Source organism: Mesorhizobium kowhaii (assembly GCF_042431665.1).
In the GTDB taxonomy this organism is placed as follows: domain Bacteria; phylum Pseudomonadota; class Alphaproteobacteria; order Rhizobiales; family Rhizobiaceae; genus Mesorhizobium; species Mesorhizobium kowhaii.
Window position 1 is genome coordinate 1 of record NZ_JBHLYT010000001.1, and the last position, 55,103, is coordinate 55,103.

Below are 55,103 nucleotides of genomic sequence, written 5' to 3' on the forward strand. Positions count from 1 at the left end.
GACCGGCGGCTATATTCTGAAACGCGTGGATAGCTTGCTGATCGATGCGGCGAATGGAGTGGGCGACCACATCGCTGCGCTGATGCGTGGCGAGGCACCATCCGCACGGGTGATACAGTTTCGTCCCAGGGGCAGGAGCGCAAGCTCAAAGGCGGATGCGGGAGTGCCAACGATTGAATGCCGCCAGATTTGACGCCGTATTACGTCATATTATGAGTCGATCATAGGAAGTAGCTGGTGGGCCTACGGCGGCCCGGAAGATCGGTCTCCTCGGCGGCATTCTCACCTATGCAGTGGAGCTCGGGATCATCGAGCAGAACCCTGTGCATACCGTTCGCAAACCGAAGGACAGGTCAATGCCCGCCGTCTCAGAAAACAGGAGTATCGCACGCTCGGCGATATTCTGCGGCAGTCGGTCGAGGACGGACAATATGAGACCACCGCAGAAATGATCCGGGTGATCACCCTAACGGCCTCGCCAGCTCGACATCGACATTTGCTTTGTGATGGGATGGGTCAATGAACCAAGGACGCCGGAAGAGGCCGCCGAGTTGGGCTTGCCCTATCGGACCGGCGATCTAGCCGAGGTAGTCGACATTACTCGGAAATCCCGTCAGCGTTGGACGGTCGAGATCGACCAAGATTCTTGCGACGCCCGCATCGTCGATCCGGAGCGCGGCGAAGCCGTCGACGACGACGCTTGTCCATGTCGGTCGGTTACGATTTCACAGACCCTTTCGCAGGTCACCCTTCATTGTGACGACGGCAGCCCGCAGGCTGGGATTGCGCGCGCCGCTGTAGCCGAGACGAGTCAGTCGTCATGAGTGTCCAACAGAACGCCCAATTGCCGCACCCCCGCGCATTCAACGATCAATTCCTCTAAGTCGAAATCGGAGAGATGCGTTACGGCTCGCTTTCGAATGACCCTGATCGCGTCTGAAATAGACACTGGAGTGGTCTTGCTGTGATCGTCGAGATATTGCCCGATCAAGATCACGGCGTCGACGTCAACGTTCTTAGGAAGATCCCTCATATTTCGAGAGTATGACAACGGCGCCGAAAAGCAATGAACGCTTTGCAGGCGCCGGGTCGTTCGGATCGCGAGAGGCTGGGCGCTGTTCAAAGGTCGGGGTACCAAAAGTGACGAAATTGGCACAGCGGATGGGATTCAGTCCATGACCTCGGTTCGTTCCGCGATGCCGGCATGACGTTGCGTAAAGACTTGGCTAGAACGCTATTGCGGCGGGCCTGATTTCCCGCTTGGCCGGCGCCTAACCAGGCAACCTTCCCGATCTGGCGCCGGCCAACTTACCTGCGTACTGGACCACTTCTAAGCGAGAGTATCGGGACCTTGGGGCGATTCTGCGGATTCCGCCGAAGAATGACGCTTTGGGCACCTCGCTCGCCGCCACCTTGATTGCTCAGCGATGCGGCGGCAGATGCACAACCCAGACCGGCGCTTACGTCGCTGATCCTTGAGGACGAGGTGCCATCACGTTGGCAGGCTGAACCAGTTAGTATGGCAGCAGAGCAAAAAACCGCCTCACTATCTCGGCTTTGAAAACCGATAGCGAAGATGGACAACTCCGTGCTCGAGGGTTGTGGTTCCTATCAGACTGAGTTCGCATTTGCCGGCAAGCCCGCCGGGATATGAGACCATCCCCTGCACTCCCTGGTCGGCATCCAATGCTGGTGCCAGGGCCAGCGGGTTCAGTTTTCCGTTCATTGCTGCTATTTCTGAGATGACAAGAACCGACCAGCAGCGTGGGATGACGAGGCCCGATGAGTGTTCAACTTCCTTGCGACGCATCGGTCTGAATGCTCGTCATCCCGCCCAGATCATCCTGCGTTGCTAGGCACCGGAGTGTTGAGCAACTGCTGCTCCCACAGAAACGCGATGCCGCTGCCAGCGGCGTGGTGCTTGAGCACGTCCGTCAACTCTGCAGCGTGCTCGGTCCGGGCCCAGTCGCGCTGCCATTCGGACGCCAGCGCCAGCCAGGTCATCATGTTCGCGCCAGCCGCGATCATGCGCTGGATGGCGACCTCGTGCGCTTCGACCGACGTGCCGCCCGAGGCATCTGTGATGACCGTCACATCCCAGCCTTCGCCGAGAGCCTGGATCGTCGGCATCGCGACGCATATCTCTGTCCACAGGCCAGCGATGATCAGCTGCTTGCGGCCCGTTGCCTTGACCGCGTCGACGACCTTCTGATCCTCCCAAGTGTTGATGAACGTCCGGTCGATCACCTCCTGGCCGGGGAACACGTCCGTGATGTGGGGGAAGATAAGACCGCCCCGGTCAGCGATCACGCTGGTAAGGATGGTGGGGACGCCGAAGGCTTTGGCGACCTTCGCCAGAGCCGTCGAATTGTTGACCACCATCTGCGGATCGTGGCTGTTCAGGTTCGCGAGCTGATAAGGCTGATGGTCGATCAGAACGAGTACAGAGTCTTCGGGACGAAGAAGCGAATCAAGGCCGTTCCGAGGGATCATTTAAGACTTCCTTTCTCTGCCGCTATGGACGGCGATGGGTTCACGGGAGACATGCGCCAGCTGGGCGACGTTGCCTGGCCGCAATTTGCTGTTCCCTTTGGTGATGCGGTAGTGCCATAGTCAGGCAAACTGTGTCGCGAAATGAGGAACGCCGAATTGGACATCGAAGATCTGCAGACATTCGTCGCAGTGGCCGATGCAAGGGGCGTATCGGCCGCCGCGCGCCGGCTCGGCGTCTCCAAGTCAATCGTCAGTCGGCGGCTTTCCCGGATCGAAGCAGAACTCGGCGTTCAGCTTCTTGCACGAACGACCCGCGGTGCCGCGCTTACGGAAGCGGGGATCACGTTCAGGGATCATGCGGCCCGAGCCAGCGCCGAGATCGACACGGCCAGGGAAACGATCCTCCCAGCCGGTGATCTGCGCGGCCGCCTGAGAGTTGCCATGCCGCTTTCTTTCGGCCCAACCCACTTCGCCCCGGTACTTGCGGAAATGGCGCATCAGCACCCGCAGCTCCAGATCGATACCTCCTACAGCGATCGCTTCGTCGATCTCATCGCGGAGGGTTTCGACTGCGCGATCCGGGTCGGGTACCTTCAGGACTCCAACCTGATCGCGAAGCGCATCGGACCGATCGATGGAAAGCTCGTCGCAAGTCCAGATTATATCAAAACGCGCGGTTCACCTCAGACGCCGGCTGAACTCGTCACCCATCAGGCACTCATGCAGGGGACGGAAGCCTGGCAGTTCATGGATGGCGACAAGATCTTCACGGTTCAGCCGCAGGGCAGGTTCAAGGCCGACAACGCCACGGCGCTTGCCGCAGCAGCAGTGGCAGGGCTCGGCATCGCTTGGCTCCCCGATTGCATCACGCATGATTATGTGACCTCCGGAGCGCTCGTTCCGATTATGACACGCTATCCACCACCTTCGGCAGGCGCGTATGTCATCCGCCCACCTGGTCAGCATCCCGCGCGTAAAGTACGGGTTCTCACCGAGATGCTGATCAAGAGCTTCGAACTGAACCCACACCTTTGGGGGCTCGGCCGCTGAACACGAGCGCGAGGCCTAATCAAAGGGCAGGAATTCGAAGGTCGCTCTACTAATTAGGCCTTCGCCGCATCGAGCCGGACGATGGCCTGGACATTGCCGGCGGACGGCCCCTCTTCATCGAATTCCGATGCCGGCCAGGTATCGAGGATCGACATTCCCGAGTGCTCGGCCTACCCAGCCGAGTCGGCTGGGTAGGTGGAACCGCTGGATCCCACTTTGTCAAAAGGCAGCTCTGCGGTCGCCGCGACGCTATGCTGATCCGCGCGCAACCAATCGTCCTGGTAGGGTTATTGTCGCATTGGGCTCACGGCCCATGATCATGGCAACGGTCGCTTTTACCATCGCCTCGATGGGTTGTTCGTATGTCGTAAGATCATAGGCGGGCGCGGAGGCAAACAGCGTGTTGTCGAAACCCGCCACGGCAATGTCTGACGGCACCTTCAACCCGAATTCACTGCGGATGACGTCCATGGCGCCGAATGCCAAGACATCATTTTCACACAAAAGAACATCGATGCGGTCAGCGGGCGACACTTCGCCCAAATAACGCCGGGCAGCCGCCGCACCAGAGGTGGCGCTGTAGGAGTGCGCCACCAATTCCGGAACCTCGTCGATGCCGTGAAGTTGCCAGAATGCCTTGAACGCCCGTTGGCGGCCAAGCGCGGTCGACAGCGTCTTTGCTCCGGCCATGAAGCCAGGCCGCCTGTATCCTTTCCCATGCAGATGCCTGCATAGCTCGTTGATGGCCAACGTCGTGTCGCAGTTAATCGCGGGCACACCCGGGATCTGGCTGTCGCGCGCGAGAACGAACATTGGCGCCGCTCCGTCAAGCCTGACATCCTGCAGCATTTCGGTTCTGAACGCGGTGCCGCACATGACCACAGCATCGAGCTGGCGCTGATCGGCGTTTAGGAGCGCATGCACGTGATCGAAGTGCTCGTTGATGTTGATCAGAACGGCAACCAGACCCTCCGATTGAAGTTCCAAGGTGAGCCGCTCGAGGAATGACAGCTTGTAGGGATTTTCGAAGTCGTCGACGAGAACGGCCACCTGATGCGTAAGGTTGGTCGCCAGGCTTCGGGCAAGCAGATTGGGCCGGTAGTTCAGCTTTTCAGCGACGGCCATCACCTTGGCGCGGCTGTTCTCGGTAATCGACGCGCCCGGCGTGAAGGCGCGGATGACCGTCCATTTGGAGACGCCCGCCTGCTCCGCGACGTCTCTTGCAGTCGCCCTCTTGGCCATCGCTCTTCCCGTCCGCGCCGTCATATGGAACGCCTATTTCATTTCATCGCAAAATGAAATGAACATTGACATCCTTTTGCCGATGGTTATGAATATACACGTTTGCTACCGGTAGCAAAGAGATGATTGGTAGCCAGACGGGAGCATCGGCGCGTGTGAAGGCGCCGAAATACGGAGGAGAGGCGCCGCAAAGCCGCGCCCAATTTGGAGGAATCGAAATGAAATCGATGTTGAGGAAGCTTGCCTTCGGTGCGGCCGTGCTCGGCGGTCTGATGACCGGTGCCCAGATGGCTTCGGCGAAGGACATCAAGATCATCGTCGTCAGCCATGGCCAGGCCAACGACCCCTTCTGGTCCGTGGTCAAGAACGGCGTGACGGCCGGCGCCAAGGATGTCGGCGTCAAGGTCGACTATCGTGCCCCCGAGACATTCGACATGGTGGCGATGGGCCAGTTGATCGATGCGGCAGTCAATCAGAAGCCGAACGGCCTGATCGTCTCGATACCGGACGCTTCCGCGCTCGGGCCATCGATCAAGAAGGCAGTCGCCGCCGGCATCCCGGTCATCTCGATAAACTCCGGGTCCGATGTTTCGAAGGGCCTGGGCGCGCTCCTGCATGTCGGCCAGGACGAGTACAGTGCCGGTAAGGCGGCGGGAATGAAGTTGAAGGAGATGGGCGGCAAGGCCGCCATCTGCGTGAACCAGGAAGTCGGCAACGTCGCGCTCGACCAGCGCTGCAAGGGCTTCGGCGATGGCTTTGAAGGCAATGTGAAGGTGCTGCCGGTCTCCAACGATCCCGCCGATGTCCGCGCCAAGGTGAAGGCGGCGCTGAGTGCGAACGGCGACATCGACACCATCATGGCGCTCGGCGCCAGCACCGCCGGCGAACCCTCGCTTGCCGCCGTCAAGGATGTCGGCAAGCTCGGCAAGATCAATGTCGCCACTTTCGACCTTTCGGCGGATTTCCTGAAGGCGGTCGCGGCCGGCGACGCTGCGTTTGCCATCGACCAGCAGCAGTTCCTGCAGGGATATCTGCCGGTCGTCTTCCTGGCGAACTATGCGAAATACGGCCTGATCCCGGGCGGCGACGTGCCTTCCGGCCCGAACCTGATCACCAAGGACAAGGCGGCGCAGGTCGTCGAACTGTCGGCCAAGGGCATCCGCTGATCGCGGGCTGCCGATCCTCTGTGATTGTCGAAACCCCTCCCCGGTTTTCGGGGAGGGGTATTTGGCCGGCCAGGCGCCGGATCAGGCAATCTCCCGGTTTTCGGACACGAGCGCTTCGGCAACTTGGCACGCTTTGGGAGGGAGAAATCATGGTTCAGAACGAACAGACACCAGCGACTGCCACGAAATCCGACGAACGGATCCGGCAAGTCGGCTTTCTCACGCATATGATGCGCCGGCCCGAGCTCGGCGCCGTCGCCGGGCTTGTCCTGGTGGTGGTGTTCTTCTTCTTCACCGCCGACCCCTCGATGTTTTCGCTGTCCGGCCTGATGACCATCCTGGCGCCGGCGTCGCAACTGGGCATTCTCGCCATCGCCGCATCGCTGCTGATGATCGGCGGCGAGTTTGATCTCTCGATCGGCTCGATGGTGGCTTTCACCGGCCTGATCTTCGGCGCGCTGTTGACCAATTTCGGCCAGCCGCTCTGGATCTCCATCGCCTTCACGCTGCTGCTTGCAGCGGTCATGGGTGCGGTCAACGGACAAATCGTCATCAGGACGCGGCTGCCGTCATTCATCGTCACCCTTGCCTTCCTGTTCATCCTGCGCGGCCTGACCCTGGTCGGCCTCAAATGGGCGACAGGCGGCTCGACGCAGTTGCGCGGGATAGAGGATGTCGTCGGCGATGGATTGCTAAAACAGGTATTTTCGGGCGTCGCCTTCCAACCCCTGTTCACCTGGCTGGCCGAGCACGACCTGATCGAGAAATTCGACAATGGCGTGCCCAAGGTCACGGGTGTGCCTGTCTCCGTCCTGTGGTTCGTCGGAGTGACCGGGGTCGCGACTTGGGTGCTGCTTCGCACACGCGTCGGCAACTGGATCTTCGCCGCCGGCGGCGATCCAGTCGCGGCGAGAAACTCAGGCGTGCCTGTCCACCGTGTGAAGACCGGGCTTTTCGCGCTGACGGCTTGCGCTGCAGCACTCGTCGCCATCATCACGGTGCTTGATGCCGGCTCGACGGATGCGCGCCGCGGCTTCCAGAAGGAGTTCGAGGCGATCATCGCCGCCGTCATTGGTGGCAGCCTGCTGACCGGCGGCTATGGCTCGGCCATAGGCGCCTTCTTCGGCGCCATCATTTTCGGCCTCGTCTCCATCGGCCTGACATACACCCAGTTCGATTCCGACTGGTTCCAGGTCTTTCTGGGCTCGATGCTGCTTCTGGCCGTCCTCTTCAACAACTTCATCCGCCGCAAGGTGACAGGGGAGCGCTGATCATGGCTGATAGCAAAGCGGCGACCTCGCCGCCTCTCATCGAGGTCAACAATATCGTTAAGCACTATGGGTCGGTCATCGCGCTTTCGGGCGTTTCGATGAAGGTATCGCAAGGCGAAGTGTTGTGTCTGCTCGGCGACAATGGCGCCGGGAAGTCGACACTCATCAAGACGCTTTCCGGCGTGGTTCGTCCGACCAGCGGCGACTTCCTCGTTGAGGGCAAACGGGTCACCTTCAACAGCCCGCGCGACGCGCTCGATGCCGGCATCGCCACAGTCTATCAGGACCTGGCGATGATCCCGCTGATGTCGATCACCCGCAATTTTTTCATGGGTCGCGAGCCGCGCAAGGGCATTGCGCCATTCCGCTACATCGACTTCAAGCACTGCAACGCTGTGACGCATGAGGAGATGCACAAGATTGGCATCGACATCCGCGATCCCAATCAGGCAGTCGGCACACTCTCCGGCGGCGAGCGGCAATGCGTGGCGATCGCGCGCGCCGTCTACTTCGGCGCCAAGGTGCTGATCCTCGATGAACCGACGTCGGCGCTTGGTGTTGCCCAGACCTCGATGGTGCTGAAATACATCCACCAGGTGCAGCAGAAGGGGCTTGGGGTGATCTTCATCACCCACAACGTCCGCCATGCCTATGCCGTCGGCAGTCGCTTCACCGTGCTCAATCGCGGCAAGACGCTAGGCACCTGCGCGAAAGGCGAGATCAGCATCGACGAACTGCAAAATATGATGGCGGGCGGCAAGGAACTGCAGACCCTGTCCGACGAACTCGGCGGAACGATCTAACCTCGAAACAGGATATTGATGATGACAACGGCCCCAGCAACCTCGGGACCCTTTACCTTGGCGGTTTGCGCGGAAATGGTGTTCCGCTCGCTTCCCGTGCTCGACCGCCTTAAGCGGATCACCGAACTCGGCTTCGTCGCCGAAATCTGGGACTGGACGAAGCACGACATCGCCGCGTTGGCCAAGTCCGGCGCCTCGTTTTCCTCGATGACCGGCTATGTCACGGGGACGCTTGCCGATGACGCGGGCGCGGACGAGCTGATCAGGACCGCGAAACTCTCGATCCCAGTCGCCAAGCAACTGAACTGCCCGCGACTCAACCTGCACGGCACCGGGCTCGACGGCCAGGGCCTTCCGGTCGTCAAGTCCGAAGTCGTGACTGGCGCGATGTGGCTCAAGGCCCACGACACGCTCGAGCGCATCGCCGACCTTGGCGAGCAGGAAGGCGTGACCTTCGTCCTCGAAAACCTCAATGGGGCCGTCGACCACCCGAAAACGCCTTTCGCCAAGGCCGCCGACACGATCGCGCTGGTGTCGTCCGTCAACCGGCGGTCGCTCAAACTCAATCTAGACCTCTACCACGCACAGATCGGCGAAGGGAATCTGATCGAGCTGTGCCGCCAGGCACTTCCCCATATCGGCGAGATCCAGGTGGCAGATGTCCCGGGGCGCACCGAGCCCGGCACCGGCGAAATCAACTATCCAGCCATTGCCCGCGCCCTCGACGCAATGGGCTATCGCGGCGTCATCGGCATGGAGGCATGGCCGTCGGGCGACGACGAATTGGCACTCAGCCGCTTCCGCCAGGCTTTCACCGTCTAAGCCAGCCACTTTTTCAACATTCGAATTTCGGAGTATCAAATGCCTACCCAACGCCCTGTGAACGTCGCTTTGATCGGGGCTGGCCGCATCGGTTCCTTTCACGCCGAATCCGTCGCGCGCCGGCTTGTCGACGCAAACCTGGTCGCGATCGCCGACCCGGCTGAGGGCGCGGCGCAAGGGCTCGCCCGAAAGCTGGACGTATCCAACGCCGTGACCGATGTCTCGGCGGTGCTCTCCGACCCGGCGGTCGAAGCCGTCATCATCGCATCGCCGGCGCGCTTCCATGCCAGCCTTGCCGTTCAGGCGGCCGAGGCCGGCAAGGCCGTGTTCTGCGAAAAGCCCATGGCGCTGACCCTCGAAGAGGCCGATCGCGTGATCGCCGCCGCGTCCAGCGCCGGGGTGCCGCTGCAAGTCGGCTTCAACCGCCGCTGGGACCAGGCTTTCGCCGAAGGGCGCGCCGCGATCGATGCGGGCAAGGTGGGAACGCCGCAGTTGATCCGGTCGCTGACCCGCGACCCAGGCCCCTATGGCGGCAGTCCGGAAAAGACGCCGCGCTGGACGATCTTCTACGAGACGCTGATCCACGACTTCGACACGCTTGTCTGGCTCAATCCTGAAGCCCGGCCCGTGGAGGTGACGGCATTAGCCGATGCGCTCGTGCGCCCCGACTTCAAGGACAGGGGTTTCCACGACACCGCTGTCGTCACCATCCGTTTCGACAATGGTTCGATTGCTGTCGCGGAAGCTAATTTCTCCGCCATGTACGGCTACGACATCCGCGGCGAAGTCTTCGGTTCGGGCGGCATGATCACCATGGGCGACGTGCGCCGTTCGAGCATGACCCTCTTCGACAGCAAAGGCGTCTCCAGCGATACCTGGCGGCGCGACACCGACCATTTCGTGCATGGCTATACCGCGCAGTTGGCTTCGTTCGTCAACGCGGTTCGCAGCGGCGTGGTGACCGGGCCGACTGGCCAGGATGCGCGCACCGCGCTTGCGATCGCCCTTGCATGCATCAAGTCGGTGGAAGAGAGGCGCACCGTCTCGATGAGCGAAATCTGATGGGTGGCGCGAAGGTGCGGACATGTCCGTTTCGGAGGATGACACCAATCGGGCGGCGAGTTTTGCAGACCTGAAAAGATGGGTCGCTGGTCGCGAGATCGTTTTCCCGCCGCAAGTCAAGAAGTTGGCGGCGGCCGCCTTCGCGCATCCTGAGCTCCTGGCCTTTGAGAGTGCTAACAAGATCGCTGCGCAAACAGGCGTCTCGAAGACGACAGTCGCTCGATTCGCCAGGCTTCTCGGCAGTCGAAACCTGAAAGAGGCGAGGCGCATCTTTCGCGACGAGCTGCGGCGGCGCAATAGATAGGCGTCTGGCGAGAGAGCTGGTTAGGTCTTGCGCAAAATTGATCTCTTAAACGGTCGTGCACGGTACACAGCGAATCTATCGCGTCCAACGTCCCTCTGGCGGCCTCGGCGAGTCTGGCCGGGACTTTACTGAGTGCCGCCCGGGCCGGCCCCGGGCGGCATTTACGTCAAGCTGATGTCAGATGTCAGGCCGCCTCGCGGAAGCCAATGATGGCCTTGATCTCAAGGAATTCACCGATGGCCATCGGGCCCCACTCCCGGCCATTGCCCGACTGCTTGTATCCACCGAAGGGCGCAGCCAGGTCCAGACCGACGTTGTTGAGGTAGACCTGACCGGCACGCAGGCGCCGCGCCGTCGCCTCGGCCGCGCCACGCTCACCCTGCACATAGGCAGCAAGCCCGTAGGTCGTGTCGTTGGCGATCCTCACGGCTTCCTCTTCGTCGGTATAGGCGATGATGACCAGTACCGGACCGAAGATTTCCTCGCGCGCGATGGTCATGTCGTTACGCACGTCGGCGAACACCGTGGGTCGGACGTAGAAGCCGGTCTCAAGCCCTTCCGGGCGGCCAAGCCCGCCGGTTACCAACGTGGCCCCTTCATCGAGTCCGGCCTGGATCAGGCGCTGGATCTTGTTCCACTGCGCCTCGGAGGCCACCGGCCCCATCTTCGCATTGGATGAAGGATGCCCGACCGACCAGGCTTCGGCGGCCGTGCGGGCGTAGCCGATCGCTTCGGCGACCTGATCGACGTGAACCAGCATCCGCGACGGCGCGCTGCAGGACTGTCCGCAGTTGAGCATCATCTGCGCCACACCGCCTTCGACGGCAGATGCTAGATCGGCGCTGCGCAGGATGATGTTTGGCGATTTGCCGCCCAGCTCCTGATGCACCCTCTTGACGGTCAGTGCGCCGCTGCGCGCCACCTCGATCCCAGCGGCAGTAGAGCCGGTGAAGGAGACGAGGTCTACGTCAGGATGGCTTGTCAGCGCACTGCCGACGACACGGCCATCGCCATGAACGAGGTTGAACACCCCCTTGGGTACTCCGGCCTCGTGCAGGATCTCGGCGAAGATCGTGCCCGAGAAGGGCGCAATTTCGGACGGCTTCAACACCATGGTGCATCCCGCAGCCAGCGCGGGGGCCACTTTGGCCGCGATCAGCATCAACGGCCAATTCCACGGCGTGATCAGGGCGCATACGCCGACCGCCTCGCGCACGACTTCGCTCGAGCCCAGCGGCTCATCGAAACGGTAGTCGGCCAAAGCTGCGCGTGCGATCTGGAAATGGGCGACGCCGACGGTCACCTGCAACTGCTCGGACAGCCACTGCGGCGCGCCCATTTCGTCGCTCACCGCGGTAGCGAGGTCGCCCGCCCGCTTTTCATACGCAGCAATGATCCGATCGAAAAGCGCGACACGTTCCGCGACGGAGGTCCGTGAATATGTCTCGAACGCCTTGCGCGCGGCAGAAACGGCTTCGTCAACGTCGCTTGTATCGCCAAGAGCGACTCGGCCGACGACGGACTCGTCCGCGGGGTTAATGACGTCGAGCACGGCGTTGCTCGTGGGCTGTACCCAAGCCCCGTCGATATAGAATTGAAGATTGTTGCGCATGAGATCCTCATAAAATTTGAATGGTCGTTGGAAGCGGGTCCGCCGTAATTGGAGCGCGCGGCGTCGTGATCGACGGCGCAGGCTGATCCGGAGCGGTGTCAGTCCTTGTCGGATTAGGGGTCGAATTGGCGCATAGGGCACTCCATCGTCACTGATGAAGGCAAGGTATATTATGTAAACCTAGCGTCAATTAGGCACTTTAAGTAGCGCTGGTAGGGCAAAGTATACCGGACACGCTAAACGGTCGCCGGCGGTATTATTCGCGTCTGGATCATCGCCCGGAATACGGCGTCACTTTGCCAGCGCCGTTCCGCCAGCGTTGTCGGTCGGCGTTGCGTTCATGCGAATGACTGGAGCAGCGACCTGTCCGCGCCTGTCGTTCCGCTACCCGTGGCGTCGAACGTCTGTCGCGCCGCTGTTACGTCCGGCAGTTTCACAAGCGTCCAATTGTGCAGTTCCCGAAGCGGCTCCTGCAACGTGCGACCCAGCGGCGTGACCTGATACTGCACCGCGACCGGCGAAAGCGACATCACCTCTCGGGCTATCAGGCCGTTGCGCTCCAACCGGCGGAGGCACTGGGTGAGCGCCTTCTGGCTCACGCCTTGCAGCCGCCGACGGATCGCGTTGAAGCGCTGCGGACCGTCATCAAGCACGGCCAGCACCATCATCGACCATTTATCAGCGATCTGATCGAACAGGGCCCGGCTGGGGCAGTCCGACGAGAAGCAAAGCGGTTCGAGGTCAAGCATGCCAGTTTCCTTCGATATACGTAGGCGACTTAGGGTGCCTAATTGATGCTAGGTCTACATGATATACCTGTAAGGCTCATCAAACACAACGGAGTTCCTGTTCATGCCTCGTCCCGATACCAGCAGCTTGTTTCGTCCCCTCGCCATCCCGTCGCTTGAACTAAAAAACCGCATCGTAATGGCGCCGATGACGCGCCTCTTCTCGCCTTTGCCAAAGCGACGGCGGATGCCAAGCGGCTCGGGTTCGACACCGTCGAGATTCAGGGCGCGCACGGCTACCTTATCGACCAGTTCTTTTGGGCGGGAATAAATTTGCGTACCGACCCCTATGGCGGCCAGACAATCAAGGACCGCTCGCGCTTTGCTGGTGAGATCGTCACTGCGGTGCGCGAAGCGGTTGGTCCCGATTTCCCGATCATCGTGCGCGTCAGCCAGTGGAAGCAGCAGGACTACAGCGTGTGCATCGCGGACACGCCAGCGGAGATGGAGAACTGGCTGCTGCCGTTGGTCGAGGCGGGCGTCGATGTCCTGCACGTTTCACAGCGTCGCTTCTGGGAGCCCGAGTTCCCCGAGGTCGACGGCGAGAACGGTCTCAACGGCGCAGGCTGGGCCAAGAAAGTGACCGGAGCGGCCACGATCAGCGTCGGGTCGGTCGGCCTCGACAACGACGTCACCAACGCCTTTGCCGGTAAGGGGTCAACCTCAGCCAGCCTGCACCGCCTCATCGAGCGAATGGAGCGGGATGAGTTCGACCTGATCGCTGTGGGCCGGGCTCTGCTCAGCGATCCCAACTGGGCCGCCAAGGTCGAAAACGGCGATCATGCGGCCTTGAAGGGTTTCGACGCCGCTGCCTCGGCCGAACTGGTCTGATGCGGGCGGGACGGCTGGACAATAACTTCTTGCCGTCCTCCCATTAACCATTGCTCGACGGACTTTGGGCATGTCAACATCATCGGTGATGTCTCTTGCGCTGCGTTGACCGATCATGCTGCCTTCTTGAAAAAGCTGACCCTTCGATGCGACTTGGTCCGCTCCTCAGCCGTCGAGCACCCAGATTGCGAGCAGAAACGGACGGAATGTTTCGGGCGGAGGCTCCCTCTTCGAGTGACCCGTCGGTTAGGCTGAGCAGCTCGCCGCTTGGATAACTGATGAACACGTCAGCGTAGGGAGAGAGCATGGCGGCGACGATCACTTCGTCTCTCCAGTGACGTCCCATCGCGGTGGCGTCGATGGTCGACTCTATAAGTCGTCTGGCCGCGTCATCGCCCGATAGGAGTTTCTCGGAAAGCCAGCTCCGGAACGCTCGCCGCACCGGCAGAGAACTGCCGATTGTCTCGTAGAATTTGTCGAATGTAAGCGACGAGTGAAATGACCGTTCGATTATCCTGTCGAGCGCCCACTCGGCATAAATATCGTGCGCGACGAAATAACCGCCCGCGTTGACATCATACTTGATGATCTCATCCGCTTCCAACTGCGGCAGCACCTCATCGGCACCTTCGAGGGAGACGAAGAAACGACCCGTGGTTGCTCGTTTCCGGGCAATGTCCAGAAAGCACTGTTCCCGCTTGCGGTGTAAATTGTTGCGCGTGTTGCCCAAGGGGGCCACTCCAGCTGTTATGCAATCGATCGTTGCTCTTGGGCGCGCGAGCTTCTGGTCGAGCGTTTAATTCCCAGCCTCGCTGCTCAACGGGGTTGCTGGCAGCTTATCCCCAAAGAGAATGTGTTCCGCAGATGCCAGTCCTGACAGAAGTCCGTGGCTAGATCCAGAGTCAGGCAGCCACCACCGCCGCCTGTCGAGCGTTCCTCCGCAGCGCCTCCGCGGGCAAGCCGAAGGTCCTGAGGAACGCCCGGCGCATTCGTTCGCGGTCCGCAAAACCCGTTTCTTGCGCGACCACTTTAACCGAGTGCCGCCCTTCCTCGATCATGAACCTAGCAGCTTCCAACCGAAGCCGCTCGACAGCTCTTGCCGGTGACTGGCCGGTCTCGGCGAGAAACGCGCGGCTGAACTGGCGAGGGCTAAGGTTGGCGATAGCCGCAAGCTCTTCGATGGTGAGCGGGTTTCGGAGGTTTTGGCGGATGTGCGCCACGACCAACTCAATACGATCGGATTTCGGCGTCATGTCGAGGAGTGCGGAATGCTGCGTTTGTCCGCCCATCCGTCGTTGATTAATGACCATAAGCTTGGCAGTGACTTTCGCAACTTCGGGACCCAGATCCCTATCGATCATCGCTAGGACAAGATCGACTCCTGCGGTCATTCCAGCCGATGTCCAGATCGGACCGTCATTGATATAGATCCGGTCTTCCTCCATCCTGACATTCGGAAACCGAGCCTTGAAACTGGCCGCTTGAATCCAATGCGTCGTCGCACGGCGACCATCAAGAAGCCCGGCTTCAGCGAGAACAAACGCCCCGTTACAAAATGATGCCGTGCGCCTCGACACGCTGGCTGCTTTTTGCACGAAGGCGATCAAATTTGCATTCGATGGAGCCATTTCGAACGCGGTGATCGCGCCGACAATGATTGTATCAAAGTCCGGATCGCCGAATGCTTCGGTTTCAACGGTCAAGCCACAGGAAGATCGCACGGAACCGCCGTGTTCCGACAACAGGTGGAGGTCATAGTTGGTATCGGCTGGAGGTGGCTTCGCAAGTCCGAATCCCGTCATTTCGAATGCCGTCAGGGGCGCGAGGCTCAAGAGCTGGAAGCCGTGCGGGACAATGAGACCTACCCGATGCATGGCTGCTCCTGATGCCCGAAACGTGGATAGTAGCCCAGATGGGTGTCATCTAGGTGGCGTGCTCTGACTTCGAACCTAGCCGCTCCCGCGTGAGCCGGATGGCCAAGAGCGCCTTCGGCGCCACACTGACAAGCCTGGTTCAAGAGCCTACATTCTTGACAGCCCAAAGTCAGGCCGCCGCGACCGCCTCCCGTCGCGCGTTCCTGCGCAATATCTCAGCAGGCACGCCGAAGGTTCGAAGGAACGCCCGGCGCATGCGTTCGCGATCCGCAAAGCCGGTTTCCTGCGCCACGACGTTAACCGTGTGCCGCCCTTCCTCGATCATGAACCTGGCAGCTTCCAGCCGAAGCTGCTCAACGGCCTTTGCCGGTGACTGGCCGGTTTCGGCCAGAAAGGCACGGCTGAACTGGCGGGGGCTGAGATTGGCGACCGCCGCAAGCTCCTCGATCGTAAGTGGGTTACGCAGATTCTGGCGGATGTGCGCCAGAATCAATTCGATGCGATCGGACTTCGGCGTCATATCGAGGAGCGCGGAATGCTGCTTTTGTCCACCCATCCGACGCTGGTTCATGACCAGAAGCCTGGCGACCATTTTCGCGGCTTCGGGACCGAGATCATTATCGATCAACGCCAGAACGAGGTCGATCCCCGCGGTCATTCCCGCCGATGTCCAGACCGGGCCGTCATTGATGTAGATCCGGTCCTCCTCCGCTCTGACATCCGGAAACCGCGCCCTGAAGCTGGCTGCATGGGCCCAGTGCATCGTCGCACGTCGACCATTCAGAAGGCCCGCTTCGGCCAGCACGAACGCTCCGCTGCAGATTGAGGCGATCCGCCTCGACGCCCTGGCGGCTTCCTGCACGAACGCGATCATAGTGGCAGCGGAGGGAGGCATGTCCATCTCGGTGATCGAACCCACGATGACAGTGTCGAAGGCGGGATCTCCGAACGCTTCGGTTTCCAGCGTCATTCCCGAGGAAGACCGAACCAGGCCGCCATGTTCTGACAACAAATGGATATCGTAGCGCTGGTCGGCCGGGGGCAGGTTCACGATCTCGAACGCCGTCAGCGCCGCAAGGCTCATCAACTGAAACCGTTGCGGCACGATGAACCCAACCCGATGCATATTCACTCCTCGCGTCCCGAATTCACACACTACCTGAATTTAGTGCCATCGACGACACGTATTCCGAAATACTCGCTTGGCGTCCGCGCGCGGCGAGCCCCGCGTGCCCGGACCGACCCATGTCACGAATGGTGGCAAGAACGACCTACGCCGGAACCGCTGAAACCATTACAGTCGAAGCAACCAATAGATCTCGTTCTGCATGACGCAGTTTTCGATGGCCAAAAAGAAACTCCTTGATCGCCATCAATTCAAGCGCTGCGGCCTGCTGTTCGATAGTCGCCAGAACGACGCTGTCGAGAGTTCGTTACAGACAAGTTTCTTGCGGCACAGGCAGTCAATCGCAAACTTACCTCGGGGCTTCCACGAGGAAGAGAGGATGATGCATGTCTTCTGATCCCATCCAGTTCTCTGAGCACCGTATTCCGCGGAAAGAAGGCAGCCTCTATGCTCGAGATTACGCGGGCTCCGGCCCAGCTTTCGTGCTCATGCACGGCTTCCCCGACAATCTGCACATCTGGGATGACTTGGTTCCGCACGTGGTCGCCAGCGGCCGGCGCGTCGTGACGTTCGATTTCTTGGGCTTCGGCGCCTCGGACAAGCCTGCCGGCGCCATCTATAGCTTCAAGCAGCAACTGGGCGACCTTGAAGCGGTCGTCGCGGGTCTGGGCCTTGGGAAGATCGTCCCGGTTGCTCACGATTCCTCCGGGATGGCGACGCTCAACTACGCGCTCGCTCATCCGGACGGTGTCGACTCCGCAATCATGCTCAACTCGGCCTATAGCGAGAACTCCACGGTTCTTTGGCCCGAGATGATCACGCTCTTTGCGACCCGGAGCATGCAGGCCCTTGCAATAGCGATCGCCCAGAGCCCCGAACAGTTTGGCTGGCTCCTGAAATGGCAGCAGAAGAAATTTCTGGACCCCTTACCCGAGGTGCAAAAGCCCCATTTCAGCGCGTTCATCGGTCAACTGATCAGCGACAACTTCATCGTCCAACCTGGCGCCGGTCCGGCCTTCGTGCAGTTGGCGGCGGAATTCTTCGATGAACACGCCCGAAACGCCAAGCATCTGACCGCGCTCAAGACGCTCGATATTCCGGTCAAGCTGATCTGGGGACAATACGACCCCTACTTCCCCGTCGCCATGGCCGAGCGGCGTCAATCTCAGCTCAAAAATGCGTCCCTCACCGTCATACCGGCGGGCCATTGGCTGCAGGCCGATGAGCCCGCGCAAGTAGCGAAGGCGATGCTGTCATGAGCCCCGGTATCCTCGGCAAGCTCACAGTTCGCGTGGGCCGTTCGACCAAGCTCGCCCGCGCCGTTGGCCTCGTCGCGGTACTGGCGGCGCTCAGCCCGACCGCTTCGTTCGCTCAGTCAGCGACGCCTGCCGCGCCGCCGCCATCATCGGGCCTCGATGTCCCGACGACCAAGCTGCTGGCGATCGGCACCTTCACAGCCAAGGGGTCGCCGGAGCGGTGGAAGCCGCTCCTGCCCGCCGAAGTACGCGACACCGTGCGGCTCTATCTCGCTGGGAAAATCGACCAGTGGTACCTCAAGCAGGACCAGAGCGGCGTCGTGTTCATGATGAACGTCACCGATCCGAAGGAGGCGCTGGACCTGCTGGGCAAGTTTCCTTTCGGCCAGGCGGGCCTGATGGAGTTCCAAATGATTCCGCTCGGCCCGATCGCCCCACTCCGCGTGCTTTTGACCGAGCCTGCGAAGTAGTTCGCGGCTCCCCACACCAATTCGGCAAGAGGAACAGCAAAAATGTCCGATAACAAGAACCCGCGCGTTCATGCGAAGATACTGCCCGCACTTGCCGCCGTCGTTGGTCCGACAACCAAGATCCTGGCGATCGGCTCGGTAACGGCCAAGGGAACGCCCGAGGCGATCGCCCCCGTCCTTCCTCAGGAAGTCCGCGCAACGGTTCGCAACCATCTCGCCGGCAAGATCGAGCAATGGTTCTTCCAGACGGAGGGCTACGGCGTCGTGTTCATCGTGAACGCCATCAGTACCGCAGAGGCGCACGAACTCCTGGAAAAACTTCCTCTAGGCGTCGCCGGCATGATGGAATTCGAGTTGATCGCTCTCGGGCCGCTGGCACCGCTCGCCATGCTCATCGGCGAACCTCCGCGTTCGTAATGCGACCCGCGGGCCTCGTCGTGAGCTTGGTAGCGCTCCAGCTCCATCGGACCGCCTTGGTAGCTTCGTGACTGCCCGGTCGCACCGCTTCGCGTGCTTTTGACGGATACTGTGAAGTAGTTCGCGGTCCGTCCCCACACCGATACGACGAGAGGAACAGCAAAATGGCTGACGTCAAGAATCCGCGCGTCCATGCCGAGATATTGCCCGCGCTCGCTTCCGTTGTCGGTGCGACGACCAAGATCCTAGCAATCGGCTCGGTCACAGCGAAGGGCACGCCCGAGGCGATCGCCTCGGTCCGACCCCATGAGGTTCGCGCGACGGTTCGCAATCATCTCGCCGGCAAGATCGAGCAGTGGTTCTCCCAGACAGAGAGCCGCGGCGTCGTCTTCATAGTGAAAGCCACCAGCACGGCAGAGGCGCACGAACTCCTGGAGAAGCTCCCCCTCGGCGTCGCCGGAATGATGGAATTCGAGCTGATCGCTCTCGGGCCGCTTGCGCCGCTCGCCATGCTCATCGCCGAACCTCCGCGTTCGCAATGCGACCCGCGGGCCTCGTTGTGACCTTGGTAGCGCTCGAGGCTCTATCGCAAACCGGTCGAAGCGGACTGGGGCATGGTGAAGCCGCGTCGCGCGGACCAAAGATTACATCAACAATCCGCCAAGAAGGACCCGTCACGATGCCTATTGTCAAAGCCGCAGCCGTGCAGATCAGTCCCGTTCTCTACAGCCGGGAAGGCACTGTTGGCAAAGTCGTCAAGAAGATCTCCGAGCTTGGCCACCAAGGCGTCCAATTCGCGACCTTCCCGGAAACGGTCGTGCCCTACTATCCATATTTCACCTTCGTCGAAGCGCCTTACTTGATGGGTGCAGAGCACTACAAATTGCTCGATCAGGCGGTGACCGTGCCGTCCGACGCTACCCGCGCGATTGCCGACGCCGCCAAGCAAGCCGGCATGGTCGTCTCCATCGGCGTCAACGAGCGCGATGGCGGCACGATCTACAATGCGCAACTGCTGTTCGATGCTGACGGCACGCTCATTCAGCACCGCCGCAAGATTTCCCCGACCTATCATGAACGCCTGGTCTGGGGTCAGGGCGATGGCTCGGGGCTGCGCTGTGTCGACAGCGCCGTGGGGCGCATCGGCCAACTGGCCTGCTGGGAGCACTACAATCCACTGGCCCGCTATGCCCTGATGGCCGATGGCGAGCAGATCCACTCCGCCATGTATCCCGGTTCGTTCGCCGGCGACGGCTTCTCCGAGCAGATATCAGTCAATATCCGCCAACACGCCCTAGTGGCAGGATGCTTCGTGGTCTGTGCGACAGCCTGGCTGGATGTCGAGCAGCAAGCCCAGATCATGAAGGGCACCGGCAGCAGCATCGAGCCGATCTCCAGCGGCTGCTTCACGGCGATCGTTTCTCCTGAGGGCGAACTCATGGGCGTGCCGCTGCGATCGGGCGAAGGCGAAGTCATCGCCGATCTCGATTTCTGGGCGATCGACAAGCGCAAGCGTCTGATGGACTCGCGCGGTCACTATAGCCGCCCGGAACTGCTCAGCCTGCTGATCGACCGCACGCCGAAGCCCCATGTACACGAGCGCAGCGCGCATCCGGCACCGGAAATCCTCGGGCAGGCCGATCGGCTGGAAGACGTTGGGTCGCGTCCAGTCATGTCAGCACTCTCATGACCTCACGCCGGCATCTCCTTCTCGCTGGCGGCAGTCTCATCGCCGCGCTCGGCCTCCCGAAAGTGGCACTTGCGGACACGACGAAGGCCTCCAGGCCGCCAGTTCACCAACCTGCTCACAAAGGATCAAAGCTCATGACGACGGCAACGATGAACGACGGCGCGAAGATTTACTTCAAGGACTGGGGCGCCGGCCCGGTCGTGACGTTCTCCCATGGATGGCCGCTCACCGCAGACGCCTGGGACGCCCAAATGCTATTCCTGGGGAACAACGGCTACCGCGTTATTGCCCATGATCGCCGTAGCCATGGTCGATCAGATCAGACGTGGACTGGCAACGACATGGATACCTATGCTGACGATCTCGCCACGCTCCTTGAGACGCTCGACGTCAAGGGTGCAACGATGATCGGCCATTCAACGGGTGGAGGCGAGGTGGCGCGCTACATCGGCCGCCACGGCACATCGCGTGTGTCGAAAGCAGTTCTGATTTCCGCGGTGCCTCCGCACATGGTGCAGACTGCCACGAACCCGAACAGTGCGCCGATGAGCGTGTTCGATGGCCTGCGTTCCAGCCTTGTTGCCGATCGTGCCGCGTTCTTCAAGGAACTGGCGATGCCGTTCTTTGGCTATAATCGTCCCAACGCGAAAGTCTCGCAGGGCCAGATCGACTCCTTCTGGCTTCAGGGAATGATGGGTAGCCTCAAGGGCGAGTATGATTGCATCAAGGCCTTCTCCGAGACCAACTTCACGGATGATCTCAAGAAGATGACGATCCCGACCCTGCTCCTGCAGGGAGATGACGATCAGATCGTTCCTATCGACATCGCGTCCAGGCGTTCGGTGAAGATCCTGCCAAACGCGAGCCTGAAGGAATATGCCGGCGCTCCGCATGGCATGTGCGTCACCCACGCCGACCAAGTGAACGCAGACCTGTTGGCGTTCCTCAAAGGATGAAGGGGTGAAGTCAGTTGCCGATCGTCCTGCGGCAGAGAGGCTTCGTAGTGCGGCAGTGCATATGTATTCCGAGCGAGGTGGAAGATGAACGAAGCACAGCATGAGTTTCCGATTCTCGTGACCGGCGCGGCCGGACGGATCGGCTCGGTGGGCCGCACCGTGACGGAGCTGCTTCTCGCCCGGGGGTTCCGGGTACGGGCGCAGGTTCGCGTGGACGACGAGCGGGCCATGATGTTGCGAGATCTAGGCGCCGAGGTCGTGGTCGGTGATCTGCTCGACATCATGGCCGTACACCAGGCGATCGAGGGGTGCGAACGTGTCTGCTTCGCGATGTCGGTCGCACCGACCTATCTCGAGGCGGCGGCCAACGTCGCGGTGGTCGCCAAGCACCATGGCGTGAAGGCGTTCATCAATCTCTCCCAGATGACCGTCAACGAGATGGATATCTTCAACACGACCGCGAGCCCGCAGCAGAAGCAGCATTGGCTGGTGGAGCAGATACTGTCCTGGTCCGAACTGCCGGTGGTGGAAGTGCGACCAACCGCCTTCATGGAAGGCCTGTTCCTTCAGACCGCCAAAGCCGTCGCCATGCAGGACAAGATTCTGGCGCCTTTTGGAAAGGGCAAGAACTCGGCCATCGCCGCGGTCGACGTTGCTCGGGTGATCGCCGAGATCCTCAGTGATCCCGTCGAGCACATTGGCAAGACGTACCATCTGACCGGCCCGGTTTCGCAGGACATGGACGCGGTCGCACGCGAGTTCTCGGCGGCGCTCGGCCGCGCGATCTCGTACGTCGACGTTCCGCTGGAGATATGGGGGGAGCAACTTATTGCCTTCGGGATGCCACCCCATGTCGCCGCCCACGTGGCGACAATGGCGCAGCTTCATCAGGAAAACAGGTACGATCGGTTCAGCCATGATGTCGAAGGGCTAACTGGCGTACCGCCGATGAGCATTCGGGAGTTCGTACAACGAAACGCGCATTCGTTCGCGCCGGCCACGCCTGAATAAGCACAGTATCGTAGACAGGGGTCCGGCTTCGCTAAGGAGCGTGCTTGCGGAGGCAATCCGAGCAAAAAATATTCCGGTTGAAAATGCGTTCTCGTTTATCGTTGCGATGCAGCCCGTTCTCACGGGTTGCTTACTCGATCCGCCGGGCTGACACGCTCTGGCCCTGCAGATAAGTGCGACGAACTTCGGAGATGCAGGTTTGAAGTTCAACGCGTTTGCGATGCGGACCTGGGTTGCTTTCTAGTCACATTGACGTCTTACATTGGATGAATCTCATGATCGACCTTATGATTTTCGGAATCAGCATCGCGTTCAGCTTTGTAGCTTGGGGAGCGGTTTGCTCTCGCTACATTTGGCCATTTGTCCGATCCCGCTCATTGCCCGACGCGGCCACACCTCTGCTTTATCTCAATGTATTTCGCTTCGTTGGCGCGTCTTTCCTTGTTCCTGGTGTCGCGGGCTCATTGCCCAGAGCCTTCGCGGCGCCCGGTGCTTTCGGCGACTTGTTTGCAGTCGTACTCGCTTGGGTGGCCCTAATACTCCTGCGGAGACCGGCCGGATACGCCGCGCTCTGGCTCTTCAACCTGTGGGGAGCGGGCGATCTTCTATTTGCATTCTACCAAGGCCTCTTTGATGAAGACTTTCACCCCTCGGCACTGGGCGCCACGTTTTACATTCCGACCGTATATGTACCCCTTCTTCTGTGTGTACATTTTATGCTTTTCGCGCTTCTCCTGAGGGCCCGGTCAATGTCGACCAACGCAGCCGCCGGAAGCTAATAAGGCGAGTCCGCGAAGAACCGCTTCTGGCGGCGGGTTCAACTGATCGCCGCAACACAATTTGCGAACTTCTCAGCTGGGGTCTGATAGAACAAGGTCTTTCGCCCTCTACAAGCTGAGGGCACCAACCCTCATCCGGCGAGACACGCGACCGTGCTTTCGACGACGATCCTGACCGGGAGATGCGCAGCATCTTTCAGGGTGAGCGGCCGCTTGGAGGCGCACTGCAGACATTCCGGGTCTGACCGTCTACGCGCCTAGAAGTCTCATCACTTTCACATCGTCGAGCGGAGAACAGCCTGCATATGTTCCGCGAGGTCGAGTTCGCCGCGCGCCTCGATCTCCAAAAGATATCGGGCTTTGGCCAAGCGATCGCCTTCTCTGACCGCACGATAGGCGCAGATGGCCAGTAGCGCCCTCTCCTCCTCGCGGGCAGCCTTGATGTGGTGGCGGCTGCGGCTGCCCCTTTCGTGGACGGCCTTGCCGAACGCTGCGTACGCTGTCTTGTGCGCCTCAATCAGCGCTGGCAGGTCGTTGGATGGTTGCCATTCACGGCTCAGTCGCTCTTTGCCGAGAGCGTTTGCTGCAACGGTCGAGGCGACGACTGCGCTTCCGGAGTGGAAGAGCAAGGCGCGGCGGTTGATCCTGGACGTAGTGAGCCTCTCCTCTTCACTTCACGGCAGGCCAGATCGGATGCCGTGAACATCACCAGCACCGTAACACGACGGTTCGCGCATTCATGTCAGGATGGATAGCCCTCGACGGGGCATGGGACGAAGAACTGCCCGGTTTTGGCTTGCGTGTCTTCGCTTCGGGCAAGCGCAGCTACGTTGTGCAGTATCGCACTGCCGGCCGCTCGCGCCGCTGCACGATCGGCCTGCACGGAGTTTGGACTCCCGAGCAAGCCAGGCGCGAGGCGAAAGTCCTGCTGGGTCAGGTCGCAAGGGGCGGCAACCCCGCCGAGGAGCGCAAGCTCGATCGCGAGGCGATCACGGTCAAGGAACTCTGCACCCGTTACCTCGAAGATCTCAACAATGGGCTCGTGCTCGGGAAGAGGGGGCGACCAAAGCAACCCACAACAATCTCCACCGATGTCGGGCGCGTTGAGCGCCACATCGTTCCGCTGCTCGGCAGTCGACGGGTGCGGGACTTAGCCAAGTCCGACATCACCCAGGCCATGAAGGACATCATGGCGGGCAAGACACGCGCGAACGTCAAGACGGGCAAGTTGCGTGGGCGCGCAATCGTGCGCGGTGGAGCCGGCACAGCGGCTCGAACGATAGGGCTCTTCGGGGGCATTCTCACCTATGCGGTCGAACTCGGCATCATCGAGCAGAACCCCGTACATGGTGTTCGCAAGCCGCAGGACAGGGTCAACGCACGGCGTCTCAGCGAGCAAGAGTATCGCACGCTCGGCGATATTCTGAAGAAGGCGGTCGACGACGGGCAATATGAGACCACCGCAGAAATGATCCGGGTGATCGCCCTGACGGGCTGCCGACGCAGTGAGGTCATCGGCCTTCGTTACGGCGAAGTCGATATCGAGGGCAGTTGCCTGCGCCTGACCGACAGCAAGGAAGGAGCGTCCGTGCGTCCGATCGGTCTGCCGATCCTGGAATACCTGGAGGGTAGCCGTGACGAACAACAGGGTGCTGAAGACTATGTCTTTCCCGGCTGGGAGGATGACACGCCGTTCGGAAGCTTCCCCAGGCACTGGACGAAGCTACTCATGAAGACCGAGTTGGCCGGCATCACGCCGCATGTTCTGCGGCGCAGCTTCGCCAGCATCGCCAATGACCTTGGGTTCACCGAGGCGACGATCGCCGCCTTGGTCGGTCACTCACGAGGGTCGGTGACCAGCCGCTACATACACACCGTGGACACAGCGCTCATTATGGCGGCTGACGGCATCGCTGGCTACATTCAGGGCCTTCTCGACGGCGTTGCCTTTAGCCACACCTCCTATGCGCTCGATCGCGCTTCCAGGAAGTCAGCGCTTGCACACTTCCTAGGACAGACGAACTCATCAGCGCATAAAGGGGGCCACGCTGCCGCCTGACCAAGGGCGCCTTACCCTCCTCGCCGAAGGTAACCAAGAACTCGAGCCGTCGAAATGGAGCAACTCGACGGTGCCTGGCCGCGACGCGCGGGTGCCGCCAAGGTCTTTCCGAGCGTCCGTTTCTGGCGCGTTTTGGATATCACCCGACGGCTGCTTTGGGCCGACAACGGACCAGGCAGCTTCGAGCCCGCGGATATCGAAAGCGGACATTCACGTCGACGTGGGCACGATCATGATCTGACCCAGAAAAGACCGGGAGCGAGGTGCCAAGAGCTTCAACGTCGACGGGCGATTTAGGTAAGATCAGACAATCCTCGTTATGATATCGATGTTGCCCCGTGTCACTTTGGAGTAAGGACAAATGTCGTGCGCTTCATCCACCAGAATTTGTACGACATCACGCTCCAGATCCGGCACGGCAATATCCAGTTGGACGCTGAGAAAGTGGCCGTTTTCTCCGTAGTTCAGATTCACCTCGGCCTCGATGCTCACCCCTGCAGGCAGCGCGATTTTTCGTTCGTGGGCCGCAAATGCGATTGCGCTTGCGAAGCTGGCCGACCAGCCGGCCGCGAGCAACTGCTCCGGATTGGTGCCTATGCGCGCCGATCCGGGCGCCGAAAGCCAGATGTCCAGAAGGCCATCGGAGCTGCGCGAGGCGCCATTTTCGCGGCCGCCCGTAGTTGAGGTCCTGGCCGTGTAGACAACCCTTGCGATGCGGCTCATGGGCATTCTTTTTGCTGGCAGCGGTAACCGCCGGGGGCGGTTACCGCGAACTCGATCAGGCGTCGACCTCGACAACGGCATCAGCGAAGGCCTGCGGCGCTTCCTGGGGCAGGTTGTGCCCGATGCCTCCGGTGACAACCCGATGCGCATATCTCCCTGAGAACATCTTAGCGTATGCGCTGGCGTCCGGATGCGGCGCCCCATTGGCGTCGCCCTCGAGCGTGACCGTCGGCACGCCAATGACCGGTGCCTGCGCGAGTCGCTCCTCAAACGCGTCGTATTGCTGCTCGCCGGCGGCCAGTCCGAGCCGCCAGCGATAGTTGTGGACCACAATGGCCACGTGATCGGGATTGCCCAAGGCCGCGGCGCTGCGCTCGAATGTGGCATCGTCGAAGTTCCACTGGGGGGACGCGAGTTGCCAGATCAGCCTGGCGAAATCTCGTGTGTATTTCTCGTAGCCAGCGCGGCCGCGATCGGTGGCGAAGTAATATTGATACCACCATTGCAACTCGGCCTTGGGTACCAGCGGCAGCTTGCCGGCTTGCTGGTTGCCGATGAGGTAGCCGCTCACCGAGACCATCGCCTTGCAGCGTTCAGGCCATAGCGCGGCAATGATGTTCGCGGTGCGGGCGCCCCAGTCGCAGCCGCCAATCGTCGCCTTTTCGATGCCCAGTGCGTCCATCAGGGCGACAATGTCGGCGGCGATCGCCGACTGCTGGCCGTTGCGCATCGAATCTTGCGACAGGAAACGCGTTGGCCCGTATCCGCGCAGGTACGGCACGATCACGCGGTGGCCTTTCGCCGCCAGCGGAGGCGCGACATTGGCATAGGTGTGGATGTCATACGGCCAGCCATGCAGCAGGATGACGGGTGGGCCGTCGGCGGGTCCAAGCTCGGCATAGCCGACGCTCAGCACGCCGGCATCGATCTGCTTCAAGGGCCCGAAGGACGCCGCCACGGGCTCTCCCGTCGCCTCTTGCGCCTGTGCCGGGCCCATCAGGCCGAACTGAGTGGCGGCGAGAGCCATCGCGGTGGCGCCAAAGAACCGTCGGCGTTCTTGGTCGATCTCATCTGGGATATTGAGCGAATGCATTTGAGAACCTCTTTTGTTGTCCGGACGATCAGCCAAACGTGAATGCAAAGACCTCCACGCCCGAGTCGAGAAACTCGATCTCGAACTGGCGATCGACGATGGGTTTCGTTTGTCGAATCAGCTGGTACAGGCGCTGCTCTGTCACTGCACCTTCGCCCTTTTCATTGACGTCGACGCCGTAAGCCGTGCCTGGTGGCTGTCCGTCGATCAGCACGCGAAATCTCACGGACGTTCCCGGCGATGTCGGACCCATGACCAGATGAAGGTCGCGTGCGTGGAAACGGTAGACGATGCGGCCGTCGGGCTTGTTCAGTACGGCGTTTTCTTTCCTTACCGTCCAATCGCCAGACAGCGCCCACTCATTCAGGCGTAGTCGCGCCGGCAATTCGTAGGCATGCGGCTCGTCCAAGACTAGCTCGCCGCTGGACGCAAAATTCTGGGTGCGTTCATATCCGGAATAGTTTTCCGGAGACTTGAGGCTCTCCCAATCGGCCGCCGCTTCGATGCCGCTGGCATCTACCGACACAGGCTCACGATCGAATCCACCAGCGCCAGCCTCGGCCAGCAATTCCTGGATGACCATTTCCGATTGTTGGTATGACCCCTCGCCAAAATAATGATACCGGACAGGTCCCCGCGAATCGATGAAATAGAGTGCCGGCCAATACTGGTTGCTGAAGGCCTGCCATATGAGATGGTCGTTGTCGACGGCGATCGGATAATCGATCCGCAGGTCTTTCGCCGCCCGGTGCACGTTGTTCAGGTCTTTTTCGAATGCGAACTCCGGCGCGTGGATTCCGATCACCACCAAACCATGCTTCCGGTACTTCTCGTCCCAGGCCTGGGCGTAGGGAAGCGTGCGCAGCCAGTTGATGCAGGTGTAAGTCCAGAAATCGATGAGGACGACCTTGCCATGCAAAGCCGACGCCGTCAGCGGCGGTGAATTTATCCACTCGTGCGCCGCTTCGAGCGAAGCAAGCTCCGATTTTTCCTCAAGCCGGTAGGTAGAGAGTTCGTGAAGAAACGGAACCCGCATTGGTGTGGAGATTATGGACTGCGCCACGTTCGTGCCTCCTAGAAAACCGGCAATCGGAGCCCCGATTGCCATTGCTAGCGCCGCGGCGACCAGTACCTTGGTTGCTTTCATCAACGACGCCTTTTGGTTCGATCGATGTCGTCGCGCGAACGGTTCGAATGCGCACTCCGCGCCCAACCCTTCACAGCGGAAGCTCGTTGCCAGCCTGCTCAGCCACCATGTATTTCGCGTACCAGTCGGGCCAGTTCTCATCGCGCCGACCGCCGTTGCGCTTCTCGTGCTCGCCGTGGGCCTCCGACGCGCGTCGCAGCGCGGAAGCAAGATCCGCCTCGGAAGCGTAGATCGTGGTGCTGGAGTCGATGCGACCGGGAAACCGGCTGGTGATTTCCTGAAGCAACCATTCGTTGCCGTCCGGATCTTTGAAGGTAGCGAATGAAGAGTAGCTGCGTCGCTGGGGATCGCGGCCTTTCACCGTTGGCTTGCCGGGGCCTTCGCGATGAAACGCCTCGCTGACCTCGACGCCGCGGCCGATAAGCTCGGCGCGAGCCGATTCAATGTCCGAAACGACAAGATAAAGTCCGCTTGCAGAGCCGGGCGCGACCGTCGTGATCCCGGTGCCGAAGTGTATCGAGGCCGGCGAGCCGGGAGGTGTGAACTGTATCCCACGGAACGTGTCTCCAACGACAAAGTCAGCGTCGAGTCTCCAGCCCAGCCCTTCGTAGAATTGCTTGGCGCGCTCTACATTCGAGACGGGAATGACAACAACTTCGAGCTTCATGTCGAGGGATCGCGGCCGTTGTGTCTCAACTGCGATACTGCTGACGGTGCTAGTGATGTCCATATCTACCTCCTGCGTTAAGTTGCGTGAGAAGCTCGTCTCGCGTGCGGCTCGGGACAGAAGCCCGCTCCGCTCGTTTGAGATACATTTGTCGGAGCCGCCAGAACTCCATCATCAAGGCGTAGGACGCATTGCCATCGTGGCACCACGCAGCGTGTGTCGAATGCCGCGTGTTCTAGCCAGGTAAGCGCCGGCGACGCCGTCCGTTCAATCGAAGTACTCATGGCGGAAGCGGTTGGCCGGCGTGCTCCGCCACCATGTACTCGGCGTACCACTCCGGCCAGTTCTCATCACGCTGGCCGCCTGTCCGCTGCTCGTGCTCGCCATGAGCCACAGATGCACGCCGAAGCGCGGCTGCGAGTTCGGCCGACGAGACAAATGTGGCGCTGTCAGCGTCGACGCGGCCTGGCGCTCGCGCAGTGACCTCCTGCAAGAGCCAGTTGTTTCCGACCGGGTCGCTGAAGGAAGCCCACGAGGCGTAGCTGCGTCTTTCCGGATCGGGCCCGCTGACGCGCCCTTTGTCACCGGCATAGTGATACACTTCGCTTACGTCGACCCCGCGATCGGCGAGTTCGGCGCGTGCTGCCTCGATGTCCGACACGACGAGTTCACCAGCGGTTTCGAGGATGTCGAGCTCGATACGAGCATAAGGACCCGGTGCAACGCCTGAGCCGAAGACAACCGAACACTGGGAGCCAGGAGGCGTAAACTGGATGATATGAAATTCGTCGCCTATGAGGTCGGCGTCCAGCCGCCAACCCAAGCCGGCATAGAACAGCTTGGCGCGGTCGACATCGGAAACTGGAATGACTACGACCTCGAGCTTGATATCGTGGGATCGCGGTTTTTGCGTCTCAACTGCGGTGTTGCTGCGGGTAGTGGCAATCGTCATGTCTGCGTCCTCCGTTGAGTTTGATGGGAATGCTTCTTTGTGCCCTCCGGTCAGTTCAGTTTCTTTGCCGCAGCGACCTGAAGGCAGCGCGCAACTCGGCGGAGAAGAGCTCCGGCTGCTCCCACGCGGCGAAGTGGCCGCCTTTGTCGACCTCATGGAAGTAGATCAGGTTGGGATAGGCGCGCCGGGCCCACGTCTCGGGGGCCTGATAGCCTTCCCCCGGAAAGACCGTGATGGCGACCGGCAGCGAGACTTCGTTGGTCTTTTCAGGGTCGGCAAAAACGGGACTGCGCCCGCCGCCGTACTCCCAGTAAATTCGCCCGGACGAGGTGGCGGTGTTCGTCAACCAGTACAGAGTTATGTCGTCCAGCACCTCGTCCGGCGACTTTTCAGGGTCGCTATCGTCGTAGGTCCAGCCTGAAAAGCCCGGATGCCCGAGCATCCACGCTGCGAGCCCCGCAGGGGAGTTATTGATGGCGTAGCCTATCGTCTGCGGTCGGGTGCCCATCATCGTGGCGTAGGATCTATTCCCCATCTTGGCGGCCATGCTGAGCGCGTCGAATGCCGTGCGCTCCTTACCCGTCAGGCCTGCCGGCACTGGTCCGCCGGTGGCGAGCACAGCGGCTATCTCAGGTGGTACGACAGCCGGCAGGTTGACATGGATGCCAAGAAGTCCTGCAGGGGCCAGGCGGCCCATTGCATTCGAAACGGGGGAGCCCCAGTCGCCGCCTTGGGCGACGTATTCTGTGTAGCCGAGGCGCTTCATCAGCTCTGCCCAGGCTCGCGCAATGCGCTCTGTACCCCAGCCGGTCTCGGTTGGCTTGCCGGAGAAGCCGAAACCCGGCAACGACGGCAGGACGAGGTCGAACGCGTCCTCAGGACTGCCGCCATGCGCGGTGGGATCGGTGAGCGGGCCGACGGTTTTGAGCAGTTCCAGCACCGAGCCAGGCCAGCCATGCGTCATGATCAGCGGCAGGGCATGGGGATGTTTCGAGCGAACGTGGATGAAGTAAATGTCCACGCCGTCGATCGTGGTCATGAACTGAGGCAAGGAATTCAGCTTCGCTTCCGCTGTCCGCCAGTTGTAGGCCGTGCCCCAATACTCGACGAGCGGCCTGATCTTCGCGAGCTGAATGCCCTGCGACTGGTCATCTACGGTCTCCCGGTCGGGCCACCGTGTTTCTGCGATACGACCGCGAAGATCGTCGAGCGCTGTTTGCGGCACCTGAATTTTGAAGGGCCGGATCGAGCGATCCTCGACCGGATTTGCGAAGGCGGGCGCGGAGAGGGTGCAAAGCCCGAACACCAGCGCAGCCGCCAGTTGGTAGAGACTCATGGCTGCACCTTCTTGTCCGGAGTGTGGAACGTCATTGTTTGTTTAGTGAAGACATTGCCTTCGGGGTCCACCACCTCGATCAGGACCTTGTGCTGGCCGCCGAGCATGCCCACCAAGATGATGGTGTTGCTCTGACCGTAATCCGCCCACGCCCAAGGCAGGTCGTCGACGGTGACGTGCAGATGCCCGAGACGCGGAGACACGTTACTTGCGGCCGACCCACCCACAGGCAGGATGCGCAGATTCTCCACCCGGTACGGGATGAACACGACGCCGCCGGCCATTGGGCCCGGAAGCGGCGGCTCCACGATCAGCTTCGGCGCCGGCTCGTTGTCAAAGGGAACGACCGTGCTCTGGGCGAGCGCAGCGGTAGCGAGCACGGTGCAAGCCACAGCGGCGGCAAGCATCTTGATGAGGGGGTTCATTGCAGTCGCTCCCTTCGGAAGTTCGCTACGCAGCTACCGCATGGCGGAAGATGACACACGTCCGGTGCGCCATCCTCCGCCAACACGTCAGGTCCGCAACGTCTTGAATGTTGCGCGCACCTCATCGGTGAAGATCTTCGGCTGTTCCCAGGCCGCGAAATGGCAGCCCTTGTCTGTGCGGCCGTAATGCAGAAGCTTCGGGAACGCGCGTTCAGTCCAGCTCTTCGGCGCTGTGTAGATCTCGCTGGGGTTCGCAGTGGCGCCGACAGGAATTGTGATGCCCTTGGCGTCGAAGAAGCCGGCCTTCGCCGTTTGCGAGTGTTCCCAATAGAGACGCGCCGACGAGATCGCCGTGTTGGTCAGCCAGTAGAACGTGATGTTGTCGAGGATGTCGTCGCGGGTAAGGCCCTCCGGCTCTCCGTCGAAGGAGCGGGCGATCAGCGCACAGCTGTCCGCATCGTGATCGAGGATCCACGCCGCCAGGCCGGCCGGTGAATCGACGATCCCGTAGAGCGTTTGCGGACGAAGCGCCATTTCGTTGGCGTAGCCCAGGCCGTTCTTGTAGAAAAACGCGACCTGCTCGTAGGCGCGCTTCTCGTCGGGACCGAGATCGGCAGGGGGCGGGCCGCCAGAGGCAAGCGCCTTCACGATCTCGGGCGGAATGGTCCCCGGCATGTTCGTGTGGATGGCGGCCAGTTCGGGAGTTGCGATCAGAGCCATCTGTTCGGTGATAAGTGCTCCCCAATCGCCACCCTGCGCGACATACCGGTCGTAGCCGAGGCGCTTCATCAGCACGATCCACGCCCGCGCGATGCGCGCTGGATCCCAACCGGTTTCGGTTGGCTTGCCGGAAAAACCGTAGCCCGGCATCGACGGGATCACCACGTCGAACGCGTCGGCCGCGGCACCGCCGTGCGCGGTGGGATTGGTGAACGGATCGATGATCTTCAGGAGTTCGATGACCGAACCGGGCCACCCATGCGTGATGATGACAGGTAGGGCGCCCTGATGCTTGGATTTCACGTGGATGAAGTGGATGTCGAGGCCGTCGATCTCGGTCACGAAATTCGGCAGCGCCTTCAACCGCGCCTCGCATTTGCTCCAATCATATTCCGTTCCCCAGTACTTCATGAGCTTCTGCATCGTGGCGAGTTGCACGCCCTGCGTTGGCCCTACGGTCGCCGGGGTCGACCAGATCCGCCGGGAGGCTTCGTCGGATACGAGCTCGCGCTCGGGCCAGCGCGTAGCGACGATGCGCCGGCGAAGCTCGGTGAGCTCTTCCTGCGGGAAACTAACGGTGAAGGGGCGGATGCCATCGCTGGTTGATGCGGCGGCCTTTTGTGACGGGAGCAGGCTCGCGGCGCCTGCGGCGGCGATGCCGCCCGCGGCAGTGCCCAAAAGTCGCCGGCGATCCTGGTCGATTGTTTCGGAGGTTCTGGTCGTGTCCATGTGACTCTCCTAGGGTTGATGGATGCGATTTGCGCTGCTTGACGTACCCCCGGGAGATGGGATTAGCCCGTTATGCGTCGTGAGCTCTTGTTAGTCGCTGCCCGCCTGCCGCTTTTTTGAGCAGATAGGAGGCGCCAGACAGTGGAGACTCCCTATGGTGCGGGAGCGCTCCTTGACCTAAAGTAAGGCGCTGGGTGCAGGCGGCTCCCAAAAGAAGAGACGCCATGACGATAACGGCAAGTCAGGCCAAAGACAGATTGTCGTTTGGCCCTTTCTATTTGGCTGCGGGTGAAAGGCTCCTGACAAGAGAAGGCGCTCCCGTAGAGTTGGGCTCGCGCGCCCTTGAAATTCTCATTGTCCTGACTTCCGCGCCGAATGAAGTCGTCAGCAAGAAGGATCTGATGGCGCGGGTCTGGCCCGATGTGGTTGTCGAGGAAGGCAGCCTGCGGTTCCACATGACAGGACTGCGCAAGGCGCTGGGCGACGGAAAGGATGGCGCGCGTTACATCGCGACGCTTCCGGGGCGCGGCTATTGCTTCGTTGCACCGGTCTCGCGATTAGGCAGCCCACACGATGAAGCCCCGTTCGTCGCCGCCGGGTTTCCGCATGCGAATCTTCCAAACCGCTTAAGCAGAATGGTCGGGCGGGATGAAGACGTTCTCAAGCTGTCGGCGCAGCTGAATGCTTCGCGGTTCGTCACCATCGTTGGCGCCGGCGGTGTCGGCAAAACCACCGTCGCGATCGCAATCGGACATCATCTGATCGACGCATTTTATGGGGCAGTTCTGTTCGTCGATCTGGGAATGATCGGTGATCCCGGTCTGGTGACGACAGCCGTCGCCTCGATGCTTGGGCTATCCGTTCAAACAGAAGATGCCACGCCCAATCTGATCGCTTACTTGCGCAACAAGCGGATTCTCTTGATCCTCGATACCTGTGAGCATCTCTTGGATGCGGTGGCGCCTTTGGCAGCAAGCATTGTCGATGCGGCGTCACAGGTCCACATCCTGGCGACGAGCCGCGAGGTGCTTCGGGTCGAAGGCGAGCATATCTATCGGTTGGATGCGCTTGCCTATCCGCCCGACGAACCTGGCCTGACTGCGGCCGTTGTCCAGACCTTCCCGGCCACCCAACTGTTCGTCGAACGAGCGGTGGCAGGCGGCGCTCGTTTGGACATCGGCGATGCGGAGGCCCTGCTCATCGCAAGCATCTGTCGAAAGCTCGACGGAGTGGCGCTCTCCATCGAACTGGCGGCCAGGCGCGTCGAATCCTATGGGCTGCAACAGACCGCCGCACTTCTTGATCAACGCCTGACACTGCTGTGGCTCGGTTCGCGGACCGCGCCGCCGCGTCAGCAAACCCTGCAGGCGACGCTGGACTGGAGCTTTGGGCTCCTGACCGACCTTGAGCGCGTGGTGTTGCGCAGGCTCGCCGTATTCGTCGGTCATTTCACGCTCGATGCCGCACTGGAGGTGGTGACGAGCGCGACCCTCGATCGATCGACCGTCCTGGGCGCCATGGACAGTCTCGTCGCCAAATCGATTGTGGCGACGCGTCCGGCCGGAGCGATGATGCGCTACCGGCTCCTCGATACCACGCGCGCCTACGTTCTCGATATCCGGATCGATGATGCCGAGGCTGCCGATCTGGCAGTGCGCCACGCCGCCTACTATCGGAGATGGCTGGAGCAAACAGGGATCGGATGGCCAAGACTGGGGACCGGTGAGGAACGGGCTCCTCACTTCGCCGCCATCAACAATGTCCGGGCTGCCCTGGAATGGTGCTTCGGCAACAACGGAAACACCGACATCGGCATCGGACTCGCCATCGCTGCCGCGCCGGTTTTCCTGGCGATGTCCTTGTTGCCGGAGTGTCATCGCTGGTCTGAAAGAGCAATATTGGCTTCCGACGGTGCCGCCCTTGGCGGACTTGAGGAGATGCATCTTCAGGCCGCTCTCGGCGTATCCTTCATGTTCATGCGGGGAGGACGCGACAGGGCGCGCGTAGCCCTGCAGAGAAGCCTAGCGATCGCCGAGGAGCGCGGCGATCCGCTGGATCAGGTGCGTCTGTTGGGTCCGCTCAACATGTTCCATCTGCGGACGGGCAATTTCGTAACCGCCCTCGAAATTGCAAGACGTTGTTCAGCCACAGCCGCCGGTCTGGAGGATTCGGTCGCGATCGCGCTTGCACACTCGATCCTAGGCATCTCGCTTCACTTGCGAGGTGACCTCGCGGAAGCGCGCGCAGAGCTGGAGGCGGCGCTCGACCGTGGGCCGCGCTCTCAGCGGACCACGACGATCTATCTGGGCTTCGAAGGCAAAATCCTGGCCAGGGCAATTCTGGCGAGGAACCTTTGGCTGCAAGGCCATCCGGATCAAGCCATGGCACATGCTCGGCAGGCCGTCGAAGAGGCTGCCGCCATGGATCATTCTCTAACGCTGGCGATCGCGTTGATCTGGGCAATATCGGTCTTCCTGTGGACGGGCGACCTGAAGAGCGCCGAGGCGTACATCGACATGCTCATCGCCCGCGCGGAATCCCATTCCATGACTCCTTACCTGCTGGTCGGTCGGGGCTTCAAAAGCGAAGTCGCGATCCGTCAAGGCGATGCAAAAGGCGGTGTCGAGGGCCTGCAGACTTCAATACAGAAGCTGCACGCGGCACCTTACGAATTGCTCACGACTCCGCTCAACCTCTCGCTGGTCGGGGGATTGTCCGCAATCGGTGAGGTCGATGAAGCAACTGCGCTGATCGACGAGTCGCTTGGCCTCGTCGAAAAGAACGGCGACCAATTGTACCTCCCGGAGTTGCTGCGGGTGAAGGGAAGCCTCCTTCTCCAGTCGCAACGCAACCGCGACGAAGCTGCCGCCTACCTCATGCAGGCACTGGAGTTGAGCCGCAGTCAGCACGCGCGGGCATGGGAGTTGCGAACCGCAATCGACATGACGACGCTGATGGCCGGGCGCGGGGAGATCAATAGCGCTCGCGAGCTCTTGCAACCGGTTGCGGCGCATTTTGTGGAGGGCCTGAATACGGCGGATGTTAAGGCTGCCGAACACCTGCTGGCGACGCTCAGGTAGAACCTTCAATGCCACCGCCCCCTAGTGTCGTCCGCTGTCGGCGCATTTCGACGGTGGTATGGGCACTATCGATGTCGGCTTCGAGAGGGGAGGCGTGGCTGGCTGAATGGCCTACATGAGGGCACACCGGTCAAAACCCTCCGTGAACCGAACGTGCTGAGTGCTGCCTTCGGGAGCAGCGCTCAACCGTTCCACTGGATCATCGGACGCATCGCTTCCGCAGAAAATCAATAAATCCAGCGCAAATTGCACCAATTGGCGTCAGCCAGTCAGCGGCAAAGCGTGCTTCCGCTGCTTACGGGTTCCTTTGCCCCGCGTAAACGTATTTCACCTATGGTCATCTAAGATATTGTAATACAAAGAAAAAATGGCGCACCCGACAGGATTCGAACCTGTGACCTCTGCCTTCGGAGGGCAGCGCTCTATCCAGCTGAGCTACGGGTGCTTTCAGGACCGGCGATCCGGAAAACGAACCAGCCGGTAAACCGGCCAGCACGGCTTCTTAGCGGAAGCCGGCGCGGGCTTCAACGGCCAATTGGAGATTGGCGGCAGGGCCGAAGGTCGGATAGGCTGATCCGGTTCGCACTCGATCGCCGCCCGGCCGTGACCACAGTCACTGCCCCGCCTCACCCCGCACCGCCCGGCTCCTGCGTGGCGCGCGCTTGGGCTTCTTGGCGCCGGTCAGTTCGTGCATGGCGTCGAGCTGCATCTGCTGCATTTCGGCCAGCCGCGTCCACTGGCGCGAGATGAGGTAGTCGAGCTTTTCGTGCAGATGGCGCACTTCCAGCTCAGCCTTGAGGTTGACCCGGTAGTCGTTGAAGGAGCGCAGGCGGTCCTTGGTCTCCTGCCGCTTCTGGCTCATCATGATGATCGGCGCCTGGATGGCGGCAATGCAGGAGAGCAACAGGTTGAGCAGGATGAAGGGGTAGGGATCGAAGGCGCCCGCCATGCCCGCGACCAGGTTGATGCCGATCCACACCAGGAGCACGGTGCCGAACGAGATCAGGAACCACCAGCTGCCGCCGAAGGCCGCCATGTTGTCGGAGACGCGGTCGGCGAACGTCCGGTGCTCCTCGAACTCCTCCTCGCTGTTTTCGGAAATGGTGTCTTGCCTGGCGATGCTTTCGACCACCTGGCGGTCGAGCTCGGAGAATTCGCCGTGCTCCTGCTGGAGAAGCTCCTCCATGTAGCGCATGCGGTAGCGGCCGAGTTCCGCGCGGCTGATGCGGGCGCCGGCCGGCAGGTCCGGATGATCGGCGCGGATGCGGTCGGCAAGGCTCGGGCGCAGAGTGTCGATGCGCACCAGGTCGCGCTTGCGGAATTTCCGGCCTGATATCGCCGATGGTTTCTTCTTCGCCTTGCCACGCGGCAAGCCGGGTCCGGCCGGCTCCGAATCCGGCACGTCGGGCACCTCAGAGTGCTCGTCCGAACCATGTTCGGCCTCATGTTCGCCAATGGTCGGCGCCTCGAAATATTCGCCGCCGCTGTCGTTCTGGTTGTCTGCCGCCTGGTCGGGCGCTTTCGGGACGGTGCTCATGGTGCGGGCTCCTGTGGTGGTGCTCGGCGTGAGGATACGCTGAGGTGGTGAAGCATATCCACCGTCGCGGCTGATTTCGCAGCCTGTACAAGTGCTTGTGATCGGAGAGACGACGCCCCGCCGCTGCCGGCGGCGGCTCGCAGGCCGCGGACCATCAGAGACTTTCGAGATTGGCCGGAGCAACTTCGTCATCCACCGGCCAAGCGGACGCGCAGACCCGAGGATCCATGCCGTGACCTTGGCCGACGGGTACAGCGGAGCAGAATTCAGCACCGCAACAGCGCTCTGACGTCGCGGCATGGATCCTCGGGTCTGCGCTGCGTCGCTAAGCTCCTTGCTCCGCCCGTGGATGACGAAGCGGAGGATGACTCCCGTGGAAGGATGGAAACAAAAAACCCGCCTTGCGGCGGGTCGCTGGCGCAAATCAGCACCATGCCTAAAACAGTAGCATAACTGCCCTCACTTTGCAATCCGGCAGGGGCAGCCGGGCGCAATGCTTGCTACCGGCGGCTCGCCCTTCGCAGGCTCAGGGCGTTCGTCGTTCAAAAAGCCAAGCAATTGGCTTTTTGTCCGCTGCGCGGACCACTCCTCACTGCTCGGCGAACATCAGCCTGGTCTTGGTGTCGGCCATATCAGGCGACAGGCTGCGCTGGATCAGCGCCTCGACATGGTCGTTGCGCTGGCGGGCGCTGTCGGCGCCCATCACCACCACGATCAGCTGGCGGCCATCGGCATCGTAGGAGGTGACGATGTTGAAGCCGGAGGCCCTGATGTAGCCGGTCTTGATGCCATCGACGCCGCGCACGCGGCCGAGCATGTCGTTGTGGCCGCGCACCAGCCTGCCGCGGAACATGAAATCGCTTTCGGAGAAATAGTGGAACTGCTGCGGGAAGCGGGAATGCAGCGCCATGCCGAGCACCGCCATGTCGCGCGCCGAGGTGTGCTGGTCGTCGTCGGGCAGGCCGGACGCGTTGCGGAACACGGTGCTGGTCATGCCGATCTGGCGCGCCTTGGCGGTCATCATGCCGGCGAACTGCTCCTCTGAGCCGCCGAGATATTCGCCGACCGCCACCGCCACGTCGTTGGCCGACCTCACGACAATGGCGCGGATCGCCGAATCGACGTCGATGGTCTCGCCGCGCCGGAAGCGCATCTTGGTCGGCGGCTGCGAGGCGGCATGGTCGGACACCGGGATCTGCGTCTCCTTGGTGACGCGGCCTGACTCCAGCGCCTCGAACAGCAGGTAGAGCGTCATCATCTTGGTCAGCGAAGCCGGGTAACGCTGCGCCGTCGAGTTGACCTCGAACAGCTGCTTGCCGGTCTTGGCGTCGACGACGATCGCGGCATATTTCTGCGGCGGCGCCGGCACCGCCAGCACGGCATCCGGTGGCGTCGTGGTCGTGCAGCCGGCAACTAGCACCAACAGGGGCAGCACCAGCAGCGCAAGCGCCGCGAAAAGCCTCTGGATGAGCGGAAGGGGACGCGGGTTGGACAAGGGCTGGACTGTTCTGGTCATGCTGTTGCTGAGATGAGGCGAAGCTAACGTAACGCGCCAGCTGCGTCCATTTGGTTAATGGCGGTCATACCCAGGATTGTCGTGCCTTCCCAGGCTTGCCCCGCCCCGAAATCGCCTGTTTCCTGTCTCTTCTTGCCAAAGCCGCGTTTCCCGTGGGAAGGGGCGTGGCATCTGACGGCTTGGGGGGCTTGGGCATGACGAATATCGGGGCTGGCGGCGCTGCGCCGTCGCTTATCAGGGCATCTCTCAGCCGCACCGGCAAATGGGCCGGCAGTGTCGCCTTTGTCGGCGGCGCCGTTTCCGACATCCTCAATCCGCTGGCGCCGTTCGCCGCCTATGTCGCCCTGGTCGCCTCGGTCGCGGCGCTGATCATCGCGATTGCCATCGTGCTGCGGCTGGTGCTGGCGGCCAAGGCGCTGCCGGCGCTGGTGTTCGCCACCAGTGCGGCGGCCGTCGCCGGCGGCGTCTATGCCGTGCAGAAGGAGACCAATTCGCAGAACGGTGTGATCGCCAGCCTGGTGCCTGCTGTGGCCGGGCTGCAGCAGTCGATGGGCATCGTTTCGGAGAGAGTGGCCAAGATCGAGCAGACCGTCACGCAAACGCAAAAGACGGTCGAACAGGTCAAGCAGTCGACCGACACGGTGGCGAAGAAGACCGATGAGATCGCCTCCACCCAGCAGCAGCAGACGCAGCAGACGGCACAGGTGCAGAAGACCACCGAGGAGGTGAAGAAGCAGACCGAGACGCTGGCCGCCGGCCAGGCGCAGCAGCAGGCCCAGACCGAGAAGCTGCAAGCGACGACTGAGCAGATCGCCGCCTCGATCGACACCATCGCCAAGGGGTTTGCCGCCCTTGCCGCGCAGGGTGGGGCGATCGCCGAGCCGAAGCGGCCGGACGAGTTTTATCACAACGCCCGCGTCTACGAGTTGTCCGGCGACATGCTCAATGCCCGGCGCTCCTATCTCGCCTTTGCCGGCTTCGATGTCGATGCCATCGATCCCTACACGCGCTTTGCCACGCTGCTGCGGGTGCAGGACGGCAAGGCCGGCGCCCGCGAGGTGTTCGGCGCCCTGGCCGACAAGGGCAAGGCGCTGTCGATCAAGCTCGTGCATATCCAGCAGTTCGACGACGCCCAGCGCCTCGACAAGCTCAATGCCTTCATCGCCGCCAATCCGGATTTCGCACCGGCCTATTTCCTTTTGGCGCAGGAGTTTTCGGAGGACCGCCTCGGCGCCCAGACGCTGGCCGACAAGCGCAACGAGGCCAAGGCGCTGACCAGGTTCATGGCTTACGAGAAGGATGGCGGGCTGCTCAAATATTTCGTCGACCAGACCCAGCTTGCCGACTGGCTGGACCGCAGCCGCAGCCGGCTGGCAGCACTTGGCGACGTGCTCGACCCCTCTCGCTTCGTGCCGACGCTGACGCCGATGCGCTCGAACCAGGGCTGGTCGATGACCATCTCGCTGCCGGAACCGGCGACCGCCATCTCCTGGCGCATGGGCGACAGCGGTCCGTTCACCGACACCGGCTTCCTGGCGCTCAACGACCAGACCACCGGCAAGCCGATGCCCAATCCGAGTTTCGAGATGCCCGGCAGCACCGTGGCCGGCATTATCGCCGTCAAATATCTCGATATCAGGGGGCGCGAGACCGGCCCGTTCGACATCCGCTTCGACCCGGAGACGGCGCTGCAGCAAGGCGACAAGCAGATCCTCGACCAATTCTGGACCTCGTGGATCGCCTTCGACGCCGGCGGCAATCACGGGCTGGTCTATTTCACCCAGATGCTGTCCTACCGCTGCGCCATCAAGGAGGTGCATTACAGCCTGAACGGTGCCGCGCTCGACAAGTCGCTCGAGATACCGCCTTGCGACAAGAAGGACCCTTACGCCATCCCTTACGACGCCAAGGGCTATATCAAGGTTGCCGACAGCGTGACGTCGATGTCGGTGCAGGTCACCTATACGGACGGCACCAAATCGCCGGTGCGGGAATACAAGCGGCAGTAGCGCGGCCACCCTCCCCACAAGGGGCGGGTGAAGTTGATGCAAAATGCCGATTGCGGTGCTTGCGCAAGCCGCGCCGAAAGGGTTCTGTTTGCGCCTTCAGAATCGGTGAGAGCGCAATGACTATCAGCACGATCAAGGCAAAAGGCATTTCGGTTTCGCTCGACCTCACGGTCGGCCACATCGCCGACATGGTCGTCGACAGCGACGGGCGCCAGCTGAGGCCATTGCATCGCGCACCGTGGATCGACGAGCCGCGCGAGACGCTGCCGAAAGACCTGCCCGAGGGCACCGTTCGCCTGTCCGGCGACTTCCTCTGCGCGCCGTTTTCGCGCAGCGATGTCGAGGACGCGCCGCTGCATGGCTGGCCGGCCAACAGCGCCTGGGATGTCGCCGAGAGTGCTGCGACGAACGATAGCTGGCGCGCGGTCTTTCGTTTGCGGCACAGAGTGATGGGTGCGACGGTCGACAAGATCCTGACGCTGCGCGACGACCATCCCTTCCTCTACCAGGAGCATGTGTTTTCCGGCGGCCATGGCGCGATCTCGGTCGCCCATCACCCGATGACGGCGATGACGGGCGGCGGCAGGCTGGCCTTTTCGCCAAAGCGTTTTGCGGCGACGCTGGACGACCCGCTGGAGCCGGATCCGGCACGCGGCCGCTTCATGCTGGCCTATCCGGCGCGGTCCGCCGACCTCAGCCATTTTCCCGCCGCCGGCGGCGGCACGCTCGACCTGACGGAGTACCGCATGGGCGACCGTCGCGAAGATTTCGTCACGCTGGTCGAGGCCGATCATGACGGGCCGGGCTGGACGGCACTGGCGCGCCAGGCCGAAGGCGATCTGGTGCTGGTGCTGAAGAACCCGGCCGAACTGCCGATCACCATGCTGTGGCTCAGCAATGGCGGGCGCGACTATGCGCCCTGGAGTGGCCGCCATCGCGGTGTGCTCGGCATCGAGGACGGTCGCGCTTCCGTCGGCCATGCCGCGTCGATCGGCGACAACTGGCTGAAGCGCGAAGGCGTGGCAACCGCCTTTGCGCTCGGCGAAGCGCACCGCTTTTCCTTTCGCCATGTCATCGGCGCCATGCCCCTGTCCGGCGGCGAGCCGCCGCAGGAGGTCACCTCGTCCAACGGCCGCATGCGGCTGGCAGCCGGTGGCTCGACATGGGAGGTTCCCTTCGACAGCGATTTCCTGCGCATCGGCCAGCCGGTGGCTGCCTGAGTGCGCGGCATCAATGCGGGTTTGAAATTTCCGCCAACTGCCGCCAAGATGTGGCCGAAATCATCATGCGGAACATGGTGGATTTGAAGCTCCTGCCAGAGAGAGGCTCTCATGTCCGAAATCGCCCATCTCGCCGCCACCATCTTCAAGCGCGCCGGCAAGGCGCGGCGCTTCATCGTCGCCATTGCCGGGCCGCCGGGCGCCGGCAAGTCGACATTGTCGGCAAGCCTGCACGATCTGCTGCCCGAAGGTGCGGTGGAAGTGGTGCCGATGGACGGCTTCCACTATGACGACGTCGTGCTCGAGCGGCGCGGCCTGCGCGCGCGAAAGGGGGCGCCGGAAACCTTTGATTTTGCCGGCTTCGAAACCCTGCTGAAGCGCATCCGGGCCGGTGAACCCGATATCGCCATCCCGGTCTTCGACCGCAGCATGGAACTGTCGCGCGCCGCCGCCTCGATCGTCGCCACCGAGACCAAGTTCATCCTGGTCGAGGGCAATTACCTGCTGCTCGACGAGGAACCCTGGTCGCGGCTGGCGCCGCTGTTCGATTTTTCGATCTTTGTCGACGTGCCGCGCGACGAGCTCGAGCGCCGGCTGCTCGAGCGCTGGCATGGCCATGGCCGCTCCGACGCGGATGCCCGCGCCTGGATCGCCTCCAACGACATGCCCAACATCGACCGGGTGCTTGCCCGTCGCCGGGCCGCCGACCTGGTGATCGGCGATTTCGCTTGATTCTAAAGATTCTCCAAGGGGAACCTTAAGACTTTCAGGCCGTTATCGCCGACAAGGCAATTCTGCCAGAAGAGGGATTCCATCCGATGGCACAAAAGGCAAGAAAGCCTGCGCCCGCCAAGGGCAAGGCAACCCAATCGAAGGCAGGCGCCGGTCCGGCGATAGCCGAGCGTTCAAAGGACGCCAAACCGGCCTTCGGCAAGGCGGCACCGAAGAAAGTGGTGCCGGCTGCCGCGAAAGCCGCGCCCAAAGCCGCAAAGCCGAAAAAGCCAGCAAACGCCAATGATTCGCTGGCGGGCAGCGCCATGCGCACGGCCAAGGCCACGGCCAATGTAGCAGCCGGTGCCGTCGTCGTGGCGGCAAGGGGCGCTGCATCGTTTGCCGCGTCCGTCATGGGCAAGGGTGGCTCGAAAGCCAAGGCGAAGGCAAAGTAGCCGCGTTTTATCGAGGACCTGGCCGGCTTTAATTCATCCCTTCGCCGGGATGGTCAGGCCGTTTTGCACCGCGGGCCTGGCAAGCCCGCGCTCCAGCCATGCCCCGACATTGGCGAAATCATCGAAGCCGACGAGTTCGCGCGCTTCGTAGAAACCGATCAGGTTGCGCACCCAGCCGAGCAGCGAGATATCGGCGATGGTGAAGTCATTGTCCATGATCCACTTGCGGCCCTTCAGCCTGCCGTCGAGCACACCGATCAGCCGCCGCGATTCATCGCGATAGCGCTCCAGCGGACGCTTGTCGGCGATTTCGCGGCCGGCGAATTTATGGAAAAAGCCGACCTGGCCGAAGATCGGCCCGATCGAGGCCATCTGGAAGAACACCCATTGGATCGTCTCGTAGCGCCGCGCCGCGTCCGCCGGGATGAGCAGGCCGGTCTTTTCGGCGAGGTAGAGCAGGATGGCGCCGGATTCGAACAGGCCGATCGGCTTGCCGTCCGGACCGTTCGGATCGATGATCACCGGTATCTTGCCGTTCGGGTTGAGCGACAGGAATTCCGGCGTCCAGCTTTCGTTCTTGCCGATGTTGACCAGATGCGGCTCGTAGGGCAGGCCGAGCTCTTCCAGGGCGATCGATATCTTCACCCCGTTGGGCGTTGTGGCTGAATAGAGCTGGATCTGGTCCGGATGCTTGGCCGGCCAGCGCGTTGCGATCGGAAAGGCGGACAGGTCAGCCATGGAAAACTCCTGAACGGGGGATTGGCGCCTAGCGGCGCTGGTTTTGGCGGGTCCCACAAGGATTAGGCGGACGGCCGATTCTGATCAATATGGCGGCGACAGTTTCGCCATGCACGGACAGTCAATGGAAACAGCCTGGGATCAAACGGCGTTGAAGGCCAGCACCGCATTGGTGCCGCCGAATGCGAAGCCATTGCTGATCGCCGTGCGCACCTTGCGTTCACGTGCCACGTTCGGCGTGACGTCGAGGTCGCAATCCGGATCGGCTTCGCGAAAATTGGCCGTCGGCGGCACGATGCCTTCACGGATCGCCATCACGCAGGCGATCATCTCCAGCGCGCCCGATGCGCCAAGGCAATGGGCATGCATCGATTTGGTCGACGACACCGACAGTCTGTAGGCATGGTCGCCGAAGACGCGCTTGATCGCCGCCGTCTCGATCTGGTCGTTGGCCTTGGTACCGGTGCCATGGGCATTGAGGTAGTCGACATCCTCGGGATTGAACCCGGCGTCGGCGAGGCAGGCGCGCATGGCGGCCGTCGGTCCTTCGATGGTTGGCGCGACGATGTCGGACGCGTCGGCGGAAAGGCCGGCGCCGGCAATTTCGGCAAGGATGGTGGCGCCGCGCGCCATGGCATGCTCGTAGCTCTCCAGCACCGCCATGCCGGCGCCTTCGCCGAGCGACAGGCCCTGGCGATCGGCCGAGAATGGCCTGCAGGTGTCGGGCGCCAGCACCCGCAAAGCCTCCCAGCCCTTCAGGATACCCCAGACCAGCGGCGCATCTGTGCCGCCGGCGACCATCACGTCGGCGCGGCCGAGCCTGATCTGGTCGACCGCCGAGGCGATGGCGTGATTGGACGACGAGCAAGCGGAGGTGACGCCGAAAACCGGACCGCGCAGGCCGAGGCTCATGCTGACCTGGCCGGAGGCCGCACTGGGCATCACCTTTGGCACGGTGAAGATACCGGCGCGGTTCTTGCCCTCGATCAAGATGGCGCGATAGCTCTCTTCGATCGCCTCCCAGCCGCAGACGCCGACACCGACGATGGTGCCCATCCGATAGGTGGTGGCTTCGTTCGAGACCAGGCCGGACTGCTGCATGGCCTCCCTGGCCGCGATCACGGCCAGCAGGCTGAAGCGGTCCATCGACACCAATTGCTTGCGGTCGACGCCATGATCGGGGAGCGTCTTGATTTCGCAGCCGACCTTGACCTTCAGATCATGCAGCTGCGGACTGCTGATCTGGCCGATGGCCGAGCGGCCGGCGCGCATCTCGTTCCAGATCGCGGGCGCGTTGGTGCCAAGCCCGCAAATACCGCCCATGCCGGTGATGACGACGCGCTGCCGCATTCAGGTCAGGCTTTTTTCACGATCAGCGCGCGAACAGCTTCGACCATGTCGCCGACATTCTTCAGATTGCTCCAGGCATCAACCGTGTTCATCTCGATCTCGATGCCATATTCTTCCTCGAGATCGAAGATGATCTCCGTCAGCTCGAGCGAATGGATACCAAGCGAGGTCAATTCAGTGTTGGCGGTAATTTCTTCGCCGCCCGGCTCGGCATGAGCCTTGATCTTCGCGATGATATCCGTTGCCAGCTGGTCGGCCATTCGGTTTCTTCCCCACTATGTCGCGTTTCCCGACGCCAATTGAGCAGCGCCCCTTTTTCTCCTGGTATCAAGCCGCCGTCTTCGCTCTATACCCCCGCCAAGCGCTGCATGACCGTACCAAGGTGGTTCCCTCTATAGAAACCGAAAGGTTGTCAAGCAACAAGCTATATCGAGCCATATATCGACAAAGCCGCCGGAGTGCTTAACGTGCCCGCATGGATACGATCGAAGATGGCGGGATTTCGACGCAGCGCGCTGCGGGCGTGGCGCGGCTTTCCTGCGCTGTCGGCGACGGTCGCACGCGCCTGCGGCGCCTCTATCAGGACGGTGCCGCAAAGATAAGGATGCCGGCGGTCTCGTCCGATCCGCTCGAAGCGGTGCTGATCAACACCGCCGGCGGGATGACCGGCGGCGACCGTCTCGCCTGGCACGTGGATGTCGGCGCGGCGGCCTCGGCGTCGATCACGACCCAGGCTTGCGAGAAAATCTATCGGGCAGCATCCGACCGTGCCGAGGTGCGGGTCAAATTGTCGGTCGGTGAAAATGGCCGCATCGCCTGGTTGCCGCAGGAAACCATCGTCTTCGACCGGGCAGCGTTTGCCCGCACGCTCGACGTCGAGCTTGCCGTCGGGGCCGAGGCGCTGGTGCTGGAGGCTGCCGTCTTCGGCCGCCTGGCCATGGGCGAACGCGCCACGCAGGGCAATTTCCATGACCGCTGGCGTGTCCGCCAGGATGGCAACCTCATTCATGCCGAGGATTTCCGCATCGGACCCGATATCGCGGCCACGCTCGACCGTCCGGCGATTGCCGGTGGCGCGATCGCCATGGCGACGCTGCTGCTGGTGTCGCCGCGGGCCGAGGCCCTGCTCGATCCGGTTCTGGGGATCGTCGGCGACCAGGGCAGCGCCAGTGCCTGGAGCGTGAAGAAATCTGGCAAGCTTCTTGCGAGGCTCTACGCTGGGGACGGCTATCGGCTCCGCCAACGGCTGGTTCCGCTCGTCGAATTGCTCAACGGAAGGGCGGGGCTGCCTAAATTATGGTCACTGTAGGTCTGTCTATGCCAGTCCAGGGAAGCGCATGAACCTGACGCCGAGGGAAAAGGACAAGCTGCTGATTGCCATGGCGGCGATCGTGGCGCGCAAGCGGCTCGAACGCGGCGTCAAGCTCAATCATCCAGAAGCGATCGCGCTGATCACCGATTTCGTCGTCGAGGGCGCCCGCGATGGCCGCCCGGTCGCCGAATTGATGGAGGCCGGCGCCTATGTCGTCACCCGCGCGCAGGTCATGGACGGCATCGCCGAGATGATCCACGACGTGCAGGTCGAGGCGACGTTCCCCGACGGCACCAAGCTGGTGACCGTGCACGAGCCTATCAGGTGAGGAGAGAGAGATGCTTGAGCTGCGTCCCAATTGCGAATGCTGCGACAAGGACCTGCCGCCGGAGGCGGCGGACGCGCTGATCTGCACCTTCGAGTGCACCTTTTGCGCCGACTGCGTGGAACACGTGTTGGGCGGCACCTGCCCCAATTGCGGTGGCAATTTTTCGGCGCGGCCGATCCGGCCGGCGGCGATGCTGAAGAAATATCCCGCTTCGACCAGGCGCGTTCTCAAAGCCGAAGGGTGTGGCCCCCGCAAGGCCGCGTGAACACTGCGACACACGAAAGGCACATAGAATGATGTCCGCCAAACGCCTATGCCTGTCTGCGATCCTGCTGCTGGCCGCCGCCATGCCGGCCTATGCCCATGTCGGCATCGGCACGACCTCCTCCTTCATGGCCGGCATCATGCATCCGCTCTCCGGCATCGATCATATGACGGTGATGATCGCGGTCGGCCTGTGGGCGGCGCTCAAGGGCGGCAACGCAATCTGGGCCTGGCCGGCGGCTTTTGTCGGCGTGATGCTGGTTGGCGGCGCGCTCGGCATGCTGCATATGCCGCTGCCCTTCGTCGAACCCGGCATCCTGGCGTCCGTCGTGGCGCTCGGGCTGCTCGTGGCGATGGCGGTCGATCTGCCCGTATCGGCCGGCGTCGCCATCATCGGCCTGTTCGCGCTGTTCCACGGCCACGCCCATGGCACCGAGGTGCCGGAAAATGCCGGCGGGCTCGAATACATGGCGGGCTTTGCCATGGCGACGGCGCTGCTGCATGCCACCGGCATCGCTGCCGGGTTCGGGCTTGGCATCAGGTTCCGTGGTGTTGCCCGCGCCGCGGGCGCGGCCTGCGCGGCGGTCGGTGTCGGCCTCGTCTTCGGCGTGTTGTGAGGCACGATGATCCCGGGCGAAATCATCACCAAGGACGGCGACATCGAGCTCAACAAGGGCCTGCCGACCGTCACCCTGAAAGTGGCCAACAGCGGCGACCGGCCGATCCAGGTCGGCAGCCACTACCATTTCTTCGAGACCAATGAGGGGCTGAGATTCGACCGCGACCGTGCGCGCGGCATGCGGCTCGACATCGCCGCCGGCACGGCCATGCGCTTCGAGCCTGGCCAGGAGCGCGACGTGACGCTGGTGCCGCTCGGCGGCAAGCGTGAAGTCTACGGATTTCAGCAGAAGGTGATGGGCAAGCTGTGAGATCGATGGCGTCGAGCGCTCTCGGCCCTTTGATGCAGCCGGCGGGCCGGACGCCGGCCCGCCGCACCGCGTCGTCAGCTCGCCTTCTTGGTGATCAGGGTCAGCGCGCCATTGGGCTCCATGCTGGCGGCGATGACCTGCGCCGAGCTGAGCCCCTTGGCTTCGAGCGCCGACTTGACCTTGGGCGTGGCGTCGATCGAGCTACGCAGTTTCTGCAGGCCGTCATCGCCGCGCTGGGCGATCACCTGGTTGACCTGCGTCTGGGTGTCCTTCGGCAGCTCCGTGATGTCGACGATTTTGACGCTCTGGATCGTCGGCACGGCCGGCTGAGCCTGGGGCGCGGCTGGAGCAGGCGTGGTCGGAGCGGGCTGCTGCTGGGCACTGGCGGCGCCCGCCAGCATCAGCGTGGCGGCGGCGGTAATCAATATTGTTTTGCGCATGGATTTTCCTTCCATCGATTTGGCAAACGGACATTTTGGGGTGACCCCCTAACCTCAACCGCCAAATCGGATCAGAAGGTGTCGCCCAGCGGGTCATTGCGTGACCATTGGATGGCGACAATGTGCAGCCGGGCTTCAATCCAACGGCATTTTGGCAAACCGCATTTTGGCAAGCCGCATTTCGGGAGCAATCGCTGATGGCCAGAATTACCCGCGCCGCCTATGCTCAGATGTATGGCCCGACGGTGGGCGACAAGGTCCGGCTTGCCGACACCGAATTGTTCATCGAGGTCGAGAAGGATTTCACCATCCACGGCGAGGAGGTGAAATTCGGCGGCGGCAAGGTGATCCGCGACGGCATGGGCCAGAGCCAGGTGTCACGTGCGCAAGGCGCGGTCGACACCGTCATCACCAACGCGCTGGTGGTCGATGCCAGCGCCGGTATCTTCAAGGCCGATATCGGCCTGCGCGACGGCCGCATCGCGGCAATAGGCAAGGCCGGCAATCCGGACACCCAGGATGGCGTCACCATCATCATCGGCCCCGGCACCGAGATCATTGCCGGCGAGGGCAAGATCCTGACTGCCGGCGGCTTCGACGCGCATATCCACTTCATCTGCCCGCAGCAGATCGAGGAAGCGCTGATGAGCGGCATCACCACCATGCTCGGCGGCGGCACCGGCCCGGCGCATGGCACGCTGGCGACCACCTGCACGCCGGGACCATGGCACATGGCCCGCATGATCCAGTCCTTCGATGCCTTCCCGATGAACATCGGCCTGTCGGGCAAGGGCAACGCTTCGCTGCCCGCGGCACTCGAGGAAATGGTGCTGGGCGGCGCCTGTTCGCTGAAACTGCACGAGGACTGGGGCACGACGCCGGCGGCCATCGACTGCTGCCTGTCGGTCGCCGACGATTACGACGTGCAGGTGATGATCCACACCGACACGCTGAACGAGTCCGGCTTTGTCGAAAACACTGTCGCCGCCATCAAGGGCCGCACCATCCATGCCTTCCACACCGAGGGTGCCGGCGGCGGCCATGCGCCCGATATCATCAAGGTCTGCGGCCTGCCCAACGTCATCCCGTCCTCGACCAATCCGACCCGGCCTTACACGGTCAACACGCTGGCCGAGCATCTCGACATGCTGATGGTCTGCCATCATCTGTCGCCGTCGATCCCCGAGGACATCGCCTTTGCCGAAAGCCGCATCCGCAAGGAGACCATCGCGGCGGAAGACATCCTGCACGATATCGGCGCCTTCTCGATCATCTCGTCGGACAGCCAAGCCATGGGCCGCGTCGGCGAGGTGGCGATCCGCACCTGGCAGACCGCCGACAAGATGAAGCGGCAGCGCGGCTCGCTGCCGCAGGAAACCGGCAACAACGACAATTTCCGCGTCCGCCGCTACATCGCCAAATACACCATCAATCCGGCCATCGCGCACGGCCTGTCGAAGGACATCGGCTCGATCGCGGTCGGCAAGCGTGCCGACCTCGTGCTGTGGAACCCGGCCTTCTTCGGCGTCAAGCCGGACATGGTGCTGATCGGCGGCATGATCGCCGCAGCCCCGATGGGCGACCCCAACGCCTCGATTCCGACGCCGCAGCCGATGCACTACCGGCCAATGTTCGGCGCCTATGGCAAGGCCAGGACCAATTCGTCGGTGACCTTCGTCTCCAAGGCGGCGCTCGAGTCGGGGCTGCATGGCAGGCTCGGCGTCGACAAGCAGTTCGTCGCCGTCGAAAATACCCGCGGCGGCATCGGCAAGCATTCGATGGTGCTCAACGACGCCACGCCGCATATCGAGGTCGATCCCGAGACCTACGAGGTCCGCGCCGACGGTGAGTTGCTGACCTGCGAACCGGCGACAGTGCTGCCGATGGCGCAACGGTATTTTCTGTTTTAGGGTCGGGTCCTACAACGCATCTGGACGCACCATGGACGAACAGAAGAAAGCAGCCCTGATTTCGAGAATGGGGCCGGTGGAAGCGTATAATGGCGGCGTTACTCCACTCACTATGCCACTGATTACGCTGGAGCAGTATTTTGACGGAGCCGAAGGGGAAGCTGGACTCTTGTGCAACAGCCATGAGGCCCCTGACAATGACATGGTCCTGGTTGCATTTAAGTCGATACGAGACAAACCCGAAGTCCACGACGTTCGGATAGCAATCACCCAGTGCGATACCAAGGAATGGCCCTTCTCGGACAAGGTCGTCGTCATCACACGAGCGAGCGAAGACGATGTGATTGGTTGGCTGCCGTCTGGCTTTGAGCCGGACGACACATGGGAGGGAGACGTAGATCACCTGCCTGCCGAGAAGATTGAGATTCCTCCCGGTTTCCGAAAGCTATGGCTCTGGTATGATTGAAGCTGCATCTGTCGAAGCAGCTCATAGAACCAGGCATGGCCACCGAAATAGCCTCTCCACACGATATCTTCCCGCATATCCGCATCGTCATGGGCATGGTGATCGGCACCCGCCTGCTGTCGGGGCTGGCGCGCATCGTCCAGCATCCCGGCCAGTACCGGCTCTATCCGGTGCATCTGGCCTGGGTCGGTTCGGTGCTCTTGATGCTGGTGCATTTCTGGTGGTGGGAATTCGGCCTCTACGCCATCGAGACCTGGACCTTTGGCAAGTACCTGTTCATCATCTTCTATGCGATCACGCTGTTCCTGCTCTGCGCGCTTTTGTTTCCGGATTCGATGCTGGACTACACCAGCTACGAGGATTTCTTCTATTCGCGCCGGGCCTGGTTTTTCGGCCTGCTGGCGGCGACCTATCTGCTCGACGTGGTCGACACGTTGTTGAAGGGACCGGAGCATTTCGCCCGCTTCGGCAACGAATACCTGTTCCGCACGCCGGTCTTCGTCGCGCTGTGCATCGCCGCGATACTGGTGCGCGACCGCCGCTTCCACATCGCCTTTGTCGCGACCGCACTCGTCTATCAGATATCGTTCATCCTGCGGCTCTTCGACACGATCGTTTGAGCGCCATTGGGATGGTGTCAGGGATCATCTAAGCTGCTCGGGAAAGGCAGGTTTGCGCATGTACAAGGCCGTCGGATCGCGTGGATCCCGGGTCAGCCGCGTTCTCTGGATGCTCGAGGAACTCGGGCAGCCCTATGAATTCGTCGAGGTCAAGTTGCGCTCACCGGAAGCCTATGCGCTCAACCCCTCCGGCAAGGTGCCGATCCTGATCGACGGCGAGCTGACGGTGACGGATTCGGCGGCGATCTGCGTCTATCTCGCCGACAAGCACGCGGACAAGGGCATGGGCGCAAACCCCGGCCTTTCCGGCCGCGCCGAGATGGATTCCTGGATGCATTTTGCTCAATCGGAATTCGAAGCACCATTGTGGAACAAGCTGCGCCATCGCTTCCTGCTGCCGAAGGAGGTGCGGGTCGATGTTGGCCCCGCGGCCGCTCATGACTTTGCCTCGGAGCTCAAGGCGCTGGACCGGCGACTGGGCGACAAGCCCTTTGCATTGGGCGACCGGTTTTCGGCCGTCGACGTGCTGCTCGGCGATATGGGCGGCTGGGCCCGCGCCGGGCGGTTTCCGATCGAATCCGAGCGCGTCAACGCCTATTTCAACCGCGTGCTGGCGCGGCCTGCCCGTGCAAGGGCGCAGGCTAGTGGGGGATCCATGAAATGAAACTCGACATCCGCACCGACTTCACCAAATTCCCGCGTGCCGTCTCGGTGCTGACCGCCGGCAATGCCGGAACCATCGCGCCATCCGGTCGTGCCGTTCTCGCCCATGACGAGCGGCATCTGCGCCGCCGGGCCATCGCACTTGCCGACGGCAGCAAGGTGCTGGTCGACCTGCCCGAGCCCGTTGCCCTGAACGACGGCGACCGGCTGGTGCTGGAAGATGGCGGCCATATCGAGATCATCGCGGCGCCGGAAGATGTCCATGATATCCGCGCTCGCGACGCCGTGCATCTGGCCGAACTCGCCTGGCATATCGGCAACCGTCATCTCGCCGCAAGCATCGAGGCCGGGCGCATCCTCATCCTGCGCGATCATGTCATCAAGGCGATGCTGGAGGGGCTGGGCGCCACGGTGACCGATGTCTCCGAGCCGTTCAAGCCGGTGCGCGGCGCCTATTCCGCCCATAGTGGGCACAGCCATGATCACGGCCATGCGCATGCCGAGGCGCATGCACACAGCCATGGTGAAGCGCACAGCCATGGCGAGTCGCATTCCCATTCGCACAGTCACGCTGGCCACCACCACGATCATGACTGACCGGCCTTCGAACATCGCCCTGCTGCGACTGATGGCGTGGCTGTCGCCGGCCTTTCCGGTCGGCGGCTTTTCCTACAGCCACGGCCTCGAGCGCGCGGTGCATGACGGGCTGATTGTCGATGCGAAAAACCTCGCCGACTGGCTGGAAACGCTGGTCGAGATGGGCTCGGGCTGGAACGATGCAGTGCTGTTCGCTGAGGGCTGGCGCCGCGCACGCGCGGCCGGTGATCTCGACGAGATTGCGGCACTTGCCGAAGCGCTCGCCGGCTCGCGCGAACGCCACACCGAGACCATGCTGCAAGGCGCCGCCTTCCTGAAAGCGGCGGCGGCCTGGCCCAACCCTGTGCTGGAACGCCTGCCCGCCGAATGCGCCTATTGCGTCGCCGTCGGCGCCGTTGCCGGCGGCAACGGCATCGCGCTTCAGGACGCATTGTCCGCCTTCCTGCAGGCCTTCTTCTCCAACCTCGTCCAGGCGGCGATCCGGCTCGGCGTCGTCGGCCAGAGCGGAGCGACCGCGCTGCTTGCCGGCTTCGAGCCGCTGGCGTTGTCGACTGCCGGCCGCGCCGCGCGCTCGACATTGGATGATCTCGGCGGCTGCGCCTTTGTCTCCGACGTCATGGCGATGAAGCACGAAACCCAGTATTCGCGATTGTTCCGTTCATGATCCTTCTCGCCTTCGCGCTTTCAACCGTCCTGCTGCTGATCACCGCGCTGCATGTCTATTGGGGCATCGGCGGCATCTGGCCGGGCAAGGATGCGGCCTCCTGCGCCCGCGCCGTCGTCGGCTTTCGCGGCGTCGATGAAATGCCGACGCCGTTCGCCAGTTTCGCGGTTGCGGCGTGCCTCTGTCTGGCGACGCTGTGGCCGCTGGCGCTTGAAGGCGTCTTTGCCTCGCCCTTTCCCAAGCAAGGCCTTGCCGCCACCTCGCTGCTCATCGGGCTGGTGTTCCTGGGGCGCGGCATCGCCGGCTTCACGCCATGGTGGCGACGGCTGGCGCCGGAACAGCCTTTCGCGCGGCTTGACCTGCGCTATTACTCGCCGCTGTGCCTATTGATCGGGCTCGGCTTTGCCATCCTCGCCATCACGGAGTTTCCCGCATGACACAGAAAAATGGCCCGCTGCGCGTCGGCATTGGCGGTCCGGTCGGTTCGGGCAAGACGACGCTGACCGAAAAGCTGTGCAAGGCGCTGCGCGACGAATTCTCGATCGCCGTCGTGACCAACGACATCTACACCAAGGAAGACGCCATGATGCTGGCGAGGCTGCAGGCGCTGCCGGAGGATCGCATCATGGGTGTCGAGACCGGTGGCTGCCCGCATACCGCGATCCGCGAGGATGCCTCGATCAATCTGCAGGCGATCGCCGAGATGAACAAGAAATTCCCCGATCTCGACATCGTCTTCATCGAATCCGGTGGCGACAACCTCGCCGCCACCTTCTCGCCTGATCTCGCCGACCTGACGCTCTATGTCATCTCGGTGTGCCAGGGCGAAGAGATCCCGCGCAAGGGCGGGCCGGCGATCACCCGCTCCGATTTCCTGGTCATCAACAAGAGCGATCTGGCGCCTTATGTGAACGTCAATCTCGATGTCATGGAGAGCGACGCCGGCCGCATGCGCGGCAAGCGGCCGTTCGGCTTCACCGACCTGTCGCGCGGCAAGGGACTGCAGGAGGTGATCGACTTCATCGTCGAGCATGGCGGCCTGCGGGCCGGCGCCACCACCAGCACGGCAGCGTAGGCAAGAACATCGGCGTCCGGCAGGTCTCTGCACCAAGCGAAAGCGGTTGCGAGCCTCGGCTGGTCGCGGCATTCTCGCCTCTTTCACGGAGTGTCTTCGATGAGCATCGCCCGCCTGCAAAAGGAAACGCTGACCAACCTGCCCTTCTACGAAGAGCGCGTCGATCTCGCTTGTGCCTTTCGCTGGACGGCGCGGCTCAACATGCACGAGGCAGTGGCCAATCATTTTTCGCTGGCGGTCAACGACGACGGCACACAGTTCCTGATGAACCCCAACCAGGTGCATTTCTCGCGCATCAAGGCGAGCGACCTGCTGATGATCGACGCCAACGATCCCGACACCCTC

At 62.0% G+C, this 55,103-nt stretch carries 57 protein-coding genes, 1 tRNA gene and 2 pseudogenes (1 of these 60 running past the window's edge); 36 read left to right on the forward strand and 24 right to left on the reverse strand.

The window, feature by feature from the left end:
* Positions 1 to 193: hypothetical protein (locus ACFFNA_RS00005; RefSeq protein WP_378914607.1), on the forward strand; the 193-nt coding region annotated here is incomplete at its 5' end.
* A gap of 1,646 nt (positions 194 to 1,839) precedes the next feature.
* Here the strand turns inward: ACFFNA_RS00005 and ACFFNA_RS00010 are convergent.
* Positions 1,840 to 2,493: a hydrolase gene (locus tag ACFFNA_RS00010; protein ID WP_378914609.1), complete on the reverse strand. Its 654-nt coding sequence runs from the start codon at positions 2,491 to 2,493 to the stop codon at positions 1,840 to 1,842.
* A 156-nt stretch (positions 2,494 to 2,649) separates the two neighbouring features.
* On the opposite strand from ACFFNA_RS00010, the gene ACFFNA_RS00015 reads away from it, so the two are divergent.
* Positions 2,650 to 3,543 (forward strand): LysR family transcriptional regulator, encoded by an 894-nt coding sequence (locus ACFFNA_RS00015; protein ID WP_378914611.1) that lies wholly within the window; start codon positions 2,650 to 2,652, stop codon positions 3,541 to 3,543.
* Between the two features lie 53 nt (positions 3,544 to 3,596).
* Here ACFFNA_RS00015 and ACFFNA_RS00020 read toward each other — a convergent pair.
* Both ACFFNA_RS00020 and ACFFNA_RS00025 read right to left on the reverse strand, forming a co-directional pair.
* A pseudogene (locus tag ACFFNA_RS00020) lies at positions 3,597 to 3,695 on the reverse strand (RpiB/LacA/LacB family sugar-phosphate isomerase); the annotation flags it as partial.
* A gap of 97 nt (positions 3,696 to 3,792) precedes the next feature.
* A complete protein-coding gene (locus tag ACFFNA_RS00025; protein ID WP_378914613.1) occupies positions 3,793 to 4,785 on the reverse strand; it encodes a LacI family DNA-binding transcriptional regulator in 993 nt (330 codons plus the stop codon).
* Positions 4,786 to 5,003: 218 nt separating this feature from the next.
* Between ACFFNA_RS00025 and ACFFNA_RS00030 the strand changes: the two genes are divergently transcribed.
* The 5 genes from ACFFNA_RS00030 (at position 5,004) to ACFFNA_RS00050 (ending at position 9,909) form a co-directional block, all read left to right on the forward strand.
* Positions 5,004 to 5,951, forward strand: a complete 948-nt coding sequence (locus tag ACFFNA_RS00030; RefSeq protein WP_378914615.1) for a sugar ABC transporter substrate-binding protein — start codon at positions 5,004 to 5,006, stop codon at positions 5,949 to 5,951.
* 149 nt (positions 5,952 to 6,100) lie between these two features.
* Positions 6,101 to 7,222, forward strand: a complete 1,122-nt coding sequence (locus ACFFNA_RS00035; RefSeq protein ID WP_378914616.1) for an ABC transporter permease — start codon at positions 6,101 to 6,103, stop codon at positions 7,220 to 7,222.
* 2 nt (positions 7,223 to 7,224) lie between these two features.
* Entirely contained in the window at positions 7,225 to 8,025 is an 801-nt protein-coding gene (locus tag ACFFNA_RS00040; RefSeq protein WP_378914618.1) for an ATP-binding cassette domain-containing protein, read from the forward strand.
* A 21-nt stretch (positions 8,026 to 8,046) separates the two neighbouring features.
* A complete protein-coding gene (locus ACFFNA_RS00045) occupies positions 8,047 to 8,847 on the forward strand; it encodes a TIM barrel protein (protein WP_378914619.1) in 801 nt (266 codons plus the stop codon).
* A gap of 39 nt (positions 8,848 to 8,886) precedes the next feature.
* Positions 8,887 to 9,909, forward strand: coding sequence for a Gfo/Idh/MocA family oxidoreductase (locus ACFFNA_RS00050; protein ID WP_378914621.1), 1,023 nt, complete (start codon positions 8,887 to 8,889; stop codon positions 9,907 to 9,909).
* Positions 9,910 to 10,397: 488 nt separating this feature from the next.
* On the opposite strand, the gene ACFFNA_RS00055 is transcribed toward ACFFNA_RS00050, so the two are convergent.
* Positions 10,398 to 11,825: an aldehyde dehydrogenase family protein gene (locus ACFFNA_RS00055; protein ID WP_378914623.1), complete on the reverse strand. Its 1,428-nt coding sequence runs from the start codon at positions 11,823 to 11,825 to the stop codon at positions 10,398 to 10,400.
* A gap of 338 nt (positions 11,826 to 12,163) precedes the next feature.
* Entirely contained in the window at positions 12,164 to 12,574 is a 411-nt protein-coding gene (locus ACFFNA_RS00060; RefSeq protein ID WP_378914625.1) for a winged helix-turn-helix transcriptional regulator, read from the reverse strand.
* 204 nt (positions 12,575 to 12,778) lie between these two features.
* Here ACFFNA_RS00060 and ACFFNA_RS00065 point away from each other — a divergent pair.
* Positions 12,779 to 13,444 (forward strand): annotated as a pseudogene (locus tag ACFFNA_RS00065) (oxidoreductase); the annotation flags it as partial.
* A 79-nt stretch (positions 13,445 to 13,523) separates the two neighbouring features.
* Here the strand turns inward: ACFFNA_RS00065 and ACFFNA_RS00070 are convergent.
* The 3 genes from ACFFNA_RS00070 to ACFFNA_RS00080 form a co-directional block, all read right to left on the reverse strand.
* Complete coding sequence (locus ACFFNA_RS00070) at positions 13,524 to 14,174, reverse strand: hypothetical protein (protein WP_378914627.1); 651 nt, start codon at positions 14,172 to 14,174, stop codon at positions 13,524 to 13,526.
* A 172-nt stretch (positions 14,175 to 14,346) separates the two neighbouring features.
* A complete protein-coding gene (locus tag ACFFNA_RS00075; RefSeq protein WP_378914629.1) occupies positions 14,347 to 15,318 on the reverse strand; it encodes a GlxA family transcriptional regulator in 972 nt (323 codons plus the stop codon).
* Between the two features lie 169 nt (positions 15,319 to 15,487).
* Positions 15,488 to 16,444, reverse strand: coding sequence for a GlxA family transcriptional regulator (locus tag ACFFNA_RS00080; protein WP_378914833.1), 957 nt, complete (start codon positions 16,442 to 16,444; stop codon positions 15,488 to 15,490).
* Positions 16,445 to 16,830: 386 nt separating this feature from the next.
* Here ACFFNA_RS00080 and ACFFNA_RS00085 point away from each other — a divergent pair, with 386 nt between their 5' ends.
* The 8 genes from ACFFNA_RS00085 to ACFFNA_RS41365 all read left to right on the forward strand — a co-directional run bounded on the left by ACFFNA_RS00085 (position 16,831) and on the right by ACFFNA_RS41365 (position 23,023).
* On the forward strand, positions 16,831 to 17,703 hold the full coding sequence (locus tag ACFFNA_RS00085; protein WP_378914631.1) for an alpha/beta fold hydrolase: 873 nt from the start codon (positions 16,831 to 16,833) through the stop codon (positions 17,701 to 17,703).
* A complete protein-coding gene (locus ACFFNA_RS00090; protein WP_378914633.1) occupies positions 17,700 to 18,170 on the forward strand; it encodes a hypothetical protein in 471 nt (156 codons plus the stop codon). The genes ACFFNA_RS00085 and ACFFNA_RS00090 overlap by 4 nt, the downstream gene beginning before the upstream one ends.
* Positions 18,171 to 18,212: 42 nt before the next feature.
* Entirely contained in the window at positions 18,213 to 18,587 is a 375-nt protein-coding gene (locus ACFFNA_RS00095; protein ID WP_378914634.1) for a hypothetical protein, read from the forward strand.
* 164 nt (positions 18,588 to 18,751) lie between these two features.
* The gene (locus tag ACFFNA_RS00100; RefSeq protein WP_378914636.1) at positions 18,752 to 19,150 is read left to right on the forward strand and encodes a hypothetical protein; all 399 of its coding nucleotides are present in this window, start codon (positions 18,752 to 18,754) and stop codon (positions 19,148 to 19,150) included.
* A 116-nt stretch (positions 19,151 to 19,266) separates the two neighbouring features.
* On the forward strand, positions 19,267 to 20,277 hold the full coding sequence (locus ACFFNA_RS00105) for a nitrilase-related carbon-nitrogen hydrolase (protein WP_378914638.1): 1,011 nt from the start codon (positions 19,267 to 19,269) through the stop codon (positions 20,275 to 20,277).
* Positions 20,278 to 20,411: 134 nt separating this feature from the next.
* Positions 20,412 to 21,233, forward strand: a complete 822-nt coding sequence (locus tag ACFFNA_RS00110; protein WP_378914640.1) for an alpha/beta fold hydrolase — start codon at positions 20,412 to 20,414, stop codon at positions 21,231 to 21,233.
* Positions 21,234 to 21,317: 84 nt separating this feature from the next.
* Complete coding sequence (locus ACFFNA_RS00115) at positions 21,318 to 22,244, forward strand: NmrA family NAD(P)-binding protein (protein WP_378914642.1); 927 nt, start codon at positions 21,318 to 21,320, stop codon at positions 22,242 to 22,244.
* A gap of 287 nt (positions 22,245 to 22,531) precedes the next feature.
* A complete protein-coding gene (locus ACFFNA_RS41365) occupies positions 22,532 to 23,023 on the forward strand; it encodes a DUF8737 domain-containing protein (RefSeq protein ID WP_514132016.1) in 492 nt (163 codons plus the stop codon).
* 275 nt (positions 23,024 to 23,298) lie between these two features.
* On the opposite strand, the gene ACFFNA_RS00120 is transcribed toward ACFFNA_RS41365, so the two are convergent.
* On the reverse strand, positions 23,299 to 23,652 hold the full coding sequence (locus tag ACFFNA_RS00120) for a hypothetical protein (RefSeq protein ID WP_378914644.1): 354 nt from the start codon (positions 23,650 to 23,652) through the stop codon (positions 23,299 to 23,301).
* 110 nt (positions 23,653 to 23,762) lie between these two features.
* Between ACFFNA_RS00120 and ACFFNA_RS00125 the strand changes: the two genes are divergently transcribed.
* Positions 23,763 to 25,082 (forward strand): tyrosine-type recombinase/integrase, encoded by a 1,320-nt coding sequence (locus ACFFNA_RS00125; RefSeq protein WP_378914645.1) that lies wholly within the window; start codon positions 23,763 to 23,765, stop codon positions 25,080 to 25,082.
* A gap of 303 nt (positions 25,083 to 25,385) precedes the next feature.
* Here the strand turns inward: ACFFNA_RS00125 and ACFFNA_RS00130 are convergent, their stop codons facing one another.
* From ACFFNA_RS00130 to ACFFNA_RS00165, 8 genes are all read right to left on the reverse strand, one after another.
* Complete coding sequence (locus tag ACFFNA_RS00130; protein WP_378914647.1) at positions 25,386 to 25,805, reverse strand: Ohr family peroxiredoxin; 420 nt, start codon at positions 25,803 to 25,805, stop codon at positions 25,386 to 25,388.
* A gap of 55 nt (positions 25,806 to 25,860) precedes the next feature.
* Positions 25,861 to 26,898, reverse strand: a complete 1,038-nt coding sequence (locus tag ACFFNA_RS00135) for an alpha/beta fold hydrolase (protein WP_378914649.1) — start codon at positions 26,896 to 26,898, stop codon at positions 25,861 to 25,863.
* Positions 26,899 to 26,926: 28 nt separating this feature from the next.
* Positions 26,927 to 28,045 carry a redoxin domain-containing protein gene (locus ACFFNA_RS00140; protein WP_378914651.1) on the reverse strand — a complete coding sequence of 373 codons (1,119 nt, stop codon included), beginning with the start codon at positions 28,043 to 28,045 and terminating at the stop codon, positions 26,927 to 26,929.
* A gap of 70 nt (positions 28,046 to 28,115) precedes the next feature.
* The gene (locus ACFFNA_RS00145; protein ID WP_378914653.1) at positions 28,116 to 28,775 is read right to left on the reverse strand and encodes a VOC family protein; all 660 of its coding nucleotides are present in this window, start codon (positions 28,773 to 28,775) and stop codon (positions 28,116 to 28,118) included.
* A gap of 217 nt (positions 28,776 to 28,992) precedes the next feature.
* Positions 28,993 to 29,664 (reverse strand): VOC family protein, encoded by a 672-nt coding sequence (locus ACFFNA_RS00150; protein ID WP_378914655.1) that lies wholly within the window; start codon positions 29,662 to 29,664, stop codon positions 28,993 to 28,995.
* Between the two features lie 55 nt (positions 29,665 to 29,719).
* The gene (locus ACFFNA_RS00155) at positions 29,720 to 31,000 is read right to left on the reverse strand and encodes an epoxide hydrolase family protein (protein WP_378914657.1); all 1,281 of its coding nucleotides are present in this window, start codon (positions 30,998 to 31,000) and stop codon (positions 29,720 to 29,722) included.
* Positions 30,997 to 31,425 (reverse strand): DUF6130 family protein, encoded by a 429-nt coding sequence (locus tag ACFFNA_RS00160; protein ID WP_378914659.1) that lies wholly within the window; start codon positions 31,423 to 31,425, stop codon positions 30,997 to 30,999. The genes ACFFNA_RS00155 and ACFFNA_RS00160 overlap by 4 nt, the downstream gene beginning before the upstream one ends.
* A gap of 87 nt (positions 31,426 to 31,512) precedes the next feature.
* Positions 31,513 to 32,874: an epoxide hydrolase family protein gene (locus ACFFNA_RS00165; protein ID WP_378914661.1), complete on the reverse strand. Its 1,362-nt coding sequence runs from the start codon at positions 32,872 to 32,874 to the stop codon at positions 31,513 to 31,515.
* Positions 32,875 to 33,098: 224 nt separating this feature from the next.
* Here ACFFNA_RS00165 and ACFFNA_RS00170 point away from each other — a divergent pair, with 224 nt between their 5' ends.
* Complete coding sequence (locus ACFFNA_RS00170; RefSeq protein WP_378914663.1) at positions 33,099 to 35,954, forward strand: ATP-binding protein; 2,856 nt, start codon at positions 33,099 to 33,101, stop codon at positions 35,952 to 35,954.
* Positions 35,955 to 36,322: 368 nt separating this feature from the next.
* On the opposite strand, the gene ACFFNA_RS00175 is transcribed toward ACFFNA_RS00170, so the two are convergent.
* The 3 genes from ACFFNA_RS00175 to ACFFNA_RS00185 form a co-directional block, all read right to left on the reverse strand.
* Positions 36,323 to 36,399, reverse strand: a tRNA-Arg gene (locus ACFFNA_RS00175).
* 168 nt (positions 36,400 to 36,567) lie between these two features.
* Entirely contained in the window at positions 36,568 to 37,491 is a 924-nt protein-coding gene (locus ACFFNA_RS00180) for a DUF1003 domain-containing protein (protein WP_378914665.1), read from the reverse strand.
* A gap of 589 nt (positions 37,492 to 38,080) precedes the next feature.
* Entirely contained in the window at positions 38,081 to 39,007 is a 927-nt protein-coding gene (locus ACFFNA_RS00185) for a D-alanyl-D-alanine carboxypeptidase family protein (protein WP_378914667.1), read from the reverse strand.
* 194 nt (positions 39,008 to 39,201) lie between these two features.
* Between ACFFNA_RS00185 and ACFFNA_RS00190 the strand changes: the two genes are divergently transcribed.
* From ACFFNA_RS00190 to ACFFNA_RS00205, 4 genes are all read left to right on the forward strand, one after another.
* On the forward strand, positions 39,202 to 41,016 hold the full coding sequence (locus tag ACFFNA_RS00190) for a methyl-accepting chemotaxis protein (protein ID WP_378914669.1): 1,815 nt from the start codon (positions 39,202 to 39,204) through the stop codon (positions 41,014 to 41,016).
* Positions 41,017 to 41,132: 116 nt separating this feature from the next.
* Positions 41,133 to 42,236 (forward strand): hypothetical protein, encoded by a 1,104-nt coding sequence (locus ACFFNA_RS00195; protein WP_378914671.1) that lies wholly within the window; start codon positions 41,133 to 41,135, stop codon positions 42,234 to 42,236.
* A 111-nt stretch (positions 42,237 to 42,347) separates the two neighbouring features.
* The gene (locus ACFFNA_RS00200; protein WP_111545138.1) at positions 42,348 to 42,968 is read left to right on the forward strand and encodes a nucleoside triphosphate hydrolase; all 621 of its coding nucleotides are present in this window, start codon (positions 42,348 to 42,350) and stop codon (positions 42,966 to 42,968) included.
* 86 nt (positions 42,969 to 43,054) lie between these two features.
* A complete protein-coding gene (locus ACFFNA_RS00205; RefSeq protein ID WP_378914673.1) occupies positions 43,055 to 43,402 on the forward strand; it encodes a hypothetical protein in 348 nt (115 codons plus the stop codon).
* A gap of 33 nt (positions 43,403 to 43,435) precedes the next feature.
* Here the strand turns inward: ACFFNA_RS00205 and ACFFNA_RS00210 are convergent, their stop codons facing one another.
* From ACFFNA_RS00210 to ACFFNA_RS00220, 3 genes are all read right to left on the reverse strand, one after another.
* Positions 43,436 to 44,140: a glutathione S-transferase family protein gene (locus ACFFNA_RS00210; RefSeq protein WP_378914675.1), complete on the reverse strand. Its 705-nt coding sequence runs from the start codon at positions 44,138 to 44,140 to the stop codon at positions 43,436 to 43,438.
* A gap of 141 nt (positions 44,141 to 44,281) precedes the next feature.
* The gene (locus tag ACFFNA_RS00215; RefSeq protein ID WP_378914677.1) at positions 44,282 to 45,490 is read right to left on the reverse strand and encodes a beta-ketoacyl-[acyl-carrier-protein] synthase family protein; all 1,209 of its coding nucleotides are present in this window, start codon (positions 45,488 to 45,490) and stop codon (positions 44,282 to 44,284) included.
* A gap of 5 nt (positions 45,491 to 45,495) precedes the next feature.
* Positions 45,496 to 45,750, reverse strand: a complete 255-nt coding sequence (locus tag ACFFNA_RS00220; RefSeq protein WP_111545142.1) for an acyl carrier protein — start codon at positions 45,748 to 45,750, stop codon at positions 45,496 to 45,498.
* A gap of 215 nt (positions 45,751 to 45,965) precedes the next feature.
* Here ACFFNA_RS00220 and ACFFNA_RS00225 point away from each other — a divergent pair, with 215 nt between their 5' ends.
* Genes ACFFNA_RS00225 through ACFFNA_RS00245 form a run of 5 tightly spaced genes read left to right on the forward strand, consistent with a single transcriptional unit; the run spans position 45,966 to position 48,323 of the window.
* On the forward strand, positions 45,966 to 46,799 hold the full coding sequence (locus tag ACFFNA_RS00225; protein ID WP_378914679.1) for an urease accessory protein UreD: 834 nt from the start codon (positions 45,966 to 45,968) through the stop codon (positions 46,797 to 46,799).
* 28 nt (positions 46,800 to 46,827) lie between these two features.
* Positions 46,828 to 47,130, forward strand: a complete 303-nt coding sequence (locus ACFFNA_RS00230) for an urease subunit gamma (protein ID WP_378914681.1) — start codon at positions 46,828 to 46,830, stop codon at positions 47,128 to 47,130.
* A gap of 10 nt (positions 47,131 to 47,140) precedes the next feature.
* The gene (locus ACFFNA_RS00235) at positions 47,141 to 47,395 is read left to right on the forward strand and encodes a DUF1272 domain-containing protein (protein WP_111545145.1); all 255 of its coding nucleotides are present in this window, start codon (positions 47,141 to 47,143) and stop codon (positions 47,393 to 47,395) included.
* A gap of 28 nt (positions 47,396 to 47,423) precedes the next feature.
* On the forward strand, positions 47,424 to 48,011 hold the full coding sequence (locus tag ACFFNA_RS00240; protein ID WP_378914683.1) for a HupE/UreJ family protein: 588 nt from the start codon (positions 47,424 to 47,426) through the stop codon (positions 48,009 to 48,011).
* Positions 48,012 to 48,017: 6 nt separating this feature from the next.
* On the forward strand, positions 48,018 to 48,323 hold the full coding sequence (locus ACFFNA_RS00245; RefSeq protein WP_378914685.1) for an urease subunit beta: 306 nt from the start codon (positions 48,018 to 48,020) through the stop codon (positions 48,321 to 48,323).
* 74 nt (positions 48,324 to 48,397) lie between these two features.
* Here the strand turns inward: ACFFNA_RS00245 and ACFFNA_RS00250 are convergent, their stop codons facing one another.
* The gene (locus ACFFNA_RS00250) at positions 48,398 to 48,763 is read right to left on the reverse strand and encodes a hypothetical protein (protein ID WP_378914687.1); all 366 of its coding nucleotides are present in this window, start codon (positions 48,761 to 48,763) and stop codon (positions 48,398 to 48,400) included.
* Positions 48,764 to 48,960: 197 nt separating this feature from the next.
* Between ACFFNA_RS00250 and ureC the strand changes: the two genes are divergently transcribed.
* The 9 genes from ureC to ACFFNA_RS00295 form a co-directional block, all read left to right on the forward strand.
* A complete protein-coding gene (gene ureC / locus ACFFNA_RS00255; protein ID WP_378914689.1) occupies positions 48,961 to 50,673 on the forward strand; it encodes an urease subunit alpha in 1,713 nt (570 codons plus the stop codon).
* A gap of 31 nt (positions 50,674 to 50,704) precedes the next feature.
* Positions 50,705 to 51,139 (forward strand): YfbO family protein, encoded by a 435-nt coding sequence (locus ACFFNA_RS00260; RefSeq protein ID WP_378914691.1) that lies wholly within the window; start codon positions 50,705 to 50,707, stop codon positions 51,137 to 51,139.
* A gap of 35 nt (positions 51,140 to 51,174) precedes the next feature.
* Positions 51,175 to 51,759 carry a hypothetical protein gene (locus ACFFNA_RS00265; protein WP_378914693.1) on the forward strand — a complete coding sequence of 195 codons (585 nt, stop codon included), beginning with the start codon at positions 51,175 to 51,177 and terminating at the stop codon, positions 51,757 to 51,759.
* Positions 51,760 to 51,817: 58 nt separating this feature from the next.
* Positions 51,818 to 52,423: a glutathione S-transferase family protein gene (locus ACFFNA_RS00270; protein ID WP_378914695.1), complete on the forward strand. Its 606-nt coding sequence runs from the start codon at positions 51,818 to 51,820 to the stop codon at positions 52,421 to 52,423.
* Positions 52,420 to 53,019, forward strand: a complete 600-nt coding sequence (gene ureE / locus ACFFNA_RS00275) for an urease accessory protein UreE (protein WP_378914697.1) — start codon at positions 52,420 to 52,422, stop codon at positions 53,017 to 53,019. The genes ACFFNA_RS00270 and ureE overlap by 4 nt, the downstream gene beginning before the upstream one ends.
* Positions 53,012 to 53,683 (forward strand): urease accessory protein UreF, encoded by a 672-nt coding sequence (locus tag ACFFNA_RS00280; RefSeq protein ID WP_378914835.1) that lies wholly within the window; start codon positions 53,012 to 53,014, stop codon positions 53,681 to 53,683. Before ureE ends, ACFFNA_RS00280 begins: the two co-directional genes overlap by 8 nt.
* Positions 53,680 to 54,120: a DUF3995 domain-containing protein gene (locus tag ACFFNA_RS00285; RefSeq protein ID WP_378914699.1), complete on the forward strand. Its 441-nt coding sequence runs from the start codon at positions 53,680 to 53,682 to the stop codon at positions 54,118 to 54,120. Before ACFFNA_RS00280 ends, ACFFNA_RS00285 begins: the two co-directional genes overlap by 4 nt.
* On the forward strand, positions 54,117 to 54,758 hold the full coding sequence (ureG, locus tag ACFFNA_RS00290) for an urease accessory protein UreG (protein ID WP_111545153.1): 642 nt from the start codon (positions 54,117 to 54,119) through the stop codon (positions 54,756 to 54,758). Before ACFFNA_RS00285 ends, ureG begins: the two co-directional genes overlap by 4 nt.
* 99 nt (positions 54,759 to 54,857) lie before the next feature.
* Positions 54,858 to 55,103 carry the start of a class II aldolase and adducin N-terminal domain-containing protein gene (locus tag ACFFNA_RS00295; RefSeq protein WP_183446301.1) on the forward strand. The gene runs 522 nt beyond the window's last position, so only the first 246 of its 768 coding nucleotides appear in the window; the start codon lies at positions 54,858 to 54,860; its stop codon lies beyond the right edge, outside the window.

Coding starts and splice junctions, on each gene's coding strand:
- ACFFNA_RS00140 (WP_378914651.1), bottom strand. CDS start 28,045: ATGAAAGCAACCAAGGTACTGGTCGCCGCGGCGCTAGCAATGGCAATC.
- ACFFNA_RS00090 (WP_378914633.1), top strand. CDS start 17,700: ATGAGCCCCGGTATCCTCGGCAAGCTCACAGTTCGCGTGGGCCGTTCG.
- ACFFNA_RS00035 (WP_378914616.1), top strand. CDS start 6,101: ATGGTTCAGAACGAACAGACACCAGCGACTGCCACGAAATCCGACGAA.
- ACFFNA_RS00055 (WP_378914623.1), bottom strand. CDS start 11,825: ATGCGCAACAATCTTCAATTCTATATCGACGGGGCTTGGGTACAGCCC.
- ACFFNA_RS00105 (WP_378914638.1), top strand. CDS start 19,267: ATGCCTATTGTCAAAGCCGCAGCCGTGCAGATCAGTCCCGTTCTCTAC.
- ACFFNA_RS00155 (WP_378914657.1), bottom strand. CDS start 31,000: ATGAGTCTCTACCAACTGGCGGCTGCGCTGGTGTTCGGGCTTTGCACC.
- ureG (WP_111545153.1), top strand. CDS start 54,117: ATGACACAGAAAAATGGCCCGCTGCGCGTCGGCATTGGCGGTCCGGTC.
- ACFFNA_RS00115 (WP_378914642.1), top strand. CDS start 21,318: ATGAACGAAGCACAGCATGAGTTTCCGATTCTCGTGACCGGCGCGGCC.
- ACFFNA_RS00125 (WP_378914645.1), top strand. CDS start 23,763: ATGTCAGGATGGATAGCCCTCGACGGGGCATGGGACGAAGAACTGCCC.
- ACFFNA_RS00270 (WP_378914695.1), top strand. CDS start 51,818: ATGTACAAGGCCGTCGGATCGCGTGGATCCCGGGTCAGCCGCGTTCTC.
- ACFFNA_RS00200 (WP_111545138.1), top strand. CDS start 42,348: ATGTCCGAAATCGCCCATCTCGCCGCCACCATCTTCAAGCGCGCCGGC.
- ureE (WP_378914697.1), top strand. CDS start 52,420: ATGAAACTCGACATCCGCACCGACTTCACCAAATTCCCGCGTGCCGTC.
- ACFFNA_RS00180 (WP_378914665.1), bottom strand. CDS start 37,491: ATGAGCACCGTCCCGAAAGCGCCCGACCAGGCGGCAGACAACCAGAAC.
- ACFFNA_RS00010 (WP_378914609.1), bottom strand. CDS start 2,493: ATGATCCCTCGGAACGGCCTTGATTCGCTTCTTCGTCCCGAAGACTCT.
- ACFFNA_RS00260 (WP_378914691.1), top strand. CDS start 50,705: ATGGACGAACAGAAGAAAGCAGCCCTGATTTCGAGAATGGGGCCGGTG.
- ACFFNA_RS00190 (WP_378914669.1), top strand. CDS start 39,202: ATGACGAATATCGGGGCTGGCGGCGCTGCGCCGTCGCTTATCAGGGCA.
- ACFFNA_RS00285 (WP_378914699.1), top strand. CDS start 53,680: ATGATCCTTCTCGCCTTCGCGCTTTCAACCGTCCTGCTGCTGATCACC.
- ACFFNA_RS00235 (WP_111545145.1), top strand. CDS start 47,141: ATGCTTGAGCTGCGTCCCAATTGCGAATGCTGCGACAAGGACCTGCCG.
- ACFFNA_RS00110 (WP_378914640.1), top strand. CDS start 20,412: ATGACGACGGCAACGATGAACGACGGCGCGAAGATTTACTTCAAGGAC.
- ACFFNA_RS00210 (WP_378914675.1), bottom strand. CDS start 44,140: ATGGCTGACCTGTCCGCCTTTCCGATCGCAACGCGCTGGCCGGCCAAG.
- ACFFNA_RS00145 (WP_378914653.1), bottom strand. CDS start 28,775: ATGGACATCACTAGCACCGTCAGCAGTATCGCAGTTGAGACACAACGG.
- ACFFNA_RS00280 (WP_378914835.1), top strand. CDS start 53,012: ATGACTGACCGGCCTTCGAACATCGCCCTGCTGCGACTGATGGCGTGG.
- ACFFNA_RS00215 (WP_378914677.1), bottom strand. CDS start 45,490: ATGCGGCAGCGCGTCGTCATCACCGGCATGGGCGGTATTTGCGGGCTT.
- ACFFNA_RS00100 (WP_378914636.1), top strand. CDS start 18,752: ATGGCTGACGTCAAGAATCCGCGCGTCCATGCCGAGATATTGCCCGCG.
- ACFFNA_RS00225 (WP_378914679.1), top strand. CDS start 45,966: ATGGATACGATCGAAGATGGCGGGATTTCGACGCAGCGCGCTGCGGGC.
- ureC (WP_378914689.1), top strand. CDS start 48,961: ATGGCCAGAATTACCCGCGCCGCCTATGCTCAGATGTATGGCCCGACG.
- ACFFNA_RS00265 (WP_378914693.1), top strand. CDS start 51,175: ATGGCCACCGAAATAGCCTCTCCACACGATATCTTCCCGCATATCCGC.
- ACFFNA_RS00080 (WP_378914833.1), bottom strand. CDS start 16,444: ATGCATCGGGTTGGGTTCATCGTGCCGCAACGGTTTCAGTTGATGAGC.
- ACFFNA_RS00230 (WP_378914681.1), top strand. CDS start 46,828: ATGAACCTGACGCCGAGGGAAAAGGACAAGCTGCTGATTGCCATGGCG.
- ACFFNA_RS00205 (WP_378914673.1), top strand. CDS start 43,055: ATGGCACAAAAGGCAAGAAAGCCTGCGCCCGCCAAGGGCAAGGCAACC.
- ACFFNA_RS00095 (WP_378914634.1), top strand. CDS start 18,213: ATGTCCGATAACAAGAACCCGCGCGTTCATGCGAAGATACTGCCCGCA.
- ACFFNA_RS00250 (WP_378914687.1), bottom strand. CDS start 48,763: ATGCGCAAAACAATATTGATTACCGCCGCCGCCACGCTGATGCTGGCG.
- ACFFNA_RS00060 (WP_378914625.1), bottom strand. CDS start 12,574: ATGCTTGACCTCGAACCGCTTTGCTTCTCGTCGGACTGCCCCAGCCGG.
- ACFFNA_RS00045 (WP_378914619.1), top strand. CDS start 8,047: ATGACAACGGCCCCAGCAACCTCGGGACCCTTTACCTTGGCGGTTTGC.
- ACFFNA_RS00130 (WP_378914647.1), bottom strand. CDS start 25,805: ATGAGCCGCATCGCAAGGGTTGTCTACACGGCCAGGACCTCAACTACG.
- ACFFNA_RS00170 (WP_378914663.1), top strand. CDS start 33,099: ATGACGATAACGGCAAGTCAGGCCAAAGACAGATTGTCGTTTGGCCCT.
- ACFFNA_RS00025 (WP_378914613.1), bottom strand. CDS start 4,785: ATGGCCAAGAGGGCGACTGCAAGAGACGTCGCGGAGCAGGCGGGCGTC.
- ACFFNA_RS00135 (WP_378914649.1), bottom strand. CDS start 26,898: ATGCATTCGCTCAATATCCCAGATGAGATCGACCAAGAACGCCGACGG.
- ACFFNA_RS00075 (WP_378914629.1), bottom strand. CDS start 15,318: ATGCATCGGGTAGGTCTCATTGTCCCGCACGGCTTCCAGCTCTTGAGC.
- ACFFNA_RS00240 (WP_378914683.1), top strand. CDS start 47,424: ATGATGTCCGCCAAACGCCTATGCCTGTCTGCGATCCTGCTGCTGGCC.
- ACFFNA_RS00160 (WP_378914659.1), bottom strand. CDS start 31,425: ATGAACCCCCTCATCAAGATGCTTGCCGCCGCTGTGGCTTGCACCGTG.
- ACFFNA_RS00165 (WP_378914661.1), bottom strand. CDS start 32,874: ATGGACACGACCAGAACCTCCGAAACAATCGACCAGGATCGCCGGCGA.
- ACFFNA_RS00195 (WP_378914671.1), top strand. CDS start 41,133: ATGACTATCAGCACGATCAAGGCAAAAGGCATTTCGGTTTCGCTCGAC.
- ACFFNA_RS41365 (WP_514132016.1), top strand. CDS start 22,532: ATGATTTTCGGAATCAGCATCGCGTTCAGCTTTGTAGCTTGGGGAGCG.
- ACFFNA_RS00185 (WP_378914667.1), bottom strand. CDS start 39,007: ATGACCAGAACAGTCCAGCCCTTGTCCAACCCGCGTCCCCTTCCGCTC.
- ACFFNA_RS00050 (WP_378914621.1), top strand. CDS start 8,887: ATGCCTACCCAACGCCCTGTGAACGTCGCTTTGATCGGGGCTGGCCGC.
- ACFFNA_RS00150 (WP_378914655.1), bottom strand. CDS start 29,664: ATGACGATTGCCACTACCCGCAGCAACACCGCAGTTGAGACGCAAAAA.
- ACFFNA_RS00220 (WP_111545142.1), bottom strand. CDS start 45,750: ATGGCCGACCAGCTGGCAACGGATATCATCGCGAAGATCAAGGCTCAT.
- ACFFNA_RS00245 (WP_378914685.1), top strand. CDS start 48,018: ATGATCCCGGGCGAAATCATCACCAAGGACGGCGACATCGAGCTCAAC.
- ACFFNA_RS00085 (WP_378914631.1), top strand. CDS start 16,831: ATGTCTTCTGATCCCATCCAGTTCTCTGAGCACCGTATTCCGCGGAAA.
- ACFFNA_RS00040 (WP_378914618.1), top strand. CDS start 7,225: ATGGCTGATAGCAAAGCGGCGACCTCGCCGCCTCTCATCGAGGTCAAC.
- ACFFNA_RS00030 (WP_378914615.1), top strand. CDS start 5,004: ATGAAATCGATGTTGAGGAAGCTTGCCTTCGGTGCGGCCGTGCTCGGC.